Source organism: Helicobacter baculiformis, assembly GCF_900197685.1.
Taxonomy (GTDB): domain Bacteria; phylum Campylobacterota; class Campylobacteria; order Campylobacterales; family Helicobacteraceae; genus Helicobacter; species Helicobacter baculiformis.
This window is the reverse complement of sequence record NZ_FZMF01000002.1, coordinates 1-55,813: the sequence shown is the minus strand read 5'-3', so window position 1 is coordinate 55,813 and position 55,813 is coordinate 1. Positions and strand designations below refer to the sequence as shown.

The 55,813-nt window shown below is 45.2% G+C and carries 63 protein-coding genes and 5 tRNA genes (1 of these 68 cut by a window edge); 29 read left to right on the top strand and 39 right to left on the bottom strand.

Annotation, left to right across the window (positions count from 1 at the left end):
* The 5 genes in view from rpsP to rplS are tightly spaced (at most 13 nt apart) and all read left to right on the top strand, a layout consistent with a single transcriptional unit that may run on beyond the window.
* A protein-coding gene (gene rpsP, locus C6G87_RS00475) for a 30S ribosomal protein S16 (RefSeq protein WP_104751588.1) crosses the window boundary here: on the top strand, nt 1-4 show its end. 233 nt of this gene lie to the left of the window's left edge; only the last 4 of its 237 coding nucleotides appear in the window; the start codon falls outside the window, past its left edge; the stop codon is at nt 2-4.
* Nucleotides 5-6: 2 nt separating this feature from the next.
* Nucleotides 7-279, top strand: coding sequence for a KH domain-containing protein (locus C6G87_RS00470; RefSeq protein WP_104751587.1), 273 nt, complete (start codon nt 7-9; stop codon nt 277-279).
* Nucleotides 280-292: 13 nt separating this feature from the next.
* Complete coding sequence (gene rimM, locus C6G87_RS00465; RefSeq protein ID WP_233708930.1) at nt 293-805, top strand: ribosome maturation factor RimM; 513 nt, start codon at nt 293-295, stop codon at nt 803-805.
* Nucleotides 805-1,566, top strand: a complete 762-nt coding sequence (gene trmD / locus C6G87_RS00460) for a tRNA (guanosine(37)-N1)-methyltransferase TrmD (protein ID WP_104751585.1) — start codon at nt 805-807, stop codon at nt 1,564-1,566. Before rimM ends, trmD begins: the two co-directional genes overlap by 1 nt.
* Nucleotides 1,538-1,903 carry a 50S ribosomal protein L19 gene (rplS, locus tag C6G87_RS00455; protein WP_104751584.1) on the top strand — a complete coding sequence of 122 codons (366 nt, stop codon included), beginning with the start codon at nt 1,538-1,540 and terminating at the stop codon, nt 1,901-1,903. The genes trmD and rplS overlap by 29 nt, the downstream gene beginning before the upstream one ends.
* A 353-nt stretch (nt 1,904-2,256) precedes the next feature.
* Here rplS and C6G87_RS00450 read toward each other — a convergent pair whose 3' ends face one another.
* From C6G87_RS00450 to ggt, 18 genes are all read right to left on the bottom strand, one after another.
* Nucleotides 2,257-2,571, bottom strand: coding sequence for a hypothetical protein (locus C6G87_RS00450; RefSeq protein WP_104751583.1), 315 nt, complete (start codon nt 2,569-2,571; stop codon nt 2,257-2,259).
* Nucleotides 2,572-2,721: 150 nt separating this feature from the next.
* A complete protein-coding gene (locus C6G87_RS00445) occupies nt 2,722-2,925 on the bottom strand; it encodes a hypothetical protein (RefSeq protein ID WP_104751582.1) in 204 nt (67 codons plus the stop codon).
* Between the two features lie 39 nt (nt 2,926-2,964).
* Nucleotides 2,965-3,369 carry a hypothetical protein gene (locus tag C6G87_RS00440; RefSeq protein WP_233708929.1) on the bottom strand — a complete coding sequence of 135 codons (405 nt, stop codon included), beginning with the start codon at nt 3,367-3,369 and terminating at the stop codon, nt 2,965-2,967.
* 171 nt (nt 3,370-3,540) lie between these two features.
* Nucleotides 3,541-4,233 (bottom strand): hypothetical protein, encoded by a 693-nt coding sequence (locus C6G87_RS00435; RefSeq protein WP_158653058.1) that lies wholly within the window; start codon nt 4,231-4,233, stop codon nt 3,541-3,543.
* Nucleotides 4,234-4,259: 26 nt separating this feature from the next.
* Nucleotides 4,260-4,655 carry a hypothetical protein gene (locus tag C6G87_RS00430; RefSeq protein WP_158653057.1) on the bottom strand — a complete coding sequence of 132 codons (396 nt, stop codon included), beginning with the start codon at nt 4,653-4,655 and terminating at the stop codon, nt 4,260-4,262.
* Nucleotides 4,600-4,833 (bottom strand): hypothetical protein, encoded by a 234-nt coding sequence (locus tag C6G87_RS08590; protein ID WP_199767589.1) that lies wholly within the window; start codon nt 4,831-4,833, stop codon nt 4,600-4,602. Before C6G87_RS08590 ends, C6G87_RS00430 begins: the two co-directional genes overlap by 56 nt.
* A 14-nt stretch (nt 4,834-4,847) precedes the next feature.
* Nucleotides 4,848-5,114, bottom strand: coding sequence for a hypothetical protein (locus C6G87_RS00425; RefSeq protein ID WP_233708928.1), 267 nt, complete (start codon nt 5,112-5,114; stop codon nt 4,848-4,850).
* A gap of 1,834 nt (nt 5,115-6,948) precedes the next feature.
* Nucleotides 6,949-7,152 carry a hypothetical protein gene (locus C6G87_RS08450; protein WP_158653056.1) on the bottom strand — a complete coding sequence of 68 codons (204 nt, stop codon included), beginning with the start codon at nt 7,150-7,152 and terminating at the stop codon, nt 6,949-6,951.
* Between the two features lie 517 nt (nt 7,153-7,669).
* Entirely contained in the window at nt 7,670-7,921 is a 252-nt protein-coding gene (locus tag C6G87_RS08670) for a Fic family protein (RefSeq protein WP_233708926.1), read from the bottom strand.
* 972 nt (nt 7,922-8,893) lie between these two features.
* The gene (locus tag C6G87_RS00395; protein ID WP_104751576.1) at nt 8,894-9,139 is read right to left on the bottom strand and encodes a hypothetical protein; all 246 of its coding nucleotides are present in this window, start codon (nt 9,137-9,139) and stop codon (nt 8,894-8,896) included.
* 248 nt (nt 9,140-9,387) lie between these two features.
* Nucleotides 9,388-9,717, bottom strand: a complete 330-nt coding sequence (locus tag C6G87_RS00390) for a hypothetical protein (RefSeq protein ID WP_158653055.1) — start codon at nt 9,715-9,717, stop codon at nt 9,388-9,390.
* Nucleotides 9,718-9,721: 4 nt separating this feature from the next.
* A complete protein-coding gene (locus tag C6G87_RS00385; RefSeq protein WP_158653054.1) occupies nt 9,722-9,982 on the bottom strand; it encodes a hypothetical protein in 261 nt (86 codons plus the stop codon).
* 516 nt (nt 9,983-10,498) lie between these two features.
* Complete coding sequence (locus tag C6G87_RS08445; protein ID WP_158653053.1) at nt 10,499-10,639, bottom strand: hypothetical protein; 141 nt, start codon at nt 10,637-10,639, stop codon at nt 10,499-10,501.
* A gap of 72 nt (nt 10,640-10,711) precedes the next feature.
* Nucleotides 10,712-11,467, bottom strand: coding sequence for a HipA domain-containing protein (locus C6G87_RS08665; RefSeq protein WP_233708925.1), 756 nt, complete (start codon nt 11,465-11,467; stop codon nt 10,712-10,714).
* Between the two features lie 122 nt (nt 11,468-11,589).
* Nucleotides 11,590-11,844, bottom strand: a complete 255-nt coding sequence (locus C6G87_RS08660) for a hypothetical protein (protein ID WP_233708924.1) — start codon at nt 11,842-11,844, stop codon at nt 11,590-11,592.
* Nucleotides 11,845-12,547: 703 nt separating this feature from the next.
* Nucleotides 12,548-13,162, bottom strand: a complete 615-nt coding sequence (gene coaE / locus C6G87_RS00370; RefSeq protein ID WP_382262735.1) for a dephospho-CoA kinase — start codon at nt 13,160-13,162, stop codon at nt 12,548-12,550.
* Entirely contained in the window at nt 13,138-13,857 is a 720-nt protein-coding gene (locus C6G87_RS00365) for a spermine/spermidine synthase domain-containing protein (RefSeq protein WP_104751572.1), read from the bottom strand. Before C6G87_RS00365 ends, coaE begins: the two co-directional genes overlap by 25 nt.
* Nucleotides 13,857-15,479: a gamma-glutamyltransferase gene (gene ggt / locus C6G87_RS00360; protein ID WP_382262758.1), complete on the bottom strand. Its 1,623-nt coding sequence runs from the start codon at nt 15,477-15,479 to the stop codon at nt 13,857-13,859. Before ggt ends, C6G87_RS00365 begins: the two co-directional genes overlap by 1 nt.
* Before the next feature lie 156 nt (nt 15,480-15,635).
* On the opposite strand from ggt, the gene C6G87_RS00355 reads away from it, so the two are divergent.
* The 5 genes from C6G87_RS00355 to C6G87_RS00335 all read left to right on the top strand — a co-directional run bounded on the left by C6G87_RS00355 (nt 15,636) and on the right by C6G87_RS00335 (nt 19,875).
* Nucleotides 15,636-17,063 (top strand): DNA polymerase III subunit gamma/tau, encoded by a 1,428-nt coding sequence (locus tag C6G87_RS00355; protein ID WP_104751570.1) that lies wholly within the window; start codon nt 15,636-15,638, stop codon nt 17,061-17,063.
* Nucleotides 17,060-17,485: a tRNA (adenosine(37)-N6)-threonylcarbamoyltransferase complex ATPase subunit type 1 TsaE gene (tsaE, locus tag C6G87_RS00350; protein ID WP_104751569.1), complete on the top strand. Its 426-nt coding sequence runs from the start codon at nt 17,060-17,062 to the stop codon at nt 17,483-17,485. The genes C6G87_RS00355 and tsaE overlap by 4 nt, the downstream gene beginning before the upstream one ends.
* The gene (lptB, locus tag C6G87_RS00345; protein ID WP_104751568.1) at nt 17,478-18,200 is read left to right on the top strand and encodes an LPS export ABC transporter ATP-binding protein; all 723 of its coding nucleotides are present in this window, start codon (nt 17,478-17,480) and stop codon (nt 18,198-18,200) included. The genes tsaE and lptB overlap by 8 nt, the downstream gene beginning before the upstream one ends.
* Nucleotides 18,200-19,483 carry an RNA polymerase factor sigma-54 gene (locus C6G87_RS00340; protein ID WP_104751567.1) on the top strand — a complete coding sequence of 428 codons (1,284 nt, stop codon included), beginning with the start codon at nt 18,200-18,202 and terminating at the stop codon, nt 19,481-19,483. Before lptB ends, C6G87_RS00340 begins: the two co-directional genes overlap by 1 nt.
* Before the next feature lie 68 nt (nt 19,484-19,551).
* Nucleotides 19,552-19,875: an SEL1-like repeat protein gene (locus tag C6G87_RS00335; protein ID WP_104751566.1), complete on the top strand. Its 324-nt coding sequence runs from the start codon at nt 19,552-19,554 to the stop codon at nt 19,873-19,875.
* Here C6G87_RS00335 and C6G87_RS00330 read toward each other — a convergent pair.
* A complete protein-coding gene (locus C6G87_RS00330) occupies nt 19,858-20,193 on the bottom strand; it encodes a hypothetical protein (protein ID WP_104751565.1) in 336 nt (111 codons plus the stop codon). The two genes, C6G87_RS00335 and C6G87_RS00330, sit on opposite strands and share 18 nt — an antisense overlap.
* A 127-nt stretch (nt 20,194-20,320) precedes the next feature.
* Between C6G87_RS00330 and alaS the strand changes: the two genes are divergently transcribed.
* The 9 genes from alaS (at nt 20,321) to C6G87_RS00285 (ending at nt 29,363) form a co-directional block, all read left to right on the top strand.
* Complete coding sequence (gene alaS / locus C6G87_RS00325; RefSeq protein ID WP_104751564.1) at nt 20,321-22,939, top strand: alanine--tRNA ligase; 2,619 nt, start codon at nt 20,321-20,323, stop codon at nt 22,937-22,939.
* Nucleotides 22,939-23,136: a cbb3-type cytochrome oxidase assembly protein CcoS gene (gene ccoS, locus C6G87_RS00320; protein WP_104751563.1), complete on the top strand. Its 198-nt coding sequence runs from the start codon at nt 22,939-22,941 to the stop codon at nt 23,134-23,136. The genes alaS and ccoS overlap by 1 nt, the downstream gene beginning before the upstream one ends.
* A 1-nt stretch (nt 23,137) precedes the next feature.
* Nucleotides 23,138-24,094, top strand: a complete 957-nt coding sequence (locus C6G87_RS00315) for an NAD(P)-binding domain-containing protein (protein WP_104751562.1) — start codon at nt 23,138-23,140, stop codon at nt 24,092-24,094.
* 89 nt (nt 24,095-24,183) lie between these two features.
* Nucleotides 24,184-24,729, top strand: coding sequence for a YbhB/YbcL family Raf kinase inhibitor-like protein (locus C6G87_RS00310; RefSeq protein WP_104751658.1), 546 nt, complete (start codon nt 24,184-24,186; stop codon nt 24,727-24,729).
* A 66-nt stretch (nt 24,730-24,795) separates the two neighbouring features.
* Nucleotides 24,796-25,293: a 3-hydroxyacyl-ACP dehydratase FabZ gene (gene fabZ, locus C6G87_RS00305; RefSeq protein WP_104751561.1), complete on the top strand. Its 498-nt coding sequence runs from the start codon at nt 24,796-24,798 to the stop codon at nt 25,291-25,293.
* Nucleotides 25,290-26,090: an acyl-ACP--UDP-N-acetylglucosamine O-acyltransferase gene (gene lpxA / locus C6G87_RS00300; protein WP_104751560.1), complete on the top strand. Its 801-nt coding sequence runs from the start codon at nt 25,290-25,292 to the stop codon at nt 26,088-26,090. Before fabZ ends, lpxA begins: the two co-directional genes overlap by 4 nt.
* Nucleotides 26,087-27,439, top strand: coding sequence for an ATP-dependent protease ATP-binding subunit ClpX (clpX, locus tag C6G87_RS00295; protein WP_104751559.1), 1,353 nt, complete (start codon nt 26,087-26,089; stop codon nt 27,437-27,439). The genes lpxA and clpX overlap by 4 nt, the downstream gene beginning before the upstream one ends.
* 13 nt (nt 27,440-27,452) lie before the next feature.
* The gene (locus tag C6G87_RS00290) at nt 27,453-28,490 is read left to right on the top strand and encodes a rod shape-determining protein (RefSeq protein WP_104751558.1); all 1,038 of its coding nucleotides are present in this window, start codon (nt 27,453-27,455) and stop codon (nt 28,488-28,490) included.
* A gap of 27 nt (nt 28,491-28,517) precedes the next feature.
* A complete protein-coding gene (locus tag C6G87_RS00285; protein ID WP_233708923.1) occupies nt 28,518-29,363 on the top strand; it encodes a rod shape-determining protein MreC in 846 nt (281 codons plus the stop codon).
* A gap of 118 nt (nt 29,364-29,481) precedes the next feature.
* Here C6G87_RS00285 and C6G87_RS00280 read toward each other — a convergent pair whose 3' ends face one another.
* From C6G87_RS00280 to C6G87_RS00210, 15 genes are all read right to left on the bottom strand, one after another.
* On the bottom strand, nt 29,482-38,163 hold the full coding sequence (locus C6G87_RS00280; RefSeq protein WP_104751557.1) for a DNA-directed RNA polymerase subunit beta/beta': 8,682 nt from the start codon (nt 38,161-38,163) through the stop codon (nt 29,482-29,484).
* Nucleotides 38,164-38,299: 136 nt separating this feature from the next.
* Nucleotides 38,300-38,674, bottom strand: a complete 375-nt coding sequence (gene rplL / locus C6G87_RS00275; protein WP_104751556.1) for a 50S ribosomal protein L7/L12 — start codon at nt 38,672-38,674, stop codon at nt 38,300-38,302.
* A 9-nt stretch (nt 38,675-38,683) separates the two neighbouring features.
* Nucleotides 38,684-39,166: a 50S ribosomal protein L10 gene (gene rplJ / locus C6G87_RS00270; RefSeq protein ID WP_104751555.1), complete on the bottom strand. Its 483-nt coding sequence runs from the start codon at nt 39,164-39,166 to the stop codon at nt 38,684-38,686.
* A 90-nt stretch (nt 39,167-39,256) separates the two neighbouring features.
* Complete coding sequence (gene rplA, locus C6G87_RS00265) at nt 39,257-39,958, bottom strand: 50S ribosomal protein L1 (protein WP_104751554.1); 702 nt, start codon at nt 39,956-39,958, stop codon at nt 39,257-39,259.
* Nucleotides 39,959-39,960: 2 nt separating this feature from the next.
* Entirely contained in the window at nt 39,961-40,389 is a 429-nt protein-coding gene (rplK, locus tag C6G87_RS00260) for a 50S ribosomal protein L11 (protein ID WP_104751553.1), read from the bottom strand.
* A 9-nt stretch (nt 40,390-40,398) separates the two neighbouring features.
* Nucleotides 40,399-40,926 (bottom strand): transcription termination/antitermination protein NusG, encoded by a 528-nt coding sequence (gene nusG / locus C6G87_RS00255; RefSeq protein WP_104751656.1) that lies wholly within the window; start codon nt 40,924-40,926, stop codon nt 40,399-40,401.
* 15 nt (nt 40,927-40,941) lie between these two features.
* On the bottom strand, nt 40,942-41,121 hold the full coding sequence (secE, locus tag C6G87_RS00250; protein WP_104751552.1) for a preprotein translocase subunit SecE: 180 nt from the start codon (nt 41,119-41,121) through the stop codon (nt 40,942-40,944).
* Between the two features lie 24 nt (nt 41,122-41,145).
* Nucleotides 41,146-41,221: transfer RNA gene (locus C6G87_RS00245), tRNA-Trp, on the bottom strand.
* A 19-nt stretch (nt 41,222-41,240) separates the two neighbouring features.
* On the bottom strand, nt 41,241-41,399 hold the full coding sequence (gene rpmG / locus C6G87_RS00240; protein WP_104751551.1) for a 50S ribosomal protein L33: 159 nt from the start codon (nt 41,397-41,399) through the stop codon (nt 41,241-41,243).
* A gap of 8 nt (nt 41,400-41,407) precedes the next feature.
* Nucleotides 41,408-42,607, bottom strand: coding sequence for an elongation factor Tu (gene tuf / locus C6G87_RS00235; protein ID WP_104751550.1), 1,200 nt, complete (start codon nt 42,605-42,607; stop codon nt 41,408-41,410).
* 48 nt (nt 42,608-42,655) lie between these two features.
* Nucleotides 42,656-42,730 (bottom strand) — tRNA-Thr (locus C6G87_RS00230).
* A gap of 5 nt (nt 42,731-42,735) precedes the next feature.
* Nucleotides 42,736-42,812, bottom strand: a tRNA-Gly gene (locus C6G87_RS00225).
* A 2-nt stretch (nt 42,813-42,814) separates the two neighbouring features.
* A tRNA-Tyr gene (locus C6G87_RS00220) sits at nt 42,815-42,900 on the bottom strand.
* 3 nt (nt 42,901-42,903) lie between these two features.
* Nucleotides 42,904-42,979, bottom strand: a tRNA-Thr gene (locus tag C6G87_RS00215).
* Between the two features lie 41 nt (nt 42,980-43,020).
* Nucleotides 43,021-43,722, bottom strand: coding sequence for a 5'-methylthioadenosine/adenosylhomocysteine nucleosidase (locus C6G87_RS00210; protein ID WP_104751549.1), 702 nt, complete (start codon nt 43,720-43,722; stop codon nt 43,021-43,023).
* Between the two features lie 117 nt (nt 43,723-43,839).
* Here C6G87_RS00210 and C6G87_RS00205 point away from each other — a divergent pair, with 117 nt between their 5' ends.
* Entirely contained in the window at nt 43,840-44,868 is a 1,029-nt protein-coding gene (locus C6G87_RS00205) for a bifunctional 3,4-dihydroxy-2-butanone 4-phosphate synthase/GTP cyclohydrolase II (RefSeq protein WP_104751548.1), read from the top strand.
* A gap of 14 nt (nt 44,869-44,882) precedes the next feature.
* Here the strand turns inward: C6G87_RS00205 and C6G87_RS00200 are convergent, their stop codons facing one another.
* Genes C6G87_RS00200 through bioD form a run of 5 tightly spaced genes read right to left on the bottom strand, consistent with a single transcriptional unit; the run spans nt 44,883 to nt 48,417 of the window.
* Complete coding sequence (locus C6G87_RS00200; protein WP_104751547.1) at nt 44,883-45,575, bottom strand: tetratricopeptide repeat protein; 693 nt, start codon at nt 45,573-45,575, stop codon at nt 44,883-44,885.
* A 22-nt stretch (nt 45,576-45,597) separates the two neighbouring features.
* The gene (cmoA, locus tag C6G87_RS00195) at nt 45,598-46,296 is read right to left on the bottom strand and encodes a carboxy-S-adenosyl-L-methionine synthase CmoA (protein ID WP_104751546.1); all 699 of its coding nucleotides are present in this window, start codon (nt 46,294-46,296) and stop codon (nt 45,598-45,600) included.
* Nucleotides 46,293-47,069: a thiazole synthase gene (locus C6G87_RS00190; protein ID WP_104751545.1), complete on the bottom strand. Its 777-nt coding sequence runs from the start codon at nt 47,067-47,069 to the stop codon at nt 46,293-46,295. The genes cmoA and C6G87_RS00190 overlap by 4 nt, the downstream gene beginning before the upstream one ends.
* Nucleotides 47,069-47,710 carry a superoxide dismutase [Fe] gene (gene sodB / locus C6G87_RS00185; protein WP_104751544.1) on the bottom strand — a complete coding sequence of 214 codons (642 nt, stop codon included), beginning with the start codon at nt 47,708-47,710 and terminating at the stop codon, nt 47,069-47,071. The genes C6G87_RS00190 and sodB overlap by 1 nt, the downstream gene beginning before the upstream one ends.
* Before the next feature lie 47 nt (nt 47,711-47,757).
* A complete protein-coding gene (bioD, locus tag C6G87_RS00180; protein WP_104751543.1) occupies nt 47,758-48,417 on the bottom strand; it encodes a dethiobiotin synthase in 660 nt (219 codons plus the stop codon).
* A gap of 81 nt (nt 48,418-48,498) precedes the next feature.
* Here bioD and C6G87_RS00175 point away from each other — a divergent pair, with 81 nt between their 5' ends.
* Genes C6G87_RS00175 through C6G87_RS00135 form a run of 9 tightly spaced genes read left to right on the top strand, consistent with a single transcriptional unit; the run spans nt 48,499 to nt 55,813 of the window.
* The gene (locus C6G87_RS00175; RefSeq protein WP_104751542.1) at nt 48,499-48,915 is read left to right on the top strand and encodes a universal stress protein; all 417 of its coding nucleotides are present in this window, start codon (nt 48,499-48,501) and stop codon (nt 48,913-48,915) included.
* A gap of 16 nt (nt 48,916-48,931) precedes the next feature.
* Complete coding sequence (locus tag C6G87_RS00170) at nt 48,932-51,154, top strand: AAA family ATPase (RefSeq protein ID WP_104751541.1); 2,223 nt, start codon at nt 48,932-48,934, stop codon at nt 51,152-51,154.
* Between the two features lie 9 nt (nt 51,155-51,163).
* Complete coding sequence (gene panD / locus C6G87_RS00165; protein WP_104751540.1) at nt 51,164-51,532, top strand: aspartate 1-decarboxylase; 369 nt, start codon at nt 51,164-51,166, stop codon at nt 51,530-51,532.
* Nucleotides 51,526-51,828: a YbaB/EbfC family nucleoid-associated protein gene (locus tag C6G87_RS00160; protein ID WP_104751539.1), complete on the top strand. Its 303-nt coding sequence runs from the start codon at nt 51,526-51,528 to the stop codon at nt 51,826-51,828. The genes panD and C6G87_RS00160 overlap by 7 nt, the downstream gene beginning before the upstream one ends.
* Before the next feature lie 8 nt (nt 51,829-51,836).
* Nucleotides 51,837-52,838 carry a DUF7488 domain-containing protein gene (locus C6G87_RS00155; RefSeq protein ID WP_233708922.1) on the top strand — a complete coding sequence of 334 codons (1,002 nt, stop codon included), beginning with the start codon at nt 51,837-51,839 and terminating at the stop codon, nt 52,836-52,838.
* Complete coding sequence (locus tag C6G87_RS00150; protein WP_104751538.1) at nt 52,825-53,715, top strand: polyprenyl synthetase family protein; 891 nt, start codon at nt 52,825-52,827, stop codon at nt 53,713-53,715. The genes C6G87_RS00155 and C6G87_RS00150 overlap by 14 nt, the downstream gene beginning before the upstream one ends.
* Nucleotides 53,712-54,479: a 5'/3'-nucleotidase SurE gene (gene surE / locus C6G87_RS00145; RefSeq protein WP_104751537.1), complete on the top strand. Its 768-nt coding sequence runs from the start codon at nt 53,712-53,714 to the stop codon at nt 54,477-54,479. The genes C6G87_RS00150 and surE overlap by 4 nt, the downstream gene beginning before the upstream one ends.
* A 35-nt stretch (nt 54,480-54,514) precedes the next feature.
* On the top strand, nt 54,515-55,174 hold the full coding sequence (locus tag C6G87_RS00140; RefSeq protein ID WP_104751536.1) for a hypothetical protein: 660 nt from the start codon (nt 54,515-54,517) through the stop codon (nt 55,172-55,174).
* Nucleotides 55,175-55,177: 3 nt separating this feature from the next.
* The gene (locus C6G87_RS00135; RefSeq protein WP_104751535.1) at nt 55,178-55,813 is read left to right on the top strand and encodes a 6-pyruvoyl trahydropterin synthase family protein; all 636 of its coding nucleotides are present in this window, start codon (nt 55,178-55,180) and stop codon (nt 55,811-55,813) included.

The following is a 55,813-nucleotide window of genomic DNA, read 5'->3' as shown; positions in this document are numbered from 1 at the left end:
CTAAATATGCAAGAAGAGGCATGTGTAGAGACATTTCTCCTAGAGTATTGCAGGAAGATTGTAACTTATCCCCAGGTTGTGGAGGTGCGCTCTACCCTGCTTGAGGATAATCTCAAGGAGATTGCCATCTATACCAATCCTGTAGACATGGGGCGTGTGATCGGCAAAGAAGGTAAGATGATCAGCGCGCTTAAAGCCTTTATCTCGGGCATGAAAGCTAAAAATGGCTTGAGCTATAAGCTTGTGGTACTTGCCGCTGAAAATCCCTATGTGCTCTAAGTTAGAGGATTTAGTGGTTGTAGGGCACTTGGGCAGGGCTGTGGGCTTGAAGGGTGGACTGAAGCTCGCTTTGGAGGGCGATTTTATAGAGTGTTTGCAGTCAGGCGTGCGCGCCTATGCTTACCATACTGCCTTAAAACCCACTTCTCCAATATCTCTAAGTATTGCACGCTTTGAAGCTCAAAAAAAATTGATCTTTTTTGAGGAAATCCAAAGCCTAGAGCAGGCTAAGACTTTAGCGTGTTCTGTCCTAGCAATGAGTCAAGAGGATAGTCTGAAATATTGCCCTTTGCGAGAGGGTGAATTTTTATACTTTCAATTGCTAGGCTTGCAGGTTGTAGAAAAGGAAGAAGTATTAGGCGTGGTGGTGCGTATTGAAAGACTTGCTAACACAGACTATCTTTTTGTGCAAAATACACAAAAAACCTTCCTGATTCCCTACATTGATGCTTACATTGTACGCGTAGATTTGCATTCTCAACGTATTCATACCCACAATGCCAAAGGACTTTTAGAAGAGAGTTGATGCACTTTAGCTTTCTTACCCTCTTTCCCAAACTTATTGCTTTTTACTTTGAGGATTCTATTCTCAAACGGGCTTTGAACCAAGGTATTTTCACTTTAGAGATTACAAATATGCGCACCTTTTCGCCTCACAAATTCCAACGCGCAGATTTCGCCCTTGTAGGCGGGGGTGCGGGACAGATTCTAGATCCTTATATGGTGGAAAATGCGCTCAAAAATGTGCAAAGTGCGAGTGCGCATGTGATCTTTTTAACCCCCAGTGGTAAACGCTTTTGCCAACAAGATGCTAAGCGCTTAGCGACTCATCAACATCTCGTTTTAATTTGTGGGCGTTACGATGGATTTGATGAACGCCTGATTGAAGCTTATGCTGATGAAGTCTTGAGTATCGGAGATTTTGTACTTACAGGGGGTGAGTTAGCTAGTTTATGTCTGTGTGATAGTGTTGTACGCCAGCTTGAGGGCACGCTGGGCAATGTGCATTCGTTAGAGCAAGAAAGTTTCGAGGACTATTTGTTAGAAGCGCCCAATTTTGCCCGAACACCCTTTTTAGATACCCCTAGTTGCGCGCACGCGCCTACTATTTCAGAGTATTCAAAGGGAAATCATGGTAGAATAAAGATTCTTATGCGCGATTTATCCATGGATAGGACGCGGTTTCACGCCCCTAGTCTCTATGCCTTGAATCGCTCGCTACAGACTTTTAACCCATTAACCGCAAGAAAGGGCGATGATGAAAAACCGCTATATCCAACATTTTGAGGACACCCAAATTAAAAACCAACCTCCCGTTTTCAAGGCAGGTGATACGATTAAGCTAGGTATTCGTATTCAGGAAGGCGATAAAGTGCGTACGCAGTATTTTGAGGGCGTGTGTATCAGCCTGCGCGGGTCTGGCGTGGATAAAACCTTCTGTGTACGCAAGATTGGTGCGAATGGGGTTGGTGTTGAAAGGATTTTTCCCCTCTATGCAGAGAGTTTGGTGAGTATCGAAGTGTTGCGTATTGGACGGGTGCGCCGTGCTAAACTCTACTATCTGCGCCAACGCAAAGGTAAGGCGGCTAGAATTAAAGAAGTACGTAAGAGAGAGCTTGCTTAAGCATTGACGATAAAACTCTAGGTTTTTTGGGGGCTAGTTTCAAAGATGCGCGCATTGGGCAGCAATTATGAAGCCTTGCCTCGCTTTGTCCTTTAATTCCAAAAGTCTCAATTTGTCAAAAAGAATGAGAGTTTTTCATTAGTATTCCTTGTTTATCCATATTCTGCTAGTCGGCACTAAAAAGGCAGTGATCCCGCTTTGAATCTGAGCTGTACTTTTTGCATGCCTCTTGCAGTGCCTTGAGATTGAGAAACTTGCACCTACCTTTTGCAAAGCATGCACGCCTTAACCTATACAAGAGCATATCATTACCAAAATCTCCGTATCCGCTGTCTGCATATGTTCCTATGAAATCATCTAGTTCCTCCTTGCCCCAAAAATACAGAATCGACGGAATCTAACGCAAGGTTAATACCATCTCCAACGGGGCATCCTTCGGGGTATCCTTGTGGATCGGAGTCGTGGCAGAAAAAAACCTTTATACCATAAGTTTTTAGGTAAAAACGCCCACCCAACATTTCAAAAGCGTATTGGTCTTTGTAGTGGTGATCGTCTACAAAGCCTTCGCTCCCCTCTGAGACAACCAAAAGATTATTTTTAACCTCAATGGATACAATTGCATCTGTGTAAAATTCCTTAGATAATTGCCCATTGTGTAAAATGCCCATGCATGCGTACAAACCATCAGGAGCGGGTCTAGCGGAACTCAACGCAGCGCAACCCCGATAAAAGATCTACAGTATGGGAATCTGTCTTATTGGGTTTATCGTGGAGATTTTCGCCCCCTGTGTGTGAATTTATGTTGTCATAGATGGTTGCTACCCATTGCGCGTCATTAAAAAGAGTGCATAGATTTGGATCTTGAGTTGTATACCCATTTTTTTCCAATACTCCTTCCACCGGTCATCCACCCATTTTTGCACCACGGCTTGCGCCTCTTTGAGTTCTAAGGCGTGCAGGTTTTGGAGGCATAGACTAAAGATAAAGACTAGCACCCCTGTAAAAATCTCTTGTGTGTCCATGGGTCTTAGTGTAATTTGGGTTTTTAAGCGCGGAGTAAATTATTGAGGGGTTTTAGGATGTTTGATCGCAAAATAGGCGTTGATGTCTTCATCAGATAGGTCGGAGAAAAACTTAATAGGCTTGCCGCGCGCATAAAGCCAATAACCCCATTTATTCTCCATTTTGACTCTTTGCTGGGGTGTAACCAAATAATTATAATCCTTATCCACGACAATATAGGGGATATGATTAGCCTCTGCATAGTTCCTAGTTACATAGTTGTCATAGCTGACATCGTCAGCCATGACATAAAAAGCCTCTTCGCCCATTTCTTTTTTGGTTTGGGCGATCTCTGCATCGCTAAAATTAGCCGTGATGATACATTTCTGACACTGGATCACAAAATCCTTAGCTTCAAGACACATCAGAACTAACAACAAGACAAACGCGTATCTAACAAACACAGCTACCTCCAAGTTTGAAAAGTTTCAAGATAGAAACAATTTTTTAGCATCTATAAACTTTGGGTTTTTTAATGCTTCAAGTCCATGGATTTCTCTCTTAAAACTTAGGGTTTGCTTCAGAAACATAGTGCCTACTTAAAATCTAGTTTCATAGATGACCCTAGCATGTGGTTAATAAACTTCTGTCTCTGCGCGTGGATGGCAAGCTAAAGCCCGGCAAACTAAATACTTGATGGCTGTATTGGGCGGCCACCCATAAGCGTCAAGTTGTCCTTGTCTATAGGCCTGTAAAGTATTTTCCTCTAAACTCCATCTTTTTTCAGATTTACCCACTTTTCTTGTCAGCTCTATTTTTCCTTCACGGCTTTTAAAATCCCAAGTGTAACCAAAGATTTGCACCTTGCCTTTGTAGCTGCACGCCTCATAATCTGCGAAAGACAAACCATATTGGTCGGCAGAGGGGTCACCGGGGTATTCCATAGAGTTTAGCAAATATTTTTCCATCTCCCGTGTGGTTCTTGGATGAGAAAAACAAGTTATCCCCTTTTCCTTTCCCCGATCATCTATACAGCGATTACGCTTGGGATCGTATTTTAAACCAACTTCTCGACACACTTCTAAACTATTTTCTGCTCTTTGTAAGGAGAGCACACGCACCTTTCCGGTGGCTTTTTTAAGGTGTTTGAGGGGCTTGAAGAAATAGGATTTTAAAAAGAATCGCGCCCAACTTGCATGTTTGTAAGCAGGATCATATTTATAGAAATACTCATAATCCAAGGGGCCATGCTCTCGATCCCAATAGTGCTTTTGGGCTAACAAGGGCAAACATAAAAGCCAAACTAACAGACAGGTTTTAAGGTTCATGGATAAAGCACCTTTGCTAAAATTTCTCAAATCCCACATTCAGCTTCTTTAGAAGGATCGCCAAAAGTGCGCCATTCTTTGCCATGTATAAGGGTGATATACCCATCATCATATCCCGTATTATAGTCCCAAATCTTGCCATCTAGTTTGACTTGTCCTTTGAGACGACGGGGGTAAGTGCAAAAGAGTGCTGGCGGACCCATGGAGACATGCGTGTACTTCTTGGCAGTTTGTAAAAGGTGGATGAGTTTTCTTGTATGGAAATTAGCGACTTTCTTTAGATTGCAAACTTCTGGCGCGGTTCCCACACCATTTGGATCAGAAACATAGACATGCCTGCTTAAAATCTGAACGCTGTGGAAATTTTTAGCCCCTAGAAAAGGGGCGATTAAAATAGAGAAACGCCCTCTTTTGTTTTTCATCTTTAATAGCGATGCGCCCATGCGCGTAGAGATCGGGCTTGTGTCTGCTAATCAACTCCTTTTCAAGATGCGTGGTTTTATCTGCATTGTATTGGTTTTTGCTTCCCCGGCTCTTGTTCTTCTTGCACTCCCTCTTGGACTGTTTAGCGTTGCTCTTGAGGTGCTTCCTCCTCCTCAATCTCCAACACCCCCTTAGCCTTGCGGTTCTCCCTTAAGTATTAAAGGAAAGTTCTTATCTGTTATCACCAAAGAAATGTTTTCAGCCATAACAATTTTTTGGTTGTCAATTTCTAATAAATCTGTGGCGATGGTAGGGGGAATATTGGCTAACTTGGTGCAAGGAGTAGGGAAACCTGCAATGTTGTTAGTGCAACCCACAATGCTAACTTGGACTAAATCTTTCAAGCCAATACAGCCTGCATCATTGACACTAAAGAGTTCTTTAGTGCTAGAGATCAATTTTACTTGACCTTGAGGGGGCACTCACAAGTGTCTGTCTCTAAGAGGGGGTGGGGGCACAAACTTCCCTTTGTTTTGTGGATTTTCCTTGTTTTATTTGCGGTTAGTATTTTATTTTGTTATGGTAAACATGGGGGAGCGGGGCTTAATAGTTGGTTAAGAGCGGATCCTTTTCAGCTACCTTAATTTTCAAGTTAAACTTGGCAGGATATAGCGCAAAAATCTGAATTTTTGTCAAACTATCTACAATGACACTTCTTAATATGCATCTTAGTTCTAGTAGTTGTGACAATAATTTCGACAATCTAAAAAGTAGCTCTGATATAATTTTCCTGCGAGAATGAAGAGAACCAACACCTATAACTTGCGCGCCAACTGCCCTAAGGCAATGAGCTTAGGAGTCTCGCGCTCTTCTGTGCTTGAGCCTGAACAAGCCACATTCTTATAATACTAACGATAACGAAACTACTTCTGTCTCCATACGATAAATTCTCATGATGTCCCTGCGCTAGCCTTGAAATGGTTTCTATTCTCTCTTGTGTACCTAAAATCTCTCTACCGAGTAACCCCAAATTCCATATGTATATCACATAAATCCTTTGAGTTTGTTGTGACCAATCGCGTTTGATTGATTGAGTCTTGAGAGGGCAATTCGTATACCATAACATGGCTCCTAATGAACCTGCTGAGCAATTAGGCTTATAGATAAATAGTCCTCTCTTTGCTTACCTGCCAAGGGCGCGCAATACTTCTCTACTCCTCTTGGTTTCTGGCAAAATAGGCTGACTTGCATGATCAGGCATACCAATATCCACCGCCCCATCACCCAAAGCTACAACATTAAAAACCCAATCGTTTAAGTCCTTTTGCAAAAGACATTTTTGTATCCCGTGTGATGATTGTGTACCTATCGTTAGCAACAAGCATAAAGGGAAGCTTGAAGCGTACAAAAACATTCCGCCAGATCTCTCTAATGCCGGAAGTGATGGCAACCAAATTGGCATCCGTATTCTTTAACAAATTGAAGAGGTCCGCACACAATGTTACAGGATCTACTGCAATCTTGCATGTCTCCTTGAAGGTGCGTTCATCAATCTCTAGGCGTTTTTGTGTTAAGCGAAAAAATTGATATAAGTCGTAGTGCCTATGATTATTATGGAACACACCATCAATCTTGTCGTCTTGAACTTTTTGATTTTATAAAATCCCGGATACTATCTTGACTGCTGAGCGTACCATCACAATCGTTTAAAATGACCCTGTTCTCTAAACTAGAAGCATATTCTTGCATAAAGCGCTCCCCCGCATTCTCTTTGCAATCCTTTAAACTCTACACGATCTACTCTAACCAGGATTTTAAGATATATCCTCGCCTCTTTGTCTTAGCCATTCCTATATAACTTCTACGGCAGTTGCTAAAAAAGCATCAAATCGTAAGACCTTGTTTTGAATTCTTCTTTTTATAGTTATTTCAAAGCTTCCATCTTTTTTCAAAAAACTATAATGTCTGCCCACGATAGCATGCGTGTCCAAGTGGTACAAATTGTCTAAAAATTTTCTTCTTAAAAAATTCTCTTTGAAATCTGTCTTGGTCTTGATGCGTTTTGTTGCACATCTAATTCGACTTGCTTGAAGTAGCTGTGTAGCTTGGCATATTTGTTATCTATTTCTATAGCTTGTGGTGTGGTCTGCTGGGGCTTTGGAGTGTTCTCATTAGACACTTCTAAGCCTTGCTCAGGCTGGTTTAATCGCTCTGAATTACTCTCTTGCTTTTCTTCTGCTAAGTCTTTAGTTTCGGGTTCTTGCGCTTGCTCTGTTCTGTTTGCGTGTTCTGCTAAGACTTCTTGGATTTCATCTTGAAAATGGTGATACTTTGTAGGAGCTCCTGCTCTTCTAAGCTCTCTTGAAGTTGGCGAGATCGCTCTACTTCTCTATGTTCTTGGAGTTGTGGCTCTTGGGTTTGCTCCAATTCTACTCCCTGCTTTGCTGGTGCTTGTTGGATTTTGCACAAAAGCATGCATAAAAGCCTCTCTTCCATCATCTCTCCAAGTGCGCCACGCTTTTAAAAAACCATTGGGGAAGTTATCCATTTTTTATCTTCGTTTTTTATGGTGTATAGTTGGGTTTTCGTGTGCCAGTGCTTGCACTTCTCTTAAAAATATGGCTTCCTCTGATAGGCTTGAATAAAAAAATTCAAATACGCTTGGTAATCCCCTCTCTCATAATAGATAATTAGAGCTCTGCGGTATGCTTATAAAGCGTGGGATCATCATCCACGAGCACTAGGAGCATCTTATTGTCGTTTTTAAGGGATAAAAATTGCATACACTTTGCCGTGCGCTTGTTGCAATCTTCAAAATATTGCAAATAGCATAGGTTATTGTGCAAGTAAATAGCCCGTTCAAAGGGGTGGTTGAACTAGCGTATTGTTTGAATAAGCGCTTCATCTCTGTATGAAGTCTATCTCTACAAGCAAGAGACAGATAAGATGTGTCCGTAATGTCAGTGATATTATAGTTGCGCATCACGCCACAATGATGAGGAGAAACTAACTCTTAGGATAAGATAGCGTGTAGGTTTTGAAAAGTCTCTAAGCTGATGGGTAAATCTTCTTTAAGAATTACATCAAAAGCGTTTCTCAAATTTAAAATCATCTTGGCATCGCTGTATTTCTTACCTTCAGTCGTCAGCCCCTCTTCTAGTAAGGTAAGCGTGTCTAGTTTATTATAGGTGTTGCCCTCAATCTGAGCGGAAGAATAGATGAAATCAAAAACGCAACTTTTCCATACAGCCCTGCAGCGTAGCAAAATCGCTAAAGCTAAAGCCTAGAACCTCTAGCTGTTGCTTTTGTTAAGAGTTTAAAATGTGTAAACTATCTAAAATTGGGGATTATAATGCATAGTCATTCTCCTTTAGCTAACGACCCCTCCCCTTAGAGAGTGTCGCAAAGTAGGTTGCATTTAGGCTTCCTTTTGTGATTGTTGCTGTGTCTTGGGTCATGTATAAAAAGCCATTTAACTTATTTAAAAAGATTAAATCTGTTATTTTTTGTAAATTTTCTTATCGTATCTATCAGAACGCTAATGAGATTTTTGCAGAGACGAACACCAGCGCGCTACTCTAAAGGATTTGCACTGCATCGTGGAAATATTTTTCTTAAAACGCCAATAGTGCCGTTAATATCGGCATTTGGGCTTTACCTGTGCTGGATTTAAAGAGACTTCTTTTAACGCGCTTGCCTAAATAGTTTTCATGGTGTTGTATCGGCTCGTTTGCTGAGTAGTTGCATTAGCTAGCAAAGCTCTCTTCTATGGTGTGGAGAGTTATCCCCGCTAAAGTGCACTTGTAGGCTAGTTTCTCAATACAAGACTCATAAGAGATACTGGTAAAATTTTGGGTAGTTTTTTGTCTAGTCATTATCCATTCGGTCACAACGCTCTCTGAAAGCTTGGTGGTATATTTGAGCATCAGTGCACGGACTTGTTGCATTTCTTGGCTCAAATCAGCCCTAAATAACCACAATGGCACAAGCACAAGTAAAACCACCTCGATAAATTGGGGCCTGGTAACAACTCATTTAAATGATTCCAGCCTTGGGCTTCTAACATGCCTATGCCATCATCTACTAAATTGGTGGCGTTAGCACTAATAGCACTCTCTCCGGTGTCTTTGATATCATAATTACCATAGTCCTCTTTAAAATCGCTCAAGAAGGCTTGGTCGTTTTTTGCAACTCACGTATACGCCCGGGCTTGTGAGCTATACAACCACACGCTTTGCTAACGGCTTTGTTTGTCTTGCAATAGCGCGATTTGAAAATGGGCATGGGTCAAAGTAGTCTTTTTTGAAATTTGATAGGCATCTAGACCCTGTGCTCTTGTGGGAGGGTTATCCCCTGTAGGAGTGTCTAAACTTTTTAAAAAAACGCGCGCTTTAATGAGTTCTTTTTTAGGGTTGTAAATAAGAGGGGTAGGGTTGTCATTGTCAAAATCCTGCTTTCTTATTGTGTTTTTCTGCAATGTCAAATAGAAAGGTCTGCCAACCTCTGCCCGCGCTACCCACTTTTAAAATCTTTGGGCTCTTCTACTAGCTGACCATCGGGTATCTTACAAGCGCTTTCAAGAGAGGTGGCATGGAATCGCTCTTTAAGCCGTTAGTAAGATTTGAAAAGGGCTACACAGGGAGGATAGTTTTGATAAAAAATACTATAGCCTTCAGGGGCATACAGATTATCGCTTGTCTCTTTTGTATCACAACCTTTAATTCCTCGTTTTCAAGGCAAAGACATGCACGTGGTGTAGCGTTTTAAGATGGTGGGGAATTTTTCAAGGATTTCCTTGGTGTGCTGGTAGAGATTTGTATAATCAAGATCAGAACTCTTAAAATCTAAGACAAAGTAGAGATCGGGAGATTTGGGGTTGGTGGAGGGGAAATTATCTAAACGGGGTTTAGGCAACATTTTAAGAAAAGAACCAAAGAGAAGAGGGGCCTTTTTGGCTCTCAGTTCTTGGGCGTGTGTGTGGATTTGATTAAAAAAAGTGGCATCATATAAGCCACACACTGGGATATCAAAGGCAACGCTCTGCCAGTGCGTGTCCTTCAAGGGTTCAAAGAAAGTAAGGTTTCTTCAAAAAGGTAGCGTATCCAACGATGAAGAGTTTATACATCTCTAGAGGCATGGCTTGGTTGTGTGCCCATATCTTATAGTCCATTTGGTCAGTACCATAAGAGTAGCGGTAGTTGTAGTCGTCATCGACTCCACTAATCAACTCAAGAGTCCGTTCATCCACACACCAACTCTTCCATTTGCCCTTGTGATCCACAACAAAGACCTTGAAATGCGGACTCGCCTCAATAGACTTAATCACCTTACCCGGGATGCGGTGATATTTCAGAGAGCTTGCTAATTGATTTCTTTTGCTTCCTTAGCAACAAGGTGTGCCAAGCACAAGTCCCATAAGAGTGAAGTACCCACCCGCTAAAGAGTGGGCTTCCTTGCCGACGTTGCCCGTAGGGAGAGTTTGGTTCTCACTCTATGTCCCTACAGTAGGGATTTTACAGAGTTTGAGCATCCAGTGCATTCCCTACAGGTCTCACACATCGTATTTCCAAAGGCGTAACTTTCGACACGTCCTGCCGTAGATACGAATGTACGGAGACGTTATACCACAAAGTGGCATTCATCCCACCCGCTAAAGACGAGCGGGATTTCTGCCGGAGAGTTTTAAAAACACTTTAGTGTGCGTAAAAACTTGGGATTAGGGCAATGCCCCCCACTTTTGAAGAGAGGTTGTTTTGCATGTGATATCTTAATACGTCTGCACATCTTTTAGTCCTTGATTATTCTTTGCGTACAAGCGAATGTATTATACTTGTGCTTCATTCTATGTTAGAGAATTGTCCTCAATGGCTGTGCTATGGTGTGCCATTCTGATGGCAAGATCGAGCAAACACTCTGTGTTGGTAAGAAGTTGTTTGTAGTCCACTTTTAGCCTTTTGTTGCGTCTGTTGTACATAAAATCCATTAAAAAGCCTATCGATATTATAAAATATTCACAATATTTTATAATATTATTTAAGACATTTTACATTGTTCATTACCTACGCCTGCTTTTGAGGAGTGCGGGGGAATTTGGGGTAGGTTGCATAGAAAAATCTCGAGAATGGGGACGTATTTCTAGAGGTTTAGTCTGTTTTTTGGCGATGATCTGAATAATCTCTTGGCTTCTTTGTTGGATAAATTTTTCACCTGCCTGTAGCCATTTTTCGGGTAAGTTGTATTGTTTGTGGCGGGTGAAGGTGAAGTTAGCTAGCTTTAAGAGAGATTCTGTGTGTCTAGGTTGGCATGCGATCTCTAGTTGCCTTGCAAAACCCATTCCCAGCGCACTACGCTCGTCTGTGAAATAGGCTGGAATATTTTCTAAATCGTATTCTGTGATATGGTTAAAAAACGCCATACCATTGTCAAAAATAGGGGCAGGTCTGGCAAGCTCATTGGTATCGTTATCAATTAACATACCAAAGTTGCCTAAGTGTCGATCTGTGTTAAAAGTGAGCGCATCAAAGAGCAGAGGGTCTTGAAACTTCTCTTTTTCATAAATACCTACAATCGTTTGCACCATCTTGTTTTTGTTGCGCTCTTTAAACAACTCTTTGAGTGAGTTTTCATCCAAGCAATCTAATATAGGCAAATCATAGGGCACATGCTCAAACCCCAGTGTTGCAGCAATCTGTGCCATGTAGTATTCACAATAAGGCTCTTTGCCATACTCGTCATGTCCAAGGACACTCCAACCTTTTAAAAGCTCTATGTTGCCACTCACTGCGTTTTTATGCCAGCACTTCTTCAACATGCCATTAGTGATGCTCTGGGCTAGTTATAAGTCCTTTGAGTTTTGCTAAAACCCCTTCCAACAGGTATCATTAAGAGAGAGGGCTAGAGTGACATCCACATAGGAGAGGAAGTTTTTTTCACCTATATTAAAGAGCGTATAATGTCCTCTACAAACGCCCTGTTTTTAGGGATTTTTCTATGCCCAATCCAATCTTCCAAATTCTCTACAACACTTTTCTTATCATCAAAAGCACGAGGCAGCAAAACAGGCTCTAAAACGATACTTGTGTCGTCTATAAAGTAGTTTTTGATTTTGACACTATTTATGACCTGTTCCTCTACCTTCAACTCAAACTTCACAACCTCTTTATCCTTATTCTTCAACACATACCACATGCAAAAACTCCATTGCTCTTTCTAGCCTCCTCACAATCTCCCCCGTTATACCCTCTCTTCACTTCCCCCCCACTCCTCAATAAAGCCACTGCACACCTGCATATTACTCTTATAATCTTTGGGTAACTTCACATTGTGTTTTTTAGACAAGCTTTCAGCAAAGGCAATTTGCTTTGCAGTGGCAGGCTTGTTTGTAGTGGCATTGCCTAGAGAATACCCCTCTTGTTTAGCCTTTTCTCTAACTTCTTTGTGTTTAGGGATGAATTTATCTAAAAAGGCTTTAGTGATTTTATCATCTTTGGTATAGTCTGCAAACTCGGGGGGTAACTAGCAAGTGTTGCTTGTTTCTAGTACAGATTAGATTGTCAGGTTGGATATAGAGATTAGAATCATCCGGGTGGCAGATATAAAACTTCCTTCGTGCGCTCCCCTCAACGAGATACAACTTAGATAGAATGCTAAGCTGAAGTTATAACACCTCTACCACTACTCCTCCATTACTTAAAAATTACATCTCTTGAATTGAAGGTAGAGAAATGGATTTGTTTATCTCTCTATCAACACCCTTTTTTACCATGCGCCTCTAGACAAATACCTTGTTAATAATCCAAGTTATGATGACGCTTGGATTCTTATTTTCCCCAACGAGAGCAAAACGGCTCTCTGCATGAAAACGGGCTAGGCATCAAGCAAGATTGTCGCACTAACTCCCCTTGATCTGGGCTAGCAATCTGTCTATCTCCGCTTGCAAATGTTTTAAATCTTTAGAGTTGTCCAACACAAAGGGGCTTAAAGATTTTTTGATCTCAATGTCCATTTGGGCGTTGAGGCGCTGCTCTATTTGTTCTAGGCTTAAATGATCGCGCGCTTGTAGGCGGGTAATTTGCAAATTTCTAGGCGCATAGATCAGTATCACCTGAGAAATCCCATAGCTTTTCACCCCCTCAATTTCATAGAAAAGGGGGATGTCTAAGAAATAGGGTTGGTGGTGGGCTTCTAGCTGTTGGGCTTGTTCTAGCAGGCGCGTGCGCACTTTGGGGTGGATCAAGGCTTCTAGCTTGGCGCGTGCGTTTGAGTCACTAAAGATAAGGGGGGCTAGGGCTTGGCGAGTGATGGTGTTGTGAGTCGCCACCTCAGCGAAGAGATGGGCGATTTGTGCGTTATGCGTGTCAAAGAGTTCATGGGCGATCTTATCGGCATCTAGCACACTATAGCCATGCAAACTCAAGAGACTAGCCGCCGTGCTCTTGCCCGTGCCAATCCCCCCGGTGAGCACAAAGGCGTGTTTTAAGCTCAATTTTTGAGCAGACGCGCGCACGCCCCCTTAAGCCACTGGGGCTGGGCAAAGGCGGCGTGGTGGATCTCGGCGTTGTAATAGCGCAAGCCATCGAGCATGTCAATCTTTTGGAGCAACATGTCAGCTAGGGGGTGGTAGTGCTTGGAGATAAAGAGGTAAACTTGGGGGGTGGGGGCATAGGGGGTGTTAAAGGGCATAAGGATTTGTGCGCATGCTTGCAAATCTTTGAGGGTGTCTTTGAAAGCCTCTTGCTCCAAAAGAGGGCTAGGGGCAATGGACACCATGAAACCCTTGGGGGTGAGCATGCGTTGCAAGCCGTCCACTTGGTGGGCATTGGGGGTGCTTAGAGAAATGATGATGTCATAGGGTTGCAAGTCTAGATCGAGGATTTTATCATAGAGCTTGAAGCGGGCATGGGATTTGGTTTCTGCAAATTGGGGCAAAAAGGCATGCAGATTCTCCAACATCGCGCGATCTTCTTGCACAAAATCCACATGCAAGCCCTCATACTTGAGCAACTCAAAGGCAATTTGGGTGTCAAACCCTCCGGTGATGAGGGCGCGCTTAGGGCTGGGGTGTACGCACGCGCTCACATGTGCCAATAACTCGCTTTGGATAAAGGGATAACTTTGGAAGAACATCCACTCTTGCGTGTTATTGCGTACAATGCCCATTTGAGCACAATCTGTTCCAACAATTTCTAAATGATGTGTCATTAAAACTCTTTACGCGGGTCTTGTGCCCCATACATAACATGGGCTTTGTTGTCAACCACGATGGCGTTCACATCGCCCATAACGGGTTTGATTACGATCTTATAGCCCATTTTCTCTAAATTCTGTTGCACATCTTTGACCATGCCAAAGGGTTCTGTGCGGATTTCATCGGGCAACCACTGCATGTGGAAACGCGGCGCGCTCACGGCTTGAGAAATGTTCATGCCATGATCGATCACATTGCTAATCACTTGCAACACTGTAGTGATAATGCGCGCGCCTCCGGGACTGCCCACCACCATAAAGACCTTATTGTGTTTGAGCACAATGGTGGGTGACATGGAGCTCAAGGGGCGTTTGCCCGGCTCAATGGCGTTGGCATCACCCCCAATCAAACCATAGAGATTGGGCACGCCCGGTTTGATAGAAAAATCGTCCATTTCATTATTGAGCAAGAAGCCCGCCCCATTGATGGCTGCTGCGCTGCCATAATAGTCATTCACGGTGTAGGTGATGCTCACCGCATTGCCCCATTTGTCCGCAACAGAATAATGCGTGGTGTTCTTGCCTTCATGGATCTGCCCTAGCCCCGGGCGCACTTTCGCGCTATCTGTGGCTTTGTTGGGCAAGATGCTTTCATAGATTTTCTTGGCATATGCCTTGCTGGTGAGCTTTTCAGTGGGGACAGTGATAAAATCGGGATCTCCCATAAAAACCGAGCGATCCGCATAGGCTTGGCGCATCGCTTCTGCCATGATGTGGATTGTTTGGCTAGAGCCAAAACCTAGCGCGCCAATGTCGGCGTTCTCCATGGTGTTGAGGATTTGGATAATGTGCGTACCCCCTGAGCTAGGAGGTGCCATAGAAATGATCTTATAGCCCCTATAACTGCCCTCAATGGGTTTACGCCACACGACTTTGTACTGGGCTAGATCTTCTTTAGTGATGATCCCTCCGTTCTTCTTCATGTCTGCTGCGATCAGATCTGCGATCGCGCCCTTATAGAACGCCTTTGCGCCCTCGTTCTTGATCAAAGTTAGGGTTTTAGCCAAATCTTTTTGCACCAAAAGATCCCCCGCACTATAAGCCACCATGCCCCTTTTCAAAAAGTATTTACGGCTACTGGCGTATTTGGCAAAACGGGGTTTGGCATCTAGCATGGTCTCCCCCTGTCTTTGGGTGAGTCTAAAACCCCTTTGGGCGAGATCGATGGCGGGTTGAATCAAGCTAGATAGCTTGCGTGTGCCGTATTTTTTCAACATCGCGTCCAATCCTGCCACAGTGCCGGGCACCCCGGCAGCCAAATAGCCATCTGTGCTCAACTTGGGGATCACCTTACCCTCTTTATCTAGGTACATGTTTCTAGTGGCTTTCAAAGGGGCTTTTTCTCTAAAATCCAAAGTGATATTCTCCCCATTAGCCAAGTGAATCACCGCAAAGCCCCCTCCGCCCAAATTGCCCGCAGCCGGGTGCACCACTGCTAGCGCATAACCCATCGCCACGGCTGCATCAATGGCATTCCCGCCTTCATCTAACACGCGCTGGGCGATTTTATCGGCTAGAGGGTGGCTAGAGAGGGCTAGTGCCTTGCCTTTAATGGGAGGCAAACTCGCTGCAACCATGCTACTAGCCAGCCCGATGCCCACCCACAGCACCGCCAACACACGCCGTACTTTAAACATAGCAACTCCTAAAGATATAAATGTGTCATCTTAGCATGACTAGACTTACAGCCAGCACAATTAGGCTATAATATGCCAAACTGACAAAGGACGCTTGTGGTCTTGGCTCTCAAATACCGCCCCCAGCATTTTAAGGATTTGGTGGGGCAAGAAAGCGTGTCCCAAACCCTCAGCTTGGCTTTAGAACAGGGGCGTTTGGCGCATGCGTATCTATTTAGCGGACTTAGAGGCTCTGGCAAGACCTCCAGCGCGCGCATTTTTGCGCGCGCCTTGCAGTGTAGCAAAGCCCCCACTAGCACCCCTTGCGATGTTTGTATCAATTGTGTAGACGCTTTGCAGAACAAACACATGGACATTGTTGAGATGGACGGCGCGTCTCATCGGCGTATTGAGGATGTGCGCGAACTCATCGAACAGACCAAGTATAAACCCGGTATGGGTGCTTTTAAAATCTTTATCATTGATGAAGCCCACATGCTCACTAAAGAAGCCTTTAACGCGCTTTTAAAGACTTTAGAAGAGCCCCCCGCGCATGTGAAATTCATCTTAGCCACCACCGATGCGCTCAAATTACCCGCCACGATTTTAAGCCGCACCCAGCATTTTCGTTTTAAAAAGATCGCGCCTAAAGCCATTGTGGCGCATTTGCAAAAAGTCTTAGAAGCCGAAGGGGTGATCTACCAAGAGGGGGTGTTGGAGATGTTGGCTAGAAGCGCACAGGGGAGTTTGCGCGACACCCTCACGCTCACAGAACAGGCGATCAGTTACTGCAACGCCAATTTAACCCTAGAAGCCACCGCGCAAATGCTAGGCATGGTGGATAGCAAGGTCTTGAATGATTTTTTTCAAGCCATAGAGAGCGATCCGGCACGCGCACGCGCGCTTTTGCAAACACTGAGTAGCTACGATCCTCAAATGATCTTAGAGGAAATGGCGATCTTTCTCAAAGACGCGCTCTTAGAAGAGAGATTTTCCATTCCTCTACTGGATCGCTGGATGGGCATTTTAGCCCAAGCCAAGAGTCTCTTATACACGGGTGCAGATGGGGATTTTGTGCTCGCCTTGAGCGCGCTCAAAATGCAGGCAACACAAACTCCCCAAGCCCCCTCTAAAGCCTCCACAGAGCGCACCCTGCAACCCCCAACCCCCCAATTGCCCACGCCAAAAGCAACCCAGACAAACCCCACTCCCAAAGAGTTGTTTAGCCAGCTCATCGCTAAACTCTATGCGCACCAACAAGAATTAGGCGCGCTCTTTGAAAAGCACATACGCTTTCACGATTTTCAGAACAAAACTTTACAATGGCAATCGGACGCGCCTCCCGACACTAGGGAGGTTTTGAAAACACACTATCCCATCATCCTCCAGAGTGTGCAAGAAATTTATGGGAGTGGGGTGGAGATTCAAGCAGTCAAGATCGCACCCCCTAGCGCGCCCGCACAATTGGCACAAGGAGAGCAAGATATTGTAGGGGCGGTACAAGAACATTTAGGGATTGTGCAGATCAAGGTAGAAAAATCATGAGCATTGTGGCGCATTTAGCGCATTTAACCCCCATCTTGGATCGCCTAGATAGTTGGGTGAGATGCCACACTTTACCCATCGTCATTCTCTTACAAGGAGAGTTGGGCAGTGGTAAAACCACTTTAGTGCAACGCTTTTGCCAAGCCCACCGCGCCCCACAAGCCACCTCGCCCACTTTCAGCGTGATGCACACCTACCCGGCTGAGGACTTTTGCATTTACCATTACGATTTTTATCTCAAAGAGATCCACGAGCTCTTAGAAATGGGTGTGTTGGAGTCTTTAGAATGCAAGGGGGTGCATTTTGTAGAGTGGGGTTCTGACGCGCTTAAAGAGATGTTAATCAAACTAGGCTTTAGCGTGCTCACGCTTGAATTGCAAATCCATCAGGAGGCGCGCATTTATAGGTTTAGTGATGGATAAACTCAGCGCGATTCACTTGAGCAAACAGATCAAAAAGACCATGATTGTACACGATGTGTCTTTAGAAGTGCAAAGCGGGCAAGTGGTGGGCTTGCTAGGACCCAATGGAGCGGGCAAAACCACGACCTTTTATATGATTTGCGGGTTGTTGCGCCCTAGCGGAGGGAGTGTAGCGCTCAATGAGATCGATCTCTCCAATTACCCCTTGCACAAGCGATCCAATCTAGGCATTGGGTATCTGCCCCAAGAATCGAGCATTTTTAGGGATTTAAGCGTGTTGGATAATTTGATGTTGGCTGCCCAAACCACCTTTAAAAGCTCCAAAGAGGCGATGCAACGCATTGAAGAGATGTTAGAAGCCTTTAATATCCAAGCGATTCAAAAGCGCAAGGGCATGTCTTTGAGCGGGGGAGAGCGGCGGCGTGTGGAGATCGCTAGAGCCTTGATCAAAAGCCCTAAATTTATCTTGCTTGATGAACCCTTTGCTGGGGTAGACCCTATCGCGGTGTTAGATATTCAAAAGATTATTGAGAGGCTGGTAGAGATGAATATTGGGGTGCTCATCACCGATCACAATGTGCGTGAAACCTTGAGCGTGTGCCACCGCGCGTATGTGATCAAGAGCGGCACTCTGCTAGCTAGTGGCAGCAGCGATCAAATTTATGACAACGAATTGGTCAGAAAACACTATTTGGGCGAGCATTTTAAGGCATGATGGCTATTTTACGCCCCACCCCCACCCCCAAAGGCAAGCTTTCAGCCACGCTCAAGAGCTGGCTACCTATTTTGCAGAGCGGCCCCTTAGAAATAGAAGAAACCCTGCAAACTTACGCGCAAGACAACCCTTGCGTGCATGTACAAAGCGCGTTGAGCACAGCTTTTAGCGCATGCCAATTCCACAAACCCCCCCGCCCCAACGCGCCCAGCCTTAAAAACGCCATGAGCGACAAGATTGAGAGTTTGAGCGTGCGTAAATCCACCCTTTATGAAACACTCAACCAACAACTCCTCCCCCCTCTTTTTCCCACAGAGATGTCTTTGCAGATTGCCCAAGACATCATTGAGAACCTCAATCATGAAGGCTATTTTGAAGGCGATGTGCACGCGCTGGCTGGGGGGCTGGGTGTGGAGGCGCAAGACTATGAAAAGGTGCGCCAGCGCTTTGCCTACCTAGACCCCCCGGGTGTGGGCGCGCGCGATGTACAAGAGAGCTTTTTTTTTCAGCTTGTCCAACATAGCGAGTTGGATACACAGACCTATGAGCTGTGCGCCAAAATTTTGGACAATTTAGAACAGCACAAAGAACATAGCCACACCCCGGGTTATGCCCAAGCGATGAAAATTATCACTTCTTTTAAAAACCCCCCCGCCTTGGATTTTCACGACCCCTCACCCCTCGTGATCCCCGATATTTTAGTGCTCGAAGAGCAGGGTGAAATTTCGGTACAACTCAACGATAGTTACTACCCTAAAGTGATCATTGAAGAGCCCAAAATCAAAGAATCCAACGATTACCTCAAAGAAAAACTCAAAGAGGCGCGGGATTTAGTGGATGCCTTGCAAATGCGCCAACAGACAATCTTAAAGATCGGGCTGATGTTGGTGGAATACCAGTATGATTTCTTCAAGGGCAAGGAGATCAAGCCCATGCGCTTGGTGGACATTGCTAATGAATTTGGCTATTCGCCTAGCACAATCTCTAGAGCCATTTCCAACAAGTATTTAGAGTGTACGCGCGGGATTTTCCCCATCAAGAGTTTCTTTACCACCGCTCTAGAGGGCGACATCTCCAACGCGTCGATCAAGGATTTTATTTTGGGGTGTATCAAAGCTGAAGATCCGATCAAACCCTTGAGCGATCTCAAAATCTTAGAACTCGTAGAGGCTAAATTTCACCTCAAAATGGTGCGGCGCACCATCACCAAATACCGCAAGCTTTTAAATATCGCCAGCTCTTCGGAGCGCAAAAAACTCTATGGCATGCGCGCCAAGCATTAAGCCTAGGCGTGCTAGAATAGCCTTTTTAGCCGCGTTAGAAGTCGAACAACCTTATTTGAAGGATATCCGTGGACAACAAGCCAGCTAACCTCAGTGATGACGCACTACTCGCCCTTTTCAACCGCTATAACCAAAGCGCTCAACTTACGCCACACCAGGTGCGTGCCTACCTCAACGCCTTTGAGCATTTCAAACGCATCGCGTTAGGCGAAGCAGATTTCGGCTACGAATTCTACGCCTTAGGCAAAGCTTATGAAGAAGGCCTAGGCGTGTCCCAAGACACTCTTAAAGCCAAAGCCCTCTACACAGAAGCTATCAAACACTACCAGGTGTACGAGGGCAATGATGAGAAACATTTAGAAGCGATACGCGTCCTAGAGAAATGGCTCTGAAGTGCTGTTGCGATTCTCTTTGTAGCGGTGTGTGCGTTCCTGCTCGCACTCCGTATGCGTTCTATGGTCCCTTTGGTGCGTGTTGAGCGGGTTATAATAGGAATTGCACACCCTAGACGATTCCCTGTAACCATCAGGTTCTTGGGCGGTATGCTCTAAGGCTGTGGTGTCGCCATCTGCAGGCGTGTTAACGAAAACTTCCAAATGATCGCATGGGGTATGCGCGGGCAACACTTCTAAAGAAACGCCTAATTTATCAGCCAACTCTTGGAAGAATCTTAGATCATCTTGTTTAATATTTTGAACTAACAAATCCATACAATCTCCTTTGACAGACTAGAGTCTAACTCTAGACGCCCTAATACTAGTCTATTAAAAACAACCAATGCTTAACCACACCGGACCCAAACATGCTATAATGCGCCCATACGATCGTGGAGAAACTATGGACATTAAGAATGCTTTTTTGCAACATTTTGAACACCTAAACCATGTGCGCGTACCCAGTTCTAGCCTTGTGCCCGATGATTCCAGCTTGCTCTTCACCAATGCGGGCATGGTGCAATTCAAAGACATTTTTTTAGGCAAGGTCGCGCCCTTTGCGCCCCGCGCCACAAGCGCCCAGCTGTGTATGCGCGCAGGGGGCAAACACAATGATTTAGAGAATGTGGGCTACACCAACCGCCATCATACCCTTTTTGAGATGTTGGGAAATTTCTCTTTCTTTGACTATTTCAAAGAGGAGGCGATTGCCTATGCCTATAGTTTTGTGCATAAAACTCTAGGCTTTCAAAATAAAGACATTTATATTAGCGTGCATGAAAAGGACGCGCAAGCCTACCAACTATGGCAAAAATTTGTACCCAAGAGCCATATCAAGACAATGGGCGATAAGGATAATTTTTGGCAGATGGCAGATACGGGACCTTGTGGGTATTGCAGTGAGATCTACATCGATCAAGGCGCGCAGGCTTTCCATTCTGATCAGGATTATTTTGGGGGCGAGGGGGATCGCTTTTTAGAGATTTGGAATTTGGTGTTCATGCAATACGATCGCTCTAAAGAAGGGGTGCTCACCCCTTTAAGCCAGCCCTGTATTGATACGGGCATGGGGCTAGAGAGGGTGCAAGCCCTGTTAGAAGGGGTGCAAAACAATTTTGATTCTTCTTTGTTCAAGCCCTTGATGGCGTGCATTGAAGAGGTTTTTGACCTGCCCTATAGCGCGCATAGAGAATCCTTTAGAGTGCTCGCCGATCATGCTAGGAGCGTGGCGTTTTTGCTAGCTATGGGGGTGTATTTTGACAACACAGGGCGGGGCTATGTGCTCAGGCGGATTTTGCGCCGCGCACTAAGACATGGCTACCTGCTCGAGCATGCCAAGGGACACGAACTTAGCCAACCCTTTTTCTATAAAATTCTAGGGAGTGTGTGCGCCTCCATGCACGATTACCCCATTTTACAAGAACACCAGCAGAGTTTGCAAGCCGAATGCAGAGCAGAAGAAGAGTTGTTTTTGGACACCCTAGAGAAGGGCATGCACCTTTTTGAGAGCGCCTTAGCGCAGAGCAATGAGATTTTCAGCGGCGCGGTGGCGTTCAAGCTTTATGACACCTATGGCTTCCCCTTAGATTTGACCATGGACATGCTCAGAGATAAGGGGATTGAAGTTGATCTAGCCGGCTATGAGGCGTGCATGCAGGAGCAAAGAGCGCGTTCGCAATTTAAACAGAGCGGAGCCAAAGATAACCTAAAAACTTTGGATTTGAGCAAATTAGAGCCAAATACTTTTGAAGGTTACCACCATGAGAACTTGAAAGCGAGCATCCGCGCGTTGTATGCGCCCGATGAACAGGGTGCGCTGGTTTCTGTGCAAAGTGTCGCGCAAAATACAAAAGCCTATGTCGTCTTGGATAAAACCCCTTTTTATCCTCAAGGCGGGGGACCCATCGGGGATAAGGGCGTGTTGTTAGACTTGGCACACAATTCCATCGCCCATGTGCTAGACACCCAAAAGGCGGGAGCGATCAATATCAGCCTTGTGGAGTTTAAAAGAGAAGTGCGCGTAGGGGATGGCGTAATAGCCCAAGTGATCGAGCGCGCTGAGATCGCCAAACACCACAGCGCAACCCATTTATTACACCTAGCTCTTAGGGAAGTTTTGGGCAAAGCTGCACATGCTGAGGGTAAAAACGCCCAAATCCAACAAAAGGGAAGCCATATAGAAACCACGCGCCTACGCTTTGACTTTAGTTTTTACCGCGCCTTAAGCGATGCAGAAATAGACGCGATTGAGGCTTTTGTGAACACCCAAATTAGCATGGGGGCTAGCACTGATATTGAGCACATGGGGGCAGAGGCTGCCAAGCAGAGCGGGGCGGTGATGTTGTTTGAAGACAAGTATTTAGAAGAGGTGCGCGTGGTGCGCATTGCTGATAGCCTGGAGGCGTGCGGAGGGGTGCATGTGAGCGATAGCGCGCACATCGGAGGCTTTGCCATTACCAAGAGTTCGAGCGTGAGCGCGGGGGTGAGGCGCATTGAGGCGGTGTGTGGAAAAGCGTATTACCAATTCATCGCCCAAGAGCGCGCCACACTCAGACAAGCGCGCCAAAAATTAAAGACCCATGACATTCTCAAGGGCTTAGACACTAGAGCCCAACGCCCCACCTCCAAGCAGGATTGCACCCACCTTGTGCAGTGGTATCCCATTCAAGATAAGCAACTTGCCCTTTTGCACGCCCAAAAAGAACATCTCAAGGAGTTTTTCGCACTCGTGGACGCGCATAAAAAACAACAAAAAAACTTGGTCGCGCTGTTTCTCTGCCCCAATCCCCAAAAACACGGCTTAGAGTTGTCGCTTAAGTCGGTGGGGAGTGAGGACATGCTAGCCTTGCTAGCGCATTTGAAACATCGCCTTGAGGGGCTGGGCTATGAGAATAAGGGCGGAGGGAAGCGCGATTTTGTTTCTCTACTGGTGTGTAAATCTCAGGCTATGCTTGCTCCCGAAGAGATTCAAAACCTTGTTGAAGCGCTCAAGCAAAGCACTTTAGAGTTTATGGCCGGCTAATGCACACCAACACGCTCTTTCTGATGCTCTTTGTTTCGCTAGTGTTAGGCTTAGTGGGCTTGTTGATCTTTTTATGGGGACTTAAAGGCAAACAATTTAACGATGAGAAAAAGATGTTAGAGGTTTTGCTCTACGATAGCCCTAGCGATCTGCACACCGCCAAACAAGAAGAACTCAAGTCTAAAAAGAAAGGATAGCATGGGTGAGATTTACGATGTAGTGATAGTGGGTGCAGGACCTAGTGGGATCGCCACCGCCGTGGAGTGTAAGCTCAATGGGATTAATAAAGTGCTCTTATGCGAAAAAGAAGCACAATGTTGTGGCATGTTGCGCAAATATTACAAGGCGCATAAGCGCGTAGATAAAGATTATCGCAAACAGGTTGTGGACATCAAGGGGCATATCCCTTTTAGCGACACCGACAAAGAGGGCGCGCTAGAGGTCATGGAAAAAGCCCTGCAAGAGCATGGCATTGAGGTGGCTTATAAAACCAGTATTGAGAATGTGGTTAGAAAAGATGATTATTTTGAAGTGGTGAGCGGATCCAATCAGGTGTTTAAGGCTAAAAGCGTGGTGATCGCCATTGGCAAAATGGGGCAACCCAACCGCCCCTCTTATCCCATCCCTGTAGAGGTGATGCGTCAGGTGGTTTACACCATCAACGATTGTAAGGAAAAAGAAGAGGTCTTGGTGGTGGGCGGAGGGAATTCAGCCGTGGAGTACGCTATCGCGCTAGCCAATAACAATAACACCACTCTTAACTACCGCCAAAGCACCTTTAGTCGTGTGAATGAGGATAATTTAAAAAACCTAGAAGAAGCCTTTAGCAAGAATTTGAGTCAAAAATTGGGCGTGGATATTGAGGGTTTAAGTGGGGTTGAGGGGAAGGTACAGGTGCATTTCAAGGATGGATCGCATGGATTCTACGATCGCGTCTTGTTTGCTATTGGGGGATCGACTCCTCTAGAGTTTCTCAAAAAATGCAAAGTGGCGCTGGGCGAGAGCAATTTACCCCTTGTGAGCCCCGAGCATGAGAGCAGTATTGCCAATCTGTACATCGTGGGCGATATTGTCTATAAATCTGGAGCCAGTATTGGTATAGGGCTCAACGCAGGCTTTGAAGTGGCTCAGGTACTTAAAGGACGATTGGCTTGAGTGTACTCAAAGCCCTTTTTCTAGCCTGTGTCTTGATGGGGGTGGCAAGCTCCCAGCCACGCCAAACAACACAACAGCAAGGAGAACAGATGCAATTTTTTAAAGTTTTTGTGCACACCGATGATCAAGGATTTTTAGATCTCAAATTTGGAGGCAATGCGCAAGCGCAATTCTTAGAGCATGGTCTGCCCAAACGATCGCCTGAAATCAGTTGGGAGGCAGTGCCCGGGGCCAAGAGTTATGCCCTAGAAATTGTGGATGACGATGCGGCCTTTGTGGTGGGCAAATCCTTTATTCACTGGGTGGTGGGCAATATCACGGGCACCAAGCTGGCTGAAAACGCTTCTGTGGAAAACAAGCATATTGCCCAAGGGGTTAACTCGCTCACAGAAGGGTATTGGCGCTCTTCTTTGAGTCCAGAGGAAAAACATGCTTCTAATTTGTCTAATAGCACCTATATTGGACCCATGCCTCCCAATGGCGATCACCATTACTTGATCCAAGTCTATGCCCTAGATGTGGCGCATGTGGATTTAAAAACCCCCTTCTTTATTGGCGATCTCCACGATGCTATCAGGGGGCATATCTTAGGCTTGGGACGCGTGGAATTCAAATACCCCAAAATGCGTCGCTAATGGAGTTTTAAACTTGGGCATGGTAGAGTTAAAAGTTCAGCTAAGTTTTCACGCAAAGGTCTTAACATGCAAGATTGTGTGCTAGACATGGACATCCATGCCATCGCTCAAATTCTACCCCATCGCTACCCGTTTTTGCTCGTGGATCGGGTAGTGCGCTTGCAAACTTATAGGCAGGTGCACGCTTATAAAAATATCACCTATAACGAAGAGGTTTTTACAGGGCATTTCCCCAGCAAGCCCATTTACCCGGGTGTACTCATCGTAGAGGGCATGGCGCAAGCGGGTGGACTTTTGGCTTTTGTAAGCTTGTTTGGAGTCGATCCGGAGGTGGCGCGCACTAAGCTGGTGTACTTCATGACCATCGATCGTGTGAAATTTAGAAATCCTGTTACCCCGGGCGATCAAATGCATTACCATCTAGAGGTGATCAAGTATAAAGGCATGATTTGGCAAGTGGGAGGCGTGGCTAAGGTGGGGGACAAGGTCATGGCAGAAGCAGAGCTTAAGGCTATGATTGTGGATAAAGAGAGTGGCAAGAGAGGTGCAGGAGAGCAAGCATGATCGCGAGCACAGCTATTATTGATCCTAAGGCTTGCATCGCTCCGGGTGTGCGCATCGGGCATTTTTGCGTGATAGGTCCGGATGTAACTCTAGAGGAAGGAGTAGAGCTTTATAACAATGTTAGCGTGTTAGGGCGCACTACAATTAAGAAAGACACAACCATTTTCCCTTATGCTACTTTGGGCACCATCCCTCAAGATTTAAAATATAATGGAGAAGAAACACAACTTGTGATTGGGGAGCGCAACCTAATCCGCGAATATTGCATGATCAATCCGGGTACTCAAGGTGGAGGGGGTGTCACACGGATTGGCAATGATAACCTCCTGATGGCTTATGTGCATGTCGCCCATGATTGCCAAATTGGAAATTATTGCATTTTAGCCAATGGGGTTACTTTGGCTGGGCATATTGAAATTGGCGATCATGTCAACATTGGCGGACTTACTGCTATCCACCAATTTGTGCGCATTGCTAGGGGTTGCATGGTGGCCGGGGCTAGCGCGTTGGGTAAGGATGTTCCCCCCTATTGCATTGTAGAAGGCAATCGCGCCTTTATTAAGGGAATCAATCGTCATCGCATGCGCAGGCTTTTACAAGGAAATGAAATTGATTTTATCAGTGCGCTTTACAAAAAGCTCTTTGATTGCAAAGACACTTCCATACGCGACAACGCGACGCGACTCCTTGAAGAATATTTGGATAATCCCCATGCCCAAGAGATTTGTGGTTTTATTTTAAAGAGTGAGCGTGGAGTGGCTTTCAAGTCCGCGCATTTGACTCAGGAGGACACATGAACACCCGTTATTGTAGTTTTTGCAATAAGCCCGAGAGCACACTAGGTTACCAGCGTCGTCTAGTGTTTTCTTCTAAAAAATCTGGAAAAGACACCCATGTATGTGAATATTGTATTGAATACCTCTACAAGGAACTTCACACCGATTTACACCCTGGCGCGCTAGATAACCATAGATTAGAAGTTATCGAAAACATGCTTCCTAAGGCCAGCAAGAATGTCAGTACAGGTTTGGTGCCTTCACCTAGCGTACTTAAAGCATACTTGGATAACTATGTGATTGGACAGGAAGAGGCTAAAAAGGTCTTTAGTGTGGCTGTCTACAACCACTACAAGCGCCTAAACCACCAAGAAAAGCAAAGACAAAAGCAACACACCAAAAACACCGACTTTAGCGCTGAAAACTCTTTAGACGATGTGGAAATCTCCAAGTCTAATATCTTGCTCGTGGGTCCTACAGGTAGTGGCAAGACCTTGATGGCGCAGACTCTAGCGCGTTTCTTGAACATTCCTATTGCAATCAGCGATGCGACTAGCTTGACAGAAGCGGGCTATGTGGGTGAAGATGTAGAAAACATCTTGACGCGCCTACTGCAGGCTAGCGATGGCGATGTGGAGCGCGCCCAGCGCGGGATCGTCTTCATCGATGAGATCGACAAAATCGCCCGCCTCTCAGAGAACCGCTCCATCACGCGCGATGTGTCCGGGGAGGGGGTGCAACAAGCCCTTTTAAAGATCATTGAGGGGAGTGTGGTGAATGTCAGCCCTAAGGGCGGACGCAAACACCCCAATGAAAACTTTGTCCAAATTGATACGACCAACATTCTCTTCATTTGTGGCGGCGCGTTTGATGGCATTATTGACATCATCAAACGCCGAATCCATAGCAATGTGCTAGGCTTTGGCAATGAGAAGAAAACCAAAGAGCAATTAGAGGATATTCTACACTTGGTGGGCCCCGAGGATCTCATTAGTTATGGCTTGATCCCTGAACTCATCGGGCGTTTGCCTGTCATCTCCACGCTCAAACCCATTTCTAAAGAGGCGATGGTGGACATTCTGCTCAAACCCAAAAACGCGCTCATCAAACAATACCAACAGCTGTTTAAAATGGATGGCGTGGAATTGATCTTTGAACCCAACGCGATTGAAGAAATCGCCAATCTAGCCATCAAACGCAAGGTGGGCGCGCGAGGATTGCGATCCATCATTGAAAGCTTTAGCATGGATGTGATGTTCGATCTGCCCAGCCTCAAAGATTACCAAGTGATCATTACTAAAGAATGCGTCTTACAACAAGAAAAACCCTTGTATATCAAGAAAAATAAACCTTTACCCATGCCATCTTAATAGAAAGAAATCCATGATACTTGACAAACTGATCGGCGTTTTTTCGCATGATGTTGCCATCGACTTGGGGACAGCTAATACTGTGGTCTCTGTCAAAGGGCAGGGAATCATCATCAATGAACCCTCCATTGTAGCGGTCAAGTTGAACAAATACGATCGCATGGAGGAGGTGCTCGCTGTGGGGAGCGAGGCTAAGGAGATGATTGGCAAAACCCCCGCTGGGGTGCAGGCGATCCGCCCCATGAAAGATGGTGTGATCGCAGATTTTGACATCACCGAGAAAATGATTCGCTATTTCATTGAGAAAGCCCACCAACGAAAGGCTTTGATTCGCCCCCGCATCATGGTTTGTGTGCCCTATGGCTTGACCAGTGTAGAGCGCAAGGCGGTTAAAGAAAGTGCCATGAGTGCTGGCGCGCGCGAAGTCTTCTTGATTGAAGAGCCCATGGCTGCTGCCATTGGGGCGGGCCTGCCCGTGAAGGACCCCCAGGGGAGCTTGATTGTGGATATCGGCGGGGGCACAACAGAAATTGGGGTGATCAGTCTAGGCGGGCTGGTGGTGAGCAAGAGTATCCGCGTGGCGGGGAATAAATTAGACGCGAGCATTGTGGATTATGTACGCAAAACCTATAACTTGCAAATTGGGGAGCGCACAGGTGAAGAAGTTAAAATTGCTATCGGCTCGGCTATCGAACTTAACCCTCCCTTGACAATGGAGGTCAGTGGGCGTGATCAGGTAAGCGGGATTTTAAACACCATCACTTTGAGTAGTGAAGATGTGCGCGAGGCAATTAAGGAGCAGATTCGTGAAATCAGCAACGCGCTCAAGGCGGTTTTAGAAGAAGTCAAACCCGATTTAGCCGGCGATATTGTAGAAAATGGTGTGGTGCTCACCGGTGGGGGGGCGCTCATTAGAGGACTGGATAAGTATCTGAGCAATATTGTAAAGTTGCCCGTTTTTGTGGGTGAAGAACCGCTTTTAGCAGTGGCAAGGGGTACTAGCCGTGCTATTGAAGACTTAGATTTACTAAGTAGTTTAGGGGATCTGTAACTAAGCTACATGCTCCATAAGCGCACTGTGCTGATTTTGATACTCTTCTTGTGTGCGCTGTGGGTATTAGACATTAGAGGTTCGCGTAGCTTTATCAGCGATAAAATCAAACTAAGCTTTTCAGAGTTTCGCGTCGGTTTGGTAACTGCTTATCAACGTCACTTCCAACAAGCCGACACAATTGCACACTATCAAGCCCAAATAGAGGCTTATCAGCGTTTGCAGTTTTCTTATGCCGATCTACATGCAAGAAACCAAGCCTTGGCTCTAGAAGCACATGATCTGTCTATGCTTCAATCTACTCAGCCTCCCCGTATTAAGGCTCCCGATATTGCACAACTTTTTGCTGGACATGTTCCCACAACGTGCACGCTAGATAAACAATTTAATACTTATCTCTATAAGCCACCGCGTTTTACTCTCACACGGGTTTATGGATTTGCCAAGCTTAACAATCCTTACGAATTGCTTCTAGATGTCCAAACACCCTATCCTAAAGATAAGATTTTAGGCATGGTAGCTTTTGGACGCACCATAGGTATTGCTTTACAGCAAGAGGGGCGTTTTGTGGGACTCTTGCATGGAGATGCACGCACAAGTTACAGTGTAGCCGTTAAGAGTGGGGGAAAAGTGTATTATGGTTTTATTTCTAATCAAAACTTTAAAACTTATGTGGATTTTTTACCTGCTTACGCCCCCATTAAAACAGGTGATATTGTGGTGACCAGTGGTTTGGATGGGATTTTTAGCGCAGGTATTTATGTGGGTAAAATTGCACATATTGAAAACCATTATGCCTACAAAAAAGCCTCACTGCAACTTGGGGATTTAGAGCACATGCTTTTTTATGCAACCCTAATAGCAGTGCCCTAAATTCTTCAAACGCTTTTAGCGCTACACCACAGCGTATAGAATGCGTCTATTAATAGGTAAATCCCCCCCCATTTTTTATCCAAAACGAAGCTACATGATGGCATCCCTGCCAAGCTAGCTACTCTGCCTTTTCCTCTACCTCAGTAGCTTTGAGACACACCCTTTTATCCTTGTAAAGTCCGGTACCCACAGGAATCATGCGTCCTAGCACCACATTTTCTTTCAGATCTTCCAAGAAATCCTTTTTCATTGCAATGCTAGCCTCTGTGAGCACCTTAGTGGTTTCTTGGAAAGAAGCAGCAGAGATAATACTATCGCTCCCAATAGCTGCGCGGGTGATTCCCAACAGAACGGGTTCGGCAATGGCGGGCTCGCCCTTAAGGGACAGAATGCGCTGGTTTTCCTCTTTAAAATGTTTCTTGCTTACCAAATCGCCCTCAATGAATTTTGTGTCACCGCTATCCAAAATGCGTACTTGGCGCAACATCTGTGAGACAATGATTTCGATGTGTTTATCGGCAATGCTTACCCCCTGACGGCGATAAACCTGCTGCACTTCGCTTACAATATACTTGTGCAACTCTTTCTCGCCACTGATGCGCAAGATATCATGACTGCTCACCACGCCCTCTGTAATCGCCTCACCAGCATGCACGAATTCATTACCCTTAACTAAAATCTGTTTACCCTTGTCCACAAAATACTCTACACTGCGTCCATCATGTGCGGTTACCAACACGCGTTCTTTATTGCGTACTGCCTTGCCAAAGCTCACCGTGCCATCAATCTCAGAGAGAATTGCGGTGTCTTTAGGCTTGGACTTGCGCGCTTCAAAGATATCTGAAACGCGAGGTAGACCGCCGGTAATATCTTTAGACTTTGCCGTGGCTTTAGGAATTTTAGCCAAAATATCGGCAACCTCCACCTCTGCACCTTCTGCCACGACAATAGAGGTTTTAGGCTCCAAGGGATAGAACACACCCTCTTGCCCTTCCACTTCTATAAACAAACGGGGTTTGAGATCGCTAGATACATGGTCGTTGATAACCATCGCGCTTACACCCGTATTTTCATCTTCTTTCAGAGTAGCACTTACACCCACAACAATATCCACAAAGCGCACCACCCCTTTAATGTCGGCGATAATGGGCGTGCTATAAGGATCCCATGAGGCTATAATCTTTTTAGCATCATGGTTAGGTCTGACAAGTAAGGTGTCGGACTTGACTGCACTATTATCCTCCACCTCTATAACAGAATCCCTAGCGATGTAATGCCTGATCGCTTCTCGATCGTTTTCATCGGCAACTACTGCAAAAAGTCCTTTTTCTTGCACAATAGAACCTGCCTTGACATTTCTAGATCGTTCTAGATGATCGCCTACAAGTTTGTAGTATTTCACCACACCCTTTTCTTTAGCGTAGATATTTTGTGTGATGGGGTCATTATCATTGATGGCAATTTCACTAGCATAAGGGATGCGATTGGGCACATTCCAGCTATCTTTGATGATGTCTGCAATACTGCCTCCCCGGTGTACAGCATGTCCGTTACCATAAGGGAGGTAAATTTTGCCCTCAATCTTACCGCTTACTCCGGCTAGCTCGTTGGGCTTAGCTACATCACTCTTGCGGAGCACAAAACATGCTTCCTGCGTTGCGCCCACCACGCTTACCACCACTTCTTCATGGCTATGGTCAATTTTTAAAATTCCATCAAAGGGGGCTTTAATCTTAGGTTCTACCACTAAAATTGCCGCATTACGGCGATTAATGATAATATTTTTACCCTCTTTATTGCGATAGGTCTTAACATTGAAAAAGCGCACAAAGCCCTCATTATTGGCCACAATTTCGCGCTCTTCCTGACTTCTTGAAGCCGTACCACCCACGTGGAAAGTTCTTAGAGTTAATTGTGTTCCCGGTTCACCGATAGATTGCGCAGCCACCACGCCTACAGCTTCACCCGGTTTAACCATCTTGCCCTCGCCCAAATTCAACCCATAGCACTTTGCACACACTCCTTTATGTGCCTTACAGGTTACGGGAGTGCGGATGGTTACTGATTTGATTCCCGCTTCAACGATTTTTTTTGCTTTTTCCTCATCGATCATAGTATCCGTGTTAAGCAACACTTCGTTTGTAAGTGGATCGATAATATCCTCCACTAAGATGCGCCCAAAAATACGCTCTTCTAGGGGCTCGATGAGCTCATTACCCACCATAATATCAGTGATCTCAATGCCCTCATGCGTGCCACAATCCTCTTGCACCACCTTGACATTTTGAGCAACATCGATAAGCTTACGCGTCAAATACCCGGCTGTAGCGGTCTTAAGTGCTGTATCGGCTAAGCCCTTACGCGCTCCGTGCGTAGAGTTAAAATATTCTAGGACATTCAAACCATCTTTAAAGCTAGAGATGATGGGGGTTTCAATGATACTCCCATTGGGCTTAGTCATCAAACCGCGCATTGCTGAGAGCTGTTCGATTTGTGCAGCTGAACCTCGCGCCCCCGAATCAGCCATCATATAAATGGAGTTGAAACCTTGCTTGTCGCGCTTGATGGTTGCCATCATCTCACCCCCCATAGAGTTTTTAATCTCTGTCCAAATATCGATGATCTTATTGTAGCGTTCCTGTTCGCTCAAGCCTCCACTTTCAAACTGCGCTTGGATTGCCTTAGTGCGTTGTTTGGTCTCTTCAACAACTTGCTTTTTATTAGCTGGGGTGATAATATCATCCATAGAAATAGAAATACCCGCCTTAGTCGCATACCTAAAGCCTAACATTTTCAAATCATCCAAAAAGCGCGCGGTTTTACCAATACCGCTTTCTTTATGCACAAAATCTACCAACGCGCCGATGTCTTTCTTTGTCATCACCCTATTCCATAGATGAGTGGGCACAAAATCGGGTAGAATGGATTTGAGCACTAAGCGCCCCGCACTAGTGTTTAAAACATGGTGACCTTGTAACACGCGTACTTTCGCATGGATGTCTAACTCCTTAGCGTCAATGGCAGTGAGCACTTCATGCACACCAGAGAAGATTTTATGTTCACCTAGCACCCCACTCTTTTCCAAAGAGAGGTAATAGAGCCCTAGCACCATGTCCTGACTGGGCACGGCCACCGCCTTCCCGCTGGCCGGCAATAAGATATTCATAGAGCTGAGCATCAAAACTTTACACTCGGTGATAGCTTCTTGACTTAAAGGAACATGCACCGCCATTTGATCGCCATCAAAGTCGGCATTAAAGGCTGAGCACACAAGAGGGTGCAATTGGATCGCCTTGCCATCGATAAGCTTGGGATGGAAAGCTTGGATCGATTGTTTGTGCAAAGTGGGCGCGCGGTTGAGCAAGACCGGGTAATTGTGCACGATTTCTTCTAAGCATTCCCAAACCTCATTAGTTTTTTGCTCAATCATGCGTTTTGCTTGTTTGAGTGTAGTTGCAAAGCCCTTTTCTTCCAGTTTCGAAAGTAAATGGGGTTTGAAAAGTTCAAGCGCCATTGTTTTTGGCAAGCCACATTGATCCATCTGCAAATTTGGCCCGACTACAATTACGCTACGCCCTGAGAAATCGACTCGCTTGCCCAGTAGATTTTGGCGGAAGCGTCCCTGCTTGCCCTTAATAATCTCTGAAAGTGACTTGAGCGGGCGTTTGTTTGCTCCTTTCACGGCGTTGGCATTTCTGCCATTATCAAAGAGAGCATCCACGCTCTCTTGCAACATGCGCTTTTCATTGCGCACAATGATTTCTGGTGCGCCCAATTCCATGAGGCGTTTCAAGCGTTGATTGCGATTAATCACGCGTCTATAAAGTTCATTGACATCGCTCACAGCAAATTTGCCCCCATCTAAAGCCACAAGGGGGCGTAAATCTGGAGGCAACACGGGCAGGGCGGTGAGCACCATCCACTCGGGACGGTTACCCGAATTCAAGAAACTTTCTACTACCTTAAGGCGTTTAATAAGCTTCTTTTTTTTGGCATCCGAGTTGGTTTCCTTAATCTCTTCTTTTAAGCTCTTCAACAACGCAACAAGATCGAGTTCTTCCAAGAGTTGTTTGATCACTTCTCCACCCATATGCGCTACAAAGCCTCTGCTCTCATAATGGCGCGCAATACTTTGGAATTGTTCTTCGTTCAAAATATCGTATTTGCAAACCGGCTTGGTGTTTTCATTATCATAAAAAGCTTCACCGGGTTCTTGCACCACATACGCCTCATAATAAAGCACTCGTTCTAGGTCTTTCATCTTAATACCTAGTAAAGTGCCAATGCGGCTGGGTAAAGAGTTGACATACCAAATATGCGCTACAGGGGTGGCTAATTCAATATGCCCCATGCGAAAAGAACGCACCTTAGAGCTAGTGATAGCCACTCCGCATTTCTCACAGCTCCCAATAGTCTTGTAGCGGGGTTTTTTATACTTCCCGCATAGGCATTCGTAATCTTTAGTAGGACCAAAGATCTTCATGCAAAAGAGTCCGTCCCGTTCTGGTTTGAGGGTGCGGTAATTGATGGTTTCGGGCTTTTTTACCTCTCCATAACTCCACTCTCTAATTTTATCCGGGCTAGCTAAGGTGAGTTGGAAAGAGCTAAAGTCTTTAGGGCGTTCGTCCTCTTTGATCGCAATGGGTTTAGGCGCGCCAAATTCGTCCACTTCATCCCCGAAGATATTCACATCGAGCCCCAAAGATTGCAATTCTTTAGTGAGAACATAAAAAGTTTCAGGGATTTCAGATTCGCCCACATGCTCGCCTCGTGCTACCGCTTTATAAGCGTTCTCGCGCCCCTTGATGTCGTCAGACTTGACCGTGAGCATTTCCTTGAGCGTGTGGGCTGCCCCATAGGATTCTAGCGCCCACACCTCCATTTCCCCAAAGCGTTGTCCTCCAAAGAGCGCTTTCCCGCCAACAGGTTGCTGGGTTACCAAAGAATAAGGTCCTGTGCTTCTGGCATGCACTTTTTCATCCACCAAGTGGTGGAGTTTGAGCATGTACATGTATCCCACATTCACCCGCTCTTTCATCTTTTCGCCCGTGCGTCCGTCATAAAGTTCGATTTTACCATCTGGATCGATTTGGGCAAGTTCAAAAAGGCGTTTGAACTGTTCTTCGCTAATGCCCTCAAAGACAGGGATAGCAAATTTCACCCCCGAACTCCAATCGCGCGCGTAGGCGAGCAAGGTTTCGTCTGGGCAATTTTCTAGCATTTTGGCCAGCGCGTCGTTTTGGATATTGACCACATGGGCGATCTCTAACATTTTAGCGCGTAATTTAGTCAACATGTCATGAGTGTGCTCTTTTAACAGCACATCAATTTGGGCGCCCAGCCGTTTGCCCACTAATCCTAAATGCACCTCTAGAATCTGCCCGATATTCATCCGGCTTGGTACACCTAAGGGGTTGAGCACAATATCCACAGGTTCACCATCAGCCGTATAGGGCATATCTGCAATGGGCACGATATTAGAAACAATGCCCTTGTTACCATGCCGTCCGGCCATTTTGTCGCCTACCTTAAGTTTACGCTTGGTCGCGATATAGACCTTCACTTTTTTAATCACGCCATTGGGCAGAATGTCATCTTTTTCTAGGATTGAGAGTTTTTCTTCGTGCTCCTCCCCTAGAATTTTCTTTTGTTCGAGGAAATTAGCCTTGATGTGCTCAAATTGATCCTGAATACTTTTTTTATATTTCTTGGCCAAGGATGCCAGTCCAAAGCGATTGATTTCCATCACCACTTCTTTAGGGATTTTGCTCCCCTTTGAGTAGGTGGTGTCATTGAGGGTTGCGTTTTCTTCTAGGGGCTCTTTAGAGAAAAGAGCGCTGATCTGCAAGAGTTCTTCACGATTAAGCATTGTAAGGCGGTCATAATGCTCAATGTCCAATGCGGCCTTTTCTTCCTCATAGGCGCTAATGGCGCGTGCATCCTTTTCATAACCCTTTTTAGTCAGAATATGCACCCCAATCACAATTCCCTCTAAAGAAGGGGGGCAGTAAAGAGACTTATTGACCACATGCCCGGCCTTGTCCCCAAAGATAGCGCGCAATAAGCGCTCTTCAGGCGTGCTTTTCATCTCACCCTTAGGCGAAACCTTGCCCACTAAAATCATCCCGGCATTGACATAGGTCCCGATCTTGACAATCCCCCCGCTGTCCAAATGCGCGACTTCCTCTTCCTTAACATCCGGAATGTCTGGGGTGAATTCCTCGATTCCGTGCTTGAGCTCCCTAGCCTCAATCTCTTTTTCATAGACATGCACGGAAGTAAAGATATCGTCTTTAGTGATTTTTTCACTAACCACAATCGCATCTTCAAAATTATAACCATTCCATGGCATGAACGCCACGCGGATATTCTTGCCTAACGCTAATTCCCCCGCGTCCATGCTCGGTCCGTCAGCGATAATCTGTCCTGCTTCCACACGATCGCCCACTTTCACAATAGGATTTTGGTTAAAACAAGTGTTTTGGTTAGTGCGCAAATTCTTTTGTAGCAAATAAGCATCAATATAAGTCTCTTGCTCTCCTTCGCCCAAGATATAGATATTTTTAGAATCGATTTTCTCCACCACACCGCTGCGCGTCGCCTTGACACTTCCCCATGAATCGCGTGCTACAATACTTTCAATCCCCGTTCCCACAATAGGAGCTTCGGATTTTAAAAGTGGCACAGCTTGGCGTTGCATGTTTGTGCCCATCAAGGCGCGATTGGCATCATCGTGTTCTAAGAAGGGAATTAAAGAAGCCGCTACGCCTACAAGCATACGCGAACTTAAATCCATCAAGGTTACCTTGTGCTTCTCACGCATGACAATTTCCCCACCCACGCGCGTTTCAATGAAATCATCTACGATGTAGCCTTGCGCGTCCACGCGTGTACTAGCAGGAGCGATCACTTGCCCTTCTTCTTGAATGGCGGTCAGATAAACAACTTCATCACCCACTTTGCCATCTATGACCTTTTTATAAGGAGCTTCGATGAAACCTAGCTCATTTACGCGTGTAAATGTGGCAAGCGTGTTGATAAGCCCAATGTTTTGCCCCTCAGGAGTTTCAATGGGGCAAATGCGTCCGTAGTGGGTGGGGTGCACATCTCTAGCCTCAAAACCCACGCGATCCTTAACTAATCCACCCTCACCTAGCGCAGAAAGACGGCGTTTATGCGTCACCTCAGAGAGTGGGTTGGTTTGGTCCATAAATTGGGAAAGCTGTCCGCTCATGAAAAACTCTAAAATGGTGCTGGTGATCATCTTAGAATTGACTAGATCATGGGGCATGAGCGAGTCTAATGCGTTGTTCATGGTGGTGAGTTTATCCTTGATGGTCTTTTGCATTTTCATCAAGCCCTCATGTAGCTCGTTTGCCAAAAGCTCGCCCACGGCTCGGATTCGACGATTACCTAAGTGATCACGATCGTCAATCTGCCCCTGTGCATTTTTGATCTTAATCAAGTATTTCATGGTAGCAATGATATCTTCATGGGTGAGCACGGTTACATAGTCGGGCACCTTGACATGTAGCTTGTGATTCATTTTCATGCGCCCCACGCGAGTTAAATCATAGCGTTCTGGATCAAAGAAGAGCTGTTGCACATAAGCCTTAGCCACATCAGGGGTTACAGGGTCGCCCGGGCGCATGACCTTATAAATACGCACAGCAGCCAAAGCGCTTTCATCATCAATCTTTTCGCTCTGTTTAAGCAAACGCAACGCGTCCGCATCGCCCAAAAAAGAATGAATTAGCGCAGCATCATGCCCTAGAGCCAAATCGTTAGCAATGATAAACTCCCTGACACCAGCCTCATGAATTTTGTCTAGCTTGGGAGTTTCCAACAAACTTAGACTATCTAAGATTATCTCTCCTTGCGCGTCTAAAACGGGCTCAGCTAAGTAGCGATTGCGCAAAATATCGCTGGGGTATTCTACCCATTCAATCCCGCTCTCTTTAAGTTCTTTAGCCCGTTTACTGCTCGCTTTTTTGTTGGCTCCAACCAAGAGATTGCCCTGTGGATCTTTAAGATCAAAGTCAAGACGATCGTTAAGATTAATGCTTTCAAAAGGGATGAGATATTTGCCCTCGCTATAGCGCACCTTTAAGAGTGGGTAGAAGATACGGATAATATCCTGCTTGCTATAACCTAGAGCGCGGAAAAGAATGGTGGCAGAGACCTTGCGGCGTTTATTGATACGCACATGCAAAATGTCTTTAGCATCGTATTCGAAATAGAGCCATGAGCCCCGATCGGGGATAATCTGCCCAGTATAGATGAGTTTATTAGCACTTGTGGTGGATTTTTCTTCTTTAAAAATCACTCCGGGACTACGATGTAATTGATTGACCACCACACGCTCCACTCCATTAATGATAAAAGAAGTGCGATCCGTCATCAAGGGGATTTCACGGATAAAAATACTCTGTTCTTTGATGTCCTTAGTCCCTAATTTCTCTCCGGTTTTGGCATCCTTCTCCCATAAGATCAAGCGAATCTTAATTTTCAGAGGCACAGAGTAAGTAATGCCTCGCTCCATTGCTTCGCGCACGGTGTACTTACTCTTACCATATTCGCAATCCACATATTCTAAACTAATGCGGTTTTGGGTATCATGGATGGGAAAGACAGATTTAAAGACCCGTTCAATGCCACTCTCTCTCCCTTCTTTGGGATAAAGAAACGCCTCGTAGCTGTCTTTCTGTAAAAGTAACAGATTGGGAACTTCCAACTCTTGAGCCATTTTCGTAAAGTCCGCACGCAAGCGGTGCATCAAGGCTGTCTTAGAATATTGCATGTTGAACCTTTGTGGAATATGTAAAGTTGGCATTGTAGATAAATAGCCACACGCATTTACCTAAAATGTCGGCTTTAGCAAATACGCATGGAAATCCCCTTGAAATAACATCCCCCCGTCCTTTTTAAAAGGCAACTTACTTAACTTCAGCCTTCGCTCCGACTTCTTCAAGTTTCTTTTTGATGCTCTCGGCTTCTTCTTTGTTGACACCCTCTTTGAGCACATGGGGAGTTTTTTCAGTAGCTTCTTTAGCCTCCTTAAGACCCAAACCGGTAATCTCACGCACTACTTTAATAACCTTAATCTTCTCAGCCCCTGTCTCAGCCAACACCACGCTAAATTCTGTTTTTTCTTCCACGGCCTCAGCGGCTACGCCTCCACCAGCTCCAGCTACAACTGTTGGTGCGGCGCTTACACCAAATTTTTCCTCAAACGCTTTTACCAACTCGGAAAGCTCCAAAACACTTAAGCCTCCGATATACTCCAATAGCTCCTCTTTGCTAATTGCCATGTTGATCCTTTATGCTTCTTCTTTTGATTTTCTCAGATTATCCAAGCCCGTAACAAAATAGCGCGCTGGTGCACTCCAAACTGACAATAACATGCCAATAAGTTCTTCCCTACTAGGAAGTTTAGAAACCGCCTCAATATGCGTGCTATCTACCGCCTGTTTTTCATACAGTCCAAGCTTGACATGGAAATGCTCTTTGTGCTCTTTGGCAAAACCCATCACCACTTTTGAAAGGGCAATTTGATCTGCGCCCCAAACAAATAAATTCGTCTGTTTGAGCTCTAGAGAAGGCAACTGCGCCTCTTTAAGCGCGAGACTGGCCAAGGTGTTTTTGATCACCTGCACCTTAATCCCTTGCGCACGCGCTAGATGGCGTAATTGCTCTAGATGTTTCACGCTTAAGCCCTTGTAGTCGCACACCGCCAACGCCTCCATGTCAGTGAAAGCATCTCTCAAGGCGGAGACCAATTCTTGCTTTTTTTCCTTGTTCATTGTTTCCTCCTTTCCGACTTAACTTCCACAAGGCAACCCACACGGGTTATTTAAATCTAAAAGACCCTTGTTTCTCTAGTCTAAGATCAACTACTTGATATCCATTAGCTCTTGGGTATTGAGTCGCACACCCGGGGACATAGTCAAAGATACCACGCTATTACGAATATATTTCCCCTTAGAAGTGCTAGGTTTCAACTTATTGACCGCGCGCACCAATTCAAGCATGTTCTCTTTAATTTGCTCGACTCCAAAGCTAGCTTTGCCCACAGGAGCATGCAAATTGCCCTTTTTATCCACGCGAAAATTCACCTGCCCGCTCTTGGCATTGCTCACAGCCTTTTTGATATCCATGGTAACTGTGCCCGTTTTAGGGTTTGGCATCAAACCCTTAGGTCCCAAAATGCGCCCCACTTTCCCCACCACAGCCATCATGTCCGGAGTGGCGATCACCATGTCGAAATTGGTATTCCCATTCTTGATTTCTTCAGCCAAGTCCTCACCCCCGACCACATCAGCACCTGCTTCTCTAGCTTCATCAAGCTTAATATCTTTAGCAAAGACGGCAACACGCACTTTTTTACCCGTACCATGAGGTAGAACCACTGCACCGCGCACCATCTGATCGGCATGCCTAGGGTCTACACCTAAACGCAAAGCCATTTCAATAGTTTCATCAAACCTTGCTGAAGCTAAAGATTTAACAACACTCGCCCCTTCATCTAAACTATAAATCTTTTCTTTCTGAAACTTATTTGCTAATTTTTCTAAACGCTTCGCCACTTTTGTCATCTCTATCCTTCCATGACCTCAATGCCCATGCTTTTTGCACTGCCAATCACAATGCGCTTCGCTGCTTCCAAGTCTGTAGTATTAAGATCTTCTAGTTTATTTTTAGCGATCTCTTCCACCTGCTGCATGTTTAACTGGCCTACCTTATTTTTCAGAGGGTTATCCGCCCCTTTTGCTACGCCACTTGCCTTTTTAATGAGATCGGTCATGGGTGGCTTTTTGGTAATAAAGGTAAAACTTTTATCTTGATAAACCGTGATAATCACGGGAATATTAAAATTTCCCATGTCCTTAGTTCTCTCGTTAAATGCCTTACAAAACTCCATGATATTGACCCCCCTCTGCCCCAAAGCCGGACCTACGGGTGGAGAAGGATTCGCCTTCCCTGCAGGGATTTGTAATTTAATCTCGCCGACAACCTTTTTTGCCATGCACTCTCCTTAAATGATTTTTTCAACTTGAGAATAAAGAATCTCGATCAAGGTGTTGCGCCCAAAAATAGAAACATTAAGCTTAAGCTTGCGGTGTTGCACATCATATTCTTCCACAGTGGCAGTAAAATTAGCAAAAGGACCCTCGATAATACGCACAACTTCTCCGCGTTCATAGTAGATTTTGGGCTTAGGCGCAGCCCGGTTAGTCATCTTTTCTAAGATATTGCCAATATCTGCATCACTTAAAGGGGTAGGCTTTTTGCTTTCTCCAATAAAACGGCTCACTCGTGGCAAAGATTGAATCTTATGCCATAGAACCGTGTCCAAATCCACCTTAATAAAGACATAACCCGGATACAAACTGCGCTCGGTAACTTTATTCTTACTCTTTTTAGAGAGCTCAATCACATCTTCGGTAGGCACAATCACTTCCTGCACCCGATCCTCAATATTATTCTCTCTAACCATGTTCTCAATGGCTTTTTTAACTGCCTGCTCGCTTCCTGAGTAAGTTTGGATTGCATACCACTCCATGCCCACAAAAACCCCCTAAAGAATGCTAGCAACAAACGATGACAAAACAAAATCGATCAAAGCCAAAAACAAGGTAATGATACTCACCACAATCACCACAGAAACGAGGGCGTTGCGGATTTGCTCTCTGAGCGGAAAGATCACCTTTGATAGCTCTTCTTTTGTCAATCTGTAATGGGATAACCACTTTTTCATTCTACCAACTTTCTTTTGCCACCATGGCAGGCCAGGAGGGACTCGAACCCCCAACAATCGGTTTTGGAGACCGGCGCTCTACCATTGGAGCTACTGACCTGTATCCCCCTCAAGCGCCCCTAGCTTTTAAGTTTAACCTCTTTATGCGTGGTGCGCTTATTATCCCTAGGGCAAAACTTTTTGAGCTCCAGCTTCTCCGTATTCGTCTTGGCATTCTTGGTTGTGCTGTAATTGATCTCCGCACAATCCGCGCATTTCAAACCAACCTTGATTTTCATACTAATCCCTATTCAAGGATTTTCGTCACCACACCCGCGCCCACGGTTTTACCGCCTTCACGGATAGCAAATTTCGTACCCACTTCTAGCGCGATAGAACTGATAAGCTCGACCACAATTTTCGTGTTATCTCCAGGCATGATCATCTCTGTACCTTCAGGCAAAGTGATAGAACCAGTTACATCAGTAGTGCGCACATAGAATTGGGGACGATAGCCATTGAAAAAGGGTGTGTGTCGTCCACCCTCTTCTTTAGAGAGCACATACACCTCACCTTCAAACTTCTTATGAGGCGTGATGGAACCAGGTTTGCAAAGCACCATACCCCTAAAGACTTCTTCTTTTTTTGTGCCTCTGAGCAACACACCCACATTATCCCCGGCTTCGCCTTTATCAAGCTCTTTACGAAACATTTCTACACCGGTCACAGTGGTTTTTTGGGTGTCTTTAATGCCCACAATTTCCACTTCATCACCGATTTTGACTACGCCGCGTTCAATCCTACCAGTTACAACAGTGCCACGACCTGCAATCGAGAAGACATCTTCTACAGGCATCAAGAAGGCTTTTTCAGTGTCGCGCTCAGGGGTGGGCACATAACCATCTACTTGCGCCATCAAATCGAGCACTTTTTGACCCCATTCGCCGATGTTACCAGTTTTAGCTTCTTCTAAAGCTTTGAGAGCCGAGCCAGCAATAATAGGAGTGTCATCACCGGGGAAATCATAAGCACTCAAAAGTTCGCGTACTTCCATTTCTACGAGGTCCAAGAGCTCTTGATCGTCCACCATGTCCTGTTTGTTTAAAAACACTACGATATGGGGTACACCCACTTGACGCGCTAAAAGAATATGCTCACGGGTTTGAGGCATAGGACCATCAGCAGCTGAGACGACTAAAATCGCACCATCCATTTGGGCAGCACCGGTGATCATGTTCTTGACATAGTCGGCGTGTCCGGGGCAGTCTACATGCGCATAGTGACGGTTTTCCGTAGAATATTCGATGTGAGAAGTGGCGATGGTAATGCCCCTTTCTTTTTCTTCTGGGGCGTTGTCAATATTGTCATAGTCTTTGAGCTCGGCTAAACCTTTTAGGGATAGCACGGCAGAAATCGCTGCGCTCAAAGTGGTTTTACCATGGTCCACATGCCCGATGGTGCCCACATTGACATGGGGTTTGTTTCTCTCAAACTTTGCTTTTGCCATTTGTGCTCCTGTATTTAAAATTTAAAGCCTATTTAGGGATAGCTACACTGGAGCCCATAAGCGGAATTGAACCGCCGACCTCTTCCTTACCAAGGAAGTGCTCTGCCCCTGAGCTATATGGGCATCCATGGAGCGGGAAACGGGACTCGAACCCGCGACCCTCAGCTTGGAAGGCTGATGCTCTAGCCAACTGAGCTATTCCCGCGCTGGTGGTGAGACGTGGATTCGAACCACGGAAGGCGAAAGCCAGCAGATTTACAGTCTGCCCTCGTTGGCCACTTGAGTATCTCACCTACTGGAGCTGGCTAAGGGACTTGAACCCCCAACCTGCTGCTTACAAGGCAGCTGCTCTACCAATTGAGCTAAGCCAGCACTAACACAAACTCCTATCATAACACTTTTTTACCTATTTGTCAAGAACTAGCCATCTTTTCTAACATGTTGAAGACAAAGCGTGCGCTAGTTTTGGCACTTTGGGCTAAAAAACGATCAAAATCCTGCGGAGCTTCTCCGTTAGCATTATCACTTACACTACGTAATATACAGAAAGGTACGCCAAAATTCGTGCACACAAAGCCCACGCTGGCCCCCTCCATTTCCACCACATCCGCCCCAAAATCGCGCACTAATTCTGCCTTGCGCTCTTTAGAACTCACAAATTGATCGCAGGTGGCGACCACCCCGCTTTTAAGTTCTATGCCTAAATCCTGTGCCACGTTCTGGGCTAGGGCGTTTAATTTGGTATCACTTTGCACAAATAGCGCACTCTCAGGGATAAAACCTATAGGATGTCCAAAGGCACATAGATTCACATCGGCTTGGCAAAGTTTGGTCGCTAATAAAAGATCATTGATTTGCAAATGAGGGGCAAGACCACCAGCCACCCCACTAAAAATCAAAGCTTGTACGCCATAACGCAACAACATCGTACTAGCCGTGGTAGCAGCATGCACCTTGCCGATCCTGCTATAGGCTAACACGATACGCATACCCTTAAAGGAGATCGAATAAAACACATTGCCCCCTACCTTCTCTTGTGTGTGTGCGCCAAAAAGTGCCAAGAAAGGAGCGATTTCTTCGGGCATTGCACCCATCACACCAATGACTTTTTCCATGCTAACCCTTTGTGGAATGCGTATTCTAAAAGCGCGTATTCTAACATGGTTTTTTTAAACTCTGAGTGTTGTTTTCATTTTGTGCTACAATGGCGCGATCAATTCAGAAGGGATATCATGCAAGGCGTTTTAGAGAGAGTGCAAGAAGCCGTTACAGCCATTCAACAGGGACATCTCATTATCTTGATGGATGATGAAGATCGCGAAAATGAGGGGGATTTAGTCATGGCAGGCGAATTTAGCAATCCAGATAAGATTAATTTCATGGCTAAACACGCGCGCGGGTTAATCTGCGTTTCCCTTACTAAAGAGCTCGCCCATCGATTCGATTTACAGCCCATGGTGCCTTACAACGATTCTAAGCACGAAACAGCGTTCACGGTCTCTATAGATGCGCGCCAAGCTAAAACCGGTATTTCTGCCTATGAGCGATCTTTGACCATTGAGTTGCTCTGTCGTGAAAATACTCACGCACAAGATTTTGTGCGTCCCGGGCACATCTTCCCCCTTGTGGCTAAAGATGAGGGGGTATTGGTGCGCACAGGGCATACAGAGGCGAGCGTGGACTTATGCAAATTAGCCGGGCTAAAACCGGTGAGTGTGATCTGTGAGATCATGAAAGAAGATGGTTCGATGGCACAACGGGGAGATAAGTTCTTGCTAGACTTCGCCCAAGAACATCAGCTTAAAATTTTGTATGTGTCGGATTTAGTGAGTTATCGCCTCCAAACTGAAAATCTCGTGCATTTGGTGTATAGCGCGCCCGCGTGTTTTATGGATTACCATTGCACCTATATTAAACTCTTAGATCACCTCCAACGCGAGCACCATGTTTATCAATTTGGCAATCCTGCCGTGCCTTTAGTGCGCTTCCACATTGTGCAAAGCGATCATGCATTGTTAAGTCAGCCTGAACAGTATAGTTTTCTCCTAAAAGCCTTGCAGAAATTGCATGCCCAAGGAGGTTACTTAGTTTTTATTGATCCACAAGCCAAGACAGACACTATGAAGAGCTTTGGGGTGGGGGCGTTGATTTTAAAGAGTTTGGGTATTCAAGATTTTAAGCTCATCACCACGCAAGACAACCCAGAATACACGGCTTTAAGGGGCTTTGGTTTAAATCTACTAGAAACCTTGCAACCCTAGCACCTTGCACTCCTTTAGTTCTTGTGCTTTAGCTCCTTTAGGAGCCAACAAGAAGTGTCAAAACCCATATTGCAAGCCTTTTGGTAGTATTGGCGCGCTTTTTCTTTGTCGGGCTTGACACCTTTACCATGTGCATACATAATTCCCAAATTACTGTAAGCTGCAGGCTCCCCCATGTCTGCTGCCTTTTGGTAATATTCTTTGGCTTTGGCGTAATCTTTGGGGATGCCTTCATCACCCTCATACATCAATCCTACATCGAGATAGCCTGCTACATATCCCATGTCGCCTGCTTTTTTGAAGTATTGCAGGGCTTTTTTATTATCTGGCTTCACAGCGCATTCGAATCTATCGCAATCGCCACCCACCTCATACAGATAGCCTAGGCAAAAATAAGCCTCTGCACTCCCTAAATCCGCTGCTTTTTTGTAATAGAACAAGGCTTGCGCATAATCACTAAAACCACTATCATAGTCGCTATACAGATCCCCCAAACCGATATAACCCTTAACACTCCCCATATCTGCTGCTTTTTGAAAGTATGTGAAAGCCTTGTTGTAATTTTTGCGATGATAAGCCTTATGAGCCATAGAGAGGTATTTTTTAATTTGCTGGGCTTTTGTTTGGTTGTCATGGGCAAAAAGACTTGCTACACAACACAGACTGATGAGGGCTATCTTAAGGATGTTTTTAGCGGTGCGTGTCATCTCTCTGCTTTTTAGGATCAATCTAAACCTTGCGCGCGATTAAGAGCCCAAAATTCACCCACTTAAAGAGTACCTCTACATGCTTAAAGCCCGCTTGCTCCAAAAGGGCGGTGTTTTCTTGCAAACTATAGGGCACAAGCACATTTTCTAGGGCTTCTCTTTTAAAGGTGATTTCGCTTAGGGTGTATCCCTGCGCTTGCTTGTAAAGATAGTAAAGCTCCACCATTTGTTTATCTAAAATGCGATCCAAGCTCATCATTTTCTCGGCTACCACCACCACGCCCCCGGGCTTTAGGGCGGCAAAAATGCGCTCGATCAAGGCTTGGCGTTGCAAGGGTCTAATGAATTGCAAAGTGTAGAGCAAGACAACGGCCCCGGCATTGTCTAAAGAGGTGTTTAAGAGATCTTCGCAACGCCAAGTTATCTTAGCAGTTTGCAATTTTTCTTGCGCCTTTTCTAGCATGCTTGGGGCGTTATCCACACCCACTAAAAGCGCATCGGGGGGCAAGAGGGGGGCTAGGGTGGCTAAAAAATTGCCCGTAGAACAGCCTAGATCATAAACCACGCCCTCTAAGTCTTGGGCGACAAAGTGGCTAGCAAGCTTTAGAGTTTCTTGGTAGTAGGGGATAGAACGGGTGAGCATGTCATCAAACATGCCCGCCACTTGGCTGTCAAACTCAAAGCGTTTGGGTAAAGCGGTGCTAAAAAGGGTGTCCTTCACAACTGCGCTAGCCCAAAGACGGGCGAGCTAGGACTCGCGTAAGCTTTTTTAGGGATACGCCCGGCTAAATAACTCTTGCGCCCGGCTAGCACGGCAAATTTCATGCTCTCAGCCATGAGCACGGGGTCTTTAGCTAAAGCGATGGCAGAGTTGGTGAGCACCCCATCAGCCCCAAGCTCCATAGCCATGCTCGCATCGGAGGCACAGCCCACGCCCGCATCCACAATCACGGGCACTTTTACAGCTTCTTTAATAAAACCAATGTTATAGCGGTTTTGAATCCCTAGCCCGCTACCTATGGGGGAGGCTAAGGGCATCACCGCGCTTGCGCCCGCGTCTTCTAGCTTTTTAGCCATAATCGGGTCGTCATTGCTGTAAGCGAGCACACAAAAACCCTCTTTAGCTAAGATTTCACAGGCATGCAGAGTTTCCAATACATCGGGGTAAAGAGTCTTATCATCGCCGATAATCTCCAACTTAATGAAAGTAATCCCTGTAGCTTCTTTGACTAATCTGAAGAGTGCGATCGCCTCCTGTGCGGTGCGACACCCTGCGGAATTGGGCAAAAAGCTAACAGATGTGTCTTTAAAAACATCCAAGAGATTTTCCTCCTGGGGGTTAGTGATATTGACCCTTCTTACTGCCACGGTGATCATCTCTGCCCCACTAGCTAATGTAGCCTGCTTGGTAACGGCAAAGTCCTTATATTTCCCACTCCCCACAATGAGTCGTGAGTTAAAGACCTTCGTGCCGATAGTTAGGGTATCTGCCATTAAGCCTTCTTGTGTACGAGTTCGTTAATGTAGTGATCCACAGAGCCCAAACCTTCTTTTTTAGCCCATTCATAGCATTTGGAGACGAACTCCCAATTTACATGGGCATAGAACTTCTCCAAATACACGGGGCGGGCGTTTTTATGATCAATATAATAAGCATGTTCCCATACATCAACAACCAAAAGCGGAATTTTATGGTCTGTAACGGGAGTGTTGGCATTGCTAGTCTGTACAATCTCTATTTTTTGTGTTTTTGGGTTATAAACCGCCCAATTCCAGCCCGATCCAAAGAGAGTGGTTGCGCTTTTGATAAAGGCTTCTTTAAAGCCTTCTAGCGAGCCATAATCGGCAATTAAAGCTGTTTTAAGCTCTTCGCTCATAGGGGTTTCTTTAGGACTCAAGCAATCCCAATAAAAATCGTGGTTGTAAATCTGAGCAGCATTGTTGAAAACTCCGCCACTTGACTTGGTTAAAATGCTGAACAGACAGCTGTCTTTAAATTCACTATCTTGGATCAAATTGTTCAGATTGTTCACATAAGTTTGGTGGTGCTTACCATGGTGAAAATCAAAAGCAGTAGGGCTTAAGAAATCTCCCATGCTATCCTTGCTGTAGGGCAACTGGCGTAAAGTAAACATGGCATCTCCTTCAAGTTAGATTGGAGCTCCATTATAGCATTACATTCTCAACAAGGCACTAATATCGCGTCTAAAAGACGCCCACTCTGTTCAGGAAATTCTAAAATAGGGGTTTTTAGGGTAGTGTTGAGGTGATCGATATAGGGTTTACAAATTTGGTAATAAGTGCGTTTATCGCGCATATTAATGAGTATTTGATGAGAAATCTTGTGCCCACTGAGGTATTCTTGATTTAAGAGTAAGTTGTTGAGCATGCCCAAACGATCTGAACTTACCATTAAGAGTCTTGTTTTAAGAAACATGCAAAGATCGACGATTTTATTCTTGGCATCCAAAGGGACTAGCAACCCCCCCACCCCCTCTATAATAAGCAAATCACATCGTTCTTGTAGAGCATCTAACTTTTTCTTGATCTCTTTAAAATCTAAAGTAATATGGGGCTCAAAACGCGCTGCCACAAAAGGGCTCGCTCCCAAAACATAGCGGTAAAAACTAATATCCTCCAAATTTAAGTGAGGCTCTATATCTAAGTTCTCTTGTAAAAATAATTCTGCATCGCTTGGTCCTTCGGCATTGATTCCTGTTTCGATAGGTTTGGCTAGCAAAGTCTTGATCCCACGCGCTTTGCATAGCTTAGCAATCTCTAAAGAAAGGGTGGTTTTGCCCACGTCAGTATTGGTCGCACTTACGAAAATCGGGGCATACATAGGAATCCTTTGCGTATATTTAGGCAGTAGCTTAAGCTTATTTCTCTTATAATGGCTTTAAGATCTTCGCAAAGGTAACGCATGTTAAGGGTGCTTTTTGGGATTAGCGACACGCAGGAATGTAGAAGCGGGCTGGACGCAACCCTGAAGCTTTTTATCAAGCTTAAAGATGTGCATTTTACTCTAGTGCATGTAAGCCCCGAAGTGCTGATTTATCCTGAGAGTGGGATTATGAACTATAGTCAAGCTGAAGTGATTGCCCATGAACAATCCAATCAGCTTTTAGAGGAGTTTAGTGAGTTGCTTATGCAAGAGGGTATCGCGTGTGAAGGGTTACTCAAAGTAGGCAACCCGGTGGATGTAATTTTAGAAATGGCGCCCAATTTTGACCTCTTAGTAATTGGAGCAAGCGAATCTTCAGCGTTTTATAAAATCTTTGGCTCACATCAAAATAGTTTCATTGATAATTCCCCTATCCCTGTGTTGGTCGCCAAATGAGCCCCAAAGGTAGCTAATGCCCTCTATCACTATCCGTTTACATCGTATTCTTAACTCTTCCATCGCATTAGCAACTAAATTGTCCCATCGGTTCACCACCATTGAACATGTTTTTCTAGTCATGCTTAATGACAAAGAAGTGCAGGGTTTTTTGCGACAATTGGATGTGGATATTTTAGATGCTAAACAGATGATCCAAAGTTATCTTGTCGAGAATGTGCCTATTTATACTAGTCCTGAGGAACGCAAGCGCCCCAAGCATGATCAAGATTTATTGGACTTATTTCACGCACTAGAAGACTACATCCAAGACACGCACTACAAGATCATAGATGTGCAAGATTTTCTTTTCATTATGTTGCAAGAAAATAAGTGTTATAGCGCGCGAGTGTTACATTCCTTTCAGGTGGACAGCCTTAAAATTTTGGAACATCCCCCCCTTTCTTTTTCCAAAGAAAAGGTGTCTGCTTTACAGAAGTTTGCCAAAAATCTTAACGAATTAGCAAGAAAAGATGCCATTGATCCCGTTTCGCACCGCGATGCGGAGCTTAAAAAGGTGATCGAAATTTTGGGGCGGCGTAAGAAGAATAATCCCTTGTTGGTGGGCGAGCCAGGCGTGGGTAAAACCGCGATCGCAGAGGGTTTAGCCCTTAAAATCGTGCAAAAGGATGTTCCCTCTTTCTTGCTCCAGCGCACTATTTACGCGCTGGATTTGAGCGCGATGGTGGCTGGGAGCAAATACCGAGGCGAGTTTGAAAAGCGATTAAAAAAGACCCTCAGAGAACTACAAAAAGACAAGGGGAGTATTCTTTTTATTGACGAAATTCACACGGTTTTAGGGGCAGGGGCTTCTAGCTCAGGTGCGCTCGATGGAGCCAACATTTTAAAACCTATGTTAGCTGATGGGAGTTTAAGCTGTATTGGAGCAACCACCTTTGAAGAGTTCCGCTCTGTTTTAGAAAAGGATAAAGCTTTCTGCCGTCGCTTTAGCAAAATCGATATCTTAGAGCCCTCTAAACAGGATTGTTATGCTATTCTAGACGATCTTTCCAGCCATTATGAGCGCCACCACCATGTGCGCTACAGCAAAGAAGCCCTCAGGGCATGTGTAGATCTCTCTGTCCACTATCTTCATGAGAATTTTTTGCCTGACAAGGCGATCGACTTAATGGATATGGCAGGGGCATTTAAAAAAATCTATACCCCTCCTAGAGCAAACCCCCCTCTCATCTCTACCCATGATATTGAAAATGTGCTCTCCTCTAAAATCGACATTCCAAAGTCCCATATCAGTTTAGAAAAACAACACCATCTTAAAGGGCTAGAAGCCCAACTTAAAAAAGAAGTGGTTGCTCAGGATAAGGCGGTTGAGCGCTTGGTGGAGGCGATTAAGATCCACGCCTCAGGGTTGGTTGGCGCGCAAAAACCTATTGCAAGCTTTTTGTTTGTTGGTCCTAGCGGGGTGGGTAAAACAGAGTTAGCCAAAGCCCTAGCCAAGCATATGCACTTGCATTTGGAACGCTTTGATATGAGTGAATACAAGGAACCCCATAGCATTTCTAAGCTCATCGGCGCGCCTTCTGGCTATGTGGGCTTTGAGCAGGGTGGACTCTTAGTGAATGCCATTAGAAAACATCCTCGCTGTGTGCTCTTGCTTGATGAAATTGAAAAGGCACACCCCAATGTCTATGATCTTCTCTTGCAAATCACTGATAACGCTACCTTGACAGACAATAGTGGAAAAAAGAGCGATTTTAAACATGCCGTGCTCATCCTAACCTCCAATGCAGGAAGTGGAGCGTTGGGAAGAGTGGGCTTCTTGGATGATCACACACACAAATACCACCAAGCTCTTAAGGATCTACTTAGCACAGAACTGCGTTCTAGATTGGATGCAATCTTGACTTTCGAGCCCTTGAATCTAGAACATTTGGAGCGCATTGCGCACAAAGAGTGTCAAAAGCTTGAAGAATTGCTAACCCCTAGAAATATCACTTTGAGTTTTGACAAAAGTGTGAGTGCGTATTTGGCTAACCTCTGTTTTAAAGATCCTTTGGGCGCGCGCGTGATGGCAAAATTAGTGCACGATCACATCAAGATCAAACTTAGCGATGCGATTCTCTTTGGCGGACTCAAGGAAGGCGGTAGCGCTAGGGTAGTGCTCAAAAATCGAGAAATCAAGATTCTATGTAAACAAACAGCTCACATTAAGCCTCATAAAAAGATTAGAAATACATAAGGAATATTAATGCTCCCTTCTGCAGAAGTGTTGTATTCTAAGATCCACCGTGCAGTGGTTACGGATGCAAACTTGCACTATCAAGGCTCCATCACTATCGGTAAGGATCTGATGCAAGCAGCTAAGTTACATCCATGGATGAAAGTTGATGTAGTCAATATCAATAATGGTGCGCGTTTTAGCACTTATGCTATTATGGGCACACAGGCACGGGAAGTTTGCGTCAATGGTGCAGCGAGTCGTTTGGTGCAAATTGGAGATCAGGTGATTATTTTAGCTTACATGCACCTGAGTTTAGAGCAAATTCCCATCCATCAGCCCCATGTGATCTTATTGGGGGAAAACAACGCGATCTTAGAGAAAGGAATACCATGTTAGATTTGGGACAATTAGGCGGGTTGTTATCCCAACTTCAAGAACAATTCAAAGACATGGAAGCTAAGCAAAAAGCCACTCAATTCAGCGCCAAAAGCGGGGGAGGGCTAGTTAAGGTCTGTATCAATGGTGCGGGCGAACTCTTGGATATTCAAATCGATGATAGTCTTTTAGAAGACAAGGAAGCCTTGCAAATCTATTTGATGAGCGCACTCAATGAAGCCTACAAAAATGTAGAAGAAGGGCGCAAGAACTCCGCTTTTGGCATGCTAGGCGGCTTGAATCCTTTTAATAAATAGGCTTTATTTTGGTTTTGATTGGGCGTTTGTTGGCGGTTGTGTTGTGCTGTACGCCCTTAAAAGCCTATGATTTCTCCCGATGCGCCAAATACCACCATCTAGCTACATATGGTGCAAGTGTATCACTCTTTTGGGATCGCAAACAGGTTTCTTTTATGCACTCTACAACCCCACCCAAAGGAGTCAAAATCCTAAAACATGATCCTTTTATTGGCTTTTATCTGATCCAAGCCCCTAAAACCCAATTTGCCTACCACCTTCTAGACATCGATGCACAAGCTAGAAAACGCCCTCTAGCTGCTATCAACGCACATGCTAAAAGCGGTTCCATCTTGGAGCGTCAACAGGGTTTTTTGCACTTTGCGCGCTTCTCTGCTCCTTTGGGATTGAATGGTGTTGTGAGCAATATTTGTTATCAAATCTATGGTGTAGGAGTGGGTGCGCATGAATTTATAGAAACCAAATATCTTAAACGCTTTTTAAGGCAGAAAAGTCCTTATTATGGTGATATTGGCGTGCGTGTGGGTGCGGGACTAGTAGTACAGAGTGTGGACCCTTTTTTTCAACACAATCCTTTTTTAGAACATGATGTGATCATGCGTATCAACAATCAGTCTATCCGTAACGCCCACGAATTTGAATGGATAGTGAGCAATTTGGCTTACCAAAGCCATGCACGCGTCACTATTAAAAGGGGTCATGCCCTAAAAACCTTTGTGGTGCGTGTGGACAAAAGACATGGAGGGTTTTTATTGCCCGATACTTTTTTAGAACGCTTTGGTATTGCCGTGAACGATGATTTGGTGATCACCAAAGCCACACACTTAACTCCTCCTTTAAACAAGCTTCATGTGGGCGATCGATTGGTGTGGATTAATAGGAAACCCATCATTAAACGCGGGCAGTCTGTGCATGTTGCCCTGCAAAAAGCGTTGAGTAAAGCTTTTATGCAGGGACAAATTGAAATGTTGATCATGAGAAAGGGCTTTGAATTTTATGTGCGTCTGTGAGAATGCTCTAGACTTTTATACGCAAGTTTGTGAGGAATTTAACAGCTATGTGTTCCGCGCTAAACCTCCCATAGAGACTTTCCACCCTTTTTTTGAAAAAGCCTTTTGGGAAATGTTGGAAAATGGTGGTAAGCGTTTTAGACCAAAATTATTTTTGGCAGTACTTTGTGCCTTTGAGCACGATATAGAAGCTGTGCGCATAAGCTTTCCTGTTGCCCTCGCTTTGGAAGTTTTACACACCTATTCGCTTATTCATGATGACTTACCTTGTATGGATAACGCATCTTTGCGCCGGGGACATCCCACTCTGCATAAAACCTATGGTGTTACTACTGCCACTCTAGTAGGCGATGGACTGAATACCTATGCTTTCTATTGCATTACCCAAGCGTGCTTGGATAGCACCTTGAAAGTACAACTTATCGCTTTATTAGCTATGTGTGGTGGGATAGGAGGCATGGTCTTAGGACAGGCGTTAGATTGTTACTTTGAGCATAAAGCGCTTAATTGTCAGGAATTAGAAACCTTGCATACTCTCAAAACTGCGCAACTTATCGCGGCGAGTTTGAAGATGGGTGCGCTGGTGGTGGGCGATCGCGCTCCTTCAAATTTGCCACAAGCCCTCTTTGATTTTGGAATCCAATTGGGGTTGTTTTTCCAAGTACGCGATGATATTATTGATCGCACCCAAAGCCCCGCCCAGTCGGGAAAAAGTACCCAACTAGATACCTTTAAAAATAACTATGTCAATTTGCTAGGTCTGCCTCAAGCTAAAACCTATTTGCAAGAACTTAAAGTGAATTTGTTAAAAACACTAGCAACATTTCCCTCCACTCTTGCGCTCTATTTGCAGACTTTGCTGAAGGAACTTGCATGAAACCTCATATCTTGCTCACCAATGACGATGGTTACGAAGCTAGAGGGTTGCTTGCCCTAAGGGACGCGCTCAGCAGTATCGCCGATGTGATGGTGGTCGCACCCAAAAATGAGCGTTCTGCCTGTGGGCATGGAATCACAATCAGCGTACCCTTACGTATCGAAGAAATAGACAAGGACTATTTTCGAGTTGATGATGGCACACCTAGCGATTGTGTGTGTTTAGCGGTCTCCATGAGTCAAAGGCCCTTTGATTTAATGATTTCTGGCATTAATCATGGCTCTAACATGGGTGAGGATGTGCTTTATTCGGGCACGGTGGCCGGGGCTATTGAGGGGACTTTGCATAAAATCCCTTCCATTGCCATTTCTCAAAGTATTCAAGATCGTGCCAAGTTTGCCCAACACGATTTTAGCATGGCTACTCAAATTGCCCTACGCCTTGTGCAACAATGTATCGAGCACGGCTTTCCCTTTGCATCCAAAGCGCGCAAATTCTTAAATGTAAACATCCCTCAAAACGCGCCTAAAGGGATTAAGATCACCCAAAAGGGTGTGCGTCTCTATACAAACAATGTACATCTCAAAACAGACCCCAAGGGTAAGCAATACTGCTGGTTAGGACTCAACCCTTTAAAATGGGAAGAACGTGGGGGGGCTTTGAGTGATTTTGAGGCCATTGCGCGCGGGTATGTCTCCATTACACCCATCACTCTCAATATGACCAGCTACGCCGATTTGCAAATTCTACAGGAATGGGTATAAATGCCCAAACTTTGTAGTAAAATGGGGATATGGAAATGAATGTGTGGATGCGCCGTGCTTTTTTGGTCTTGTTCGTACCTTTTGTTTTTGTGCTCACGGGTTGCCACCGCTTGAATATGGGGTATTTCTCAGAAGTGCGCGGGGATTATGCCTTTAACTTTAATTCTCCGATTGTAGTAGTGCATGATAAGGAAGATATGATCAGTTCTTATTATCTGTCTTTTATTGTCTATCGGTTACAACAACTCGGCTTTTACAATGTCTTCAAATTGAAAGATTATCCCATTTCTCAAGCTAAGAATATTATTTATGTCCATGTAGTACGCAACATTTCCGCATTACCCATTTACACCTATAATTACACTTTAATCGATCGCGCTAAGAGCAATCATTGCTATTGGCATGGAGGGCAATTTTATTGCGCCAAAATGCCCACAGATTATTATGCAATCAATGGGTTTTCTGCCTATAGTAAGATGCTTGTAGGGTCGCATTTTATTTTAGACTGGTGGGACAATGTGCGCAATAAGCGCGTCCTCTACATTGATGGGAGTGTGATGGGCGAGACTTGTGGATATAATAAGCTTTATGAAGATCTCATTAGTAACACTATTCAGCGTATCGACTTTACCCGTTCAGAACATTATCGCTATTACGAAAAACTCCCCGTTTACATGCCATGTTACAAGCGTTAGATCATGCAAATTAGACGAACTTTTCATTTTTGTGCTAGCCATATCGTGCGCAACTGCACCTCCAAGCGTTGTGCGAGCAGTATCCATGGGCATAATTACACCCTAGAGGTTTTTGTGGAGGCGCACAAGCTCGATCATGCAGGGATGATCTTAGATTTTGGCTTGTTTAAAAACGAGATCGCTAGCTTCATTGATGCCTTTGATCACGCCCACCACTTTTGGGATCGCGAATCCCCAGAATTTCAAGACTTCATTGCCACCACCTGCACGCGCCATGTGAAATTAGGGTTTAACCCCAGTGCGGAGGGGTATGCCCTGATGTTTCATCTCTTTTTAGACGCGATAGTGCGCGCCACAGAGTTTCATAATGGCGAAGCGCCTTTGAGTGTGAGTGCGGTGCGCGTACATGAAACCAATTATGGCTATGCCCAAAGTTTTAAAGCCGATTTGCAAAATCCGGATTTAATGCGTTCTATCTCTTTAGAGAGTGTGTGTTTTTCTCCGGGCATTTTAGAGGAGATGCCAAACTCCGCTTTGATAGATCGGCTCAAGCAGTATTATTATCTCCTAGCCTGCGCGATCATCCCCCCCAAAAAGCCCTTTAGCAGCCCCCCACCCCTACAGCAAATCCCCCTATGA

Excerpts from the sequence above, each read along its gene's own strand:
- lpxA (WP_104751560.1), top strand. The coding sequence starts at position 25,290 with ATGATCGCGAGCACAGCTATTATTGATCCTAAGGCTTGCATCGCTCCG.
- clpX (WP_104751559.1), top strand. The coding sequence starts at position 26,087 with ATGAACACCCGTTATTGTAGTTTTTGCAATAAGCCCGAGAGCACACTA.
- trmD (WP_104751585.1), top strand. The coding sequence starts at position 805 with ATGCACTTTAGCTTTCTTACCCTCTTTCCCAAACTTATTGCTTTTTAC.
- C6G87_RS08450 (WP_158653056.1), bottom strand. The coding sequence starts at position 7,152 with ATGGAAGAGAGGCTTTTATGCATGCTTTTGTGCAAAATCCAACAAGCA.
- rplS (WP_104751584.1), top strand. The coding sequence starts at position 1,538 with ATGAAAAACCGCTATATCCAACATTTTGAGGACACCCAAATTAAAAAC.
- C6G87_RS00280 (WP_104751557.1), bottom strand. The coding sequence starts at position 38,163 with ATGCAATATTCTAAGACAGCCTTGATGCACCGCTTGCGTGCGGACTTT.
- C6G87_RS08660 (WP_233708924.1), bottom strand. The coding sequence starts at position 11,844 with ATGTGGTATGTGTTGAAGAATAAGGATAAAGAGGTTGTGAAGTTTGAG.
- tuf (WP_104751550.1), bottom strand. The coding sequence starts at position 42,607 with ATGGCAAAAGCAAAGTTTGAGAGAAACAAACCCCATGTCAATGTGGGC.
- C6G87_RS00330 (WP_104751565.1), bottom strand. The coding sequence starts at position 20,193 with ATGGATTTGTTAGTTCAAAATATTAAACAAGATGATCTAAGATTCTTC.
- rplL (WP_104751556.1), bottom strand. The coding sequence starts at position 38,674 with ATGGCAATTAGCAAAGAGGAGCTATTGGAGTATATCGGAGGCTTAAGT.
- fabZ (WP_104751561.1), top strand. The coding sequence starts at position 24,796 with ATGCAAGATTGTGTGCTAGACATGGACATCCATGCCATCGCTCAAATT.
- sodB (WP_104751544.1), bottom strand. The coding sequence starts at position 47,710 with ATGTTTACTTTACGCCAGTTGCCCTACAGCAAGGATAGCATGGGAGAT.
- C6G87_RS00175 (WP_104751542.1), top strand. The coding sequence starts at position 48,499 with ATGTTAAGGGTGCTTTTTGGGATTAGCGACACGCAGGAATGTAGAAGC.
- C6G87_RS00470 (WP_104751587.1), top strand. The coding sequence starts at position 7 with ATGCAAGAAGAGGCATGTGTAGAGACATTTCTCCTAGAGTATTGCAGG.
- alaS (WP_104751564.1), top strand. The coding sequence starts at position 20,321 with ATGGACATTAAGAATGCTTTTTTGCAACATTTTGAACACCTAAACCAT.
- C6G87_RS00140 (WP_104751536.1), top strand. The coding sequence starts at position 54,515 with ATGAATGTGTGGATGCGCCGTGCTTTTTTGGTCTTGTTCGTACCTTTT.
- rplJ (WP_104751555.1), bottom strand. The coding sequence starts at position 39,166 with ATGAACAAGGAAAAAAAGCAAGAATTGGTCTCCGCCTTGAGAGATGCT.
- rplK (WP_104751553.1), bottom strand. The coding sequence starts at position 40,389 with ATGGCAAAAAAGGTTGTCGGCGAGATTAAATTACAAATCCCTGCAGGG.
- C6G87_RS08665 (WP_233708925.1), bottom strand. The coding sequence starts at position 11,467 with ATGTTGAAGAAGTGCTGGCATAAAAACGCAGTGAGTGGCAACATAGAG.
- C6G87_RS00190 (WP_104751545.1), bottom strand. The coding sequence starts at position 47,069 with ATGGCAGATACCCTAACTATCGGCACGAAGGTCTTTAACTCACGACTC.
- C6G87_RS00430 (WP_158653057.1), bottom strand. The coding sequence starts at position 4,655 with ATGAAAAACAAAAGAGGGCGTTTCTCTATTTTAATCGCCCCTTTTCTA.
- panD (WP_104751540.1), top strand. The coding sequence starts at position 51,164 with ATGCTCCCTTCTGCAGAAGTGTTGTATTCTAAGATCCACCGTGCAGTG.
- C6G87_RS00450 (WP_104751583.1), bottom strand. The coding sequence starts at position 2,571 with ATGGGCATTTTACACAATGGGCAATTATCTAAGGAATTTTACACAGAT.
- rplA (WP_104751554.1), bottom strand. The coding sequence starts at position 39,958 with ATGACAAAAGTGGCGAAGCGTTTAGAAAAATTAGCAAATAAGTTTCAG.
- ggt (WP_382262758.1), bottom strand. The coding sequence starts at position 15,479 with ATGGTTGCAGCGAGTTTGCCTCCCATTAAAGGCAAGGCACTAGCCCTC.
- rpmG (WP_104751551.1), bottom strand. The coding sequence starts at position 41,399 with ATGAAAATCAAGGTTGGTTTGAAATGCGCGGATTGTGCGGAGATCAAT.
- C6G87_RS00135 (WP_104751535.1), top strand. The coding sequence starts at position 55,178 with ATGCAAATTAGACGAACTTTTCATTTTTGTGCTAGCCATATCGTGCGC.
- C6G87_RS00210 (WP_104751549.1), bottom strand. The coding sequence starts at position 43,722 with ATGGAAAAAGTCATTGGTGTGATGGGTGCAATGCCCGAAGAAATCGCT.
- lptB (WP_104751568.1), top strand. The coding sequence starts at position 17,478 with ATGGATAAACTCAGCGCGATTCACTTGAGCAAACAGATCAAAAAGACC.
- ccoS (WP_104751563.1), top strand. The coding sequence starts at position 22,939 with ATGCACACCAACACGCTCTTTCTGATGCTCTTTGTTTCGCTAGTGTTA.
- bioD (WP_104751543.1), bottom strand. The coding sequence starts at position 48,417 with ATGTATGCCCCGATTTTCGTAAGTGCGACCAATACTGACGTGGGCAAA.
- C6G87_RS00340 (WP_104751567.1), top strand. The coding sequence starts at position 18,200 with ATGGCTATTTTACGCCCCACCCCCACCCCCAAAGGCAAGCTTTCAGCC.
- C6G87_RS00150 (WP_104751538.1), top strand. The coding sequence starts at position 52,825 with ATGTGCGTCTGTGAGAATGCTCTAGACTTTTATACGCAAGTTTGTGAG.
- C6G87_RS00435 (WP_158653058.1), bottom strand. The coding sequence starts at position 4,233 with ATGAACCTTAAAACCTGTCTGTTAGTTTGGCTTTTATGTTTGCCCTTG.
- C6G87_RS00205 (WP_104751548.1), top strand. The coding sequence starts at position 43,840 with ATGCAAGGCGTTTTAGAGAGAGTGCAAGAAGCCGTTACAGCCATTCAA.
- C6G87_RS00365 (WP_104751572.1), bottom strand. The coding sequence starts at position 13,857 with ATGACACATCATTTAGAAATTGTTGGAACAGATTGTGCTCAAATGGGC.
- C6G87_RS00200 (WP_104751547.1), bottom strand. The coding sequence starts at position 45,575 with ATGACACGCACCGCTAAAAACATCCTTAAGATAGCCCTCATCAGTCTG.
- secE (WP_104751552.1), bottom strand. The coding sequence starts at position 41,121 with ATGAAAAAGTGGTTATCCCATTACAGATTGACAAAAGAAGAGCTATCA.
- surE (WP_104751537.1), top strand. The coding sequence starts at position 53,712 with ATGAAACCTCATATCTTGCTCACCAATGACGATGGTTACGAAGCTAGA.
- C6G87_RS00170 (WP_104751541.1), top strand. The coding sequence starts at position 48,932 with ATGCCCTCTATCACTATCCGTTTACATCGTATTCTTAACTCTTCCATC.
- C6G87_RS00315 (WP_104751562.1), top strand. The coding sequence starts at position 23,138 with ATGGGTGAGATTTACGATGTAGTGATAGTGGGTGCAGGACCTAGTGGG.
- C6G87_RS00290 (WP_104751558.1), top strand. The coding sequence starts at position 27,453 with ATGATACTTGACAAACTGATCGGCGTTTTTTCGCATGATGTTGCCATC.
- nusG (WP_104751656.1), bottom strand. The coding sequence starts at position 40,926 with ATGGAGTGGTATGCAATCCAAACTTACTCAGGAAGCGAGCAGGCAGTT.
- tsaE (WP_104751569.1), top strand. The coding sequence starts at position 17,060 with ATGAGCATTGTGGCGCATTTAGCGCATTTAACCCCCATCTTGGATCGC.
- C6G87_RS00445 (WP_104751582.1), bottom strand. The coding sequence starts at position 2,925 with ATGGACACACAAGAGATTTTTACAGGGGTGCTAGTCTTTATCTTTAGT.
- C6G87_RS00160 (WP_104751539.1), top strand. The coding sequence starts at position 51,526 with ATGTTAGATTTGGGACAATTAGGCGGGTTGTTATCCCAACTTCAAGAA.
- C6G87_RS08445 (WP_158653053.1), bottom strand. The coding sequence starts at position 10,639 with ATGGATTTTATGTACAACAGACGCAACAAAAGGCTAAAAGTGGACTAC.
- C6G87_RS00310 (WP_104751658.1), top strand. The coding sequence starts at position 24,184 with ATGCAATTTTTTAAAGTTTTTGTGCACACCGATGATCAAGGATTTTTA.